This window comes from Thalassobacillus sp. C254 (genome assembly GCF_001310615.1).
This window is the reverse complement of record NZ_BAXQ01000020.1, coordinates 1-57,671: the sequence shown is the minus strand read 5'-3', so window position 1 is coordinate 57,671 and position 57,671 is coordinate 1. Positions and strand designations below refer to the sequence as shown.

At 45.1% G+C, this 57,671-nt stretch carries 36 protein-coding genes and 19 pseudogenes (1 of these 55 running past the window's edge); 5 read left to right on the top strand and 50 right to left on the bottom strand.

Annotation, left to right across the window (positions count from 1 at the left end; genetic code table 11):
* From spoIID to JCM19033_RS16235, 23 genes and pseudogenes are all read right to left on the bottom strand, one after another.
* Window positions 1-93 carry the 5' portion of a stage II sporulation protein D gene (spoIID, locus tag JCM19033_RS16345; protein WP_269758314.1) on the bottom strand. It extends 939 nt beyond the left edge of the window, so only the first 93 of its 1,032 coding nucleotides appear in the window; it begins with the start codon at window positions 91-93; its stop codon lies beyond the left edge, outside the window.
* Window positions 94-442: 349 nt separating this feature from the next.
* A complete protein-coding gene (gene murA / locus JCM19033_RS16340) occupies window positions 443-1,768 on the bottom strand; it encodes a UDP-N-acetylglucosamine 1-carboxyvinyltransferase (protein WP_054637082.1) in 1,326 nt (441 codons plus the stop codon).
* Window positions 1,769-1,997: 229 nt separating this feature from the next.
* Complete coding sequence (locus JCM19033_RS16335; RefSeq protein WP_198153544.1) at window positions 1,998-2,171, bottom strand: hypothetical protein; 174 nt, start codon at window positions 2,169-2,171, stop codon at window positions 1,998-2,000.
* A gap of 322 nt (window positions 2,172-2,493) precedes the next feature.
* On the bottom strand, window positions 2,494-2,727 hold the full coding sequence (locus JCM19033_RS16330; RefSeq protein WP_054637080.1) for a DUF1146 family protein: 234 nt from the start codon (window positions 2,725-2,727) through the stop codon (window positions 2,494-2,496).
* A 514-nt stretch (window positions 2,728-3,241) separates the two neighbouring features.
* Window positions 3,242-3,649 (bottom strand): F0F1 ATP synthase subunit epsilon, encoded by a 408-nt coding sequence (locus tag JCM19033_RS16325; RefSeq protein ID WP_054637079.1) that lies wholly within the window; start codon window positions 3,647-3,649, stop codon window positions 3,242-3,244.
* 28 nt (window positions 3,650-3,677) lie between these two features.
* Window positions 3,678-5,089: pseudogene (gene atpD, locus JCM19033_RS16320) on the bottom strand (F0F1 ATP synthase subunit beta).
* A gap of 36 nt (window positions 5,090-5,125) precedes the next feature.
* Entirely contained in the window at window positions 5,126-5,983 is an 858-nt protein-coding gene (gene atpG / locus JCM19033_RS16315; protein WP_054637078.1) for an ATP synthase F1 subunit gamma, read from the bottom strand.
* Window positions 5,984-6,034: 51 nt separating this feature from the next.
* On the bottom strand, window positions 6,035-7,546 hold the full coding sequence (gene atpA, locus JCM19033_RS16310) for a F0F1 ATP synthase subunit alpha (protein WP_054637077.1): 1,512 nt from the start codon (window positions 7,544-7,546) through the stop codon (window positions 6,035-6,037).
* Window positions 7,547-7,642: 96 nt separating this feature from the next.
* A pseudogene (locus tag JCM19033_RS16305) lies at window positions 7,643-8,103 on the bottom strand (F0F1 ATP synthase subunit delta); the annotation flags it as partial.
* A complete protein-coding gene (gene atpF, locus JCM19033_RS16300) occupies window positions 8,100-8,591 on the bottom strand; it encodes a F0F1 ATP synthase subunit B (protein ID WP_054637076.1) in 492 nt (163 codons plus the stop codon). The gene atpF and the pseudogene JCM19033_RS16305, both read right to left, overlap by 4 nt.
* 101 nt (window positions 8,592-8,692) lie before the next feature.
* Window positions 8,693-8,902, bottom strand: coding sequence for a F0F1 ATP synthase subunit C (gene atpE / locus JCM19033_RS16295; RefSeq protein WP_054637075.1), 210 nt, complete (start codon window positions 8,900-8,902; stop codon window positions 8,693-8,695).
* Window positions 8,903-8,983: 81 nt separating this feature from the next.
* Window positions 8,984-9,712 carry a F0F1 ATP synthase subunit A gene (atpB, locus tag JCM19033_RS16290; protein WP_054637074.1) on the bottom strand — a complete coding sequence of 243 codons (729 nt, stop codon included), beginning with the start codon at window positions 9,710-9,712 and terminating at the stop codon, window positions 8,984-8,986.
* Window positions 9,713-9,789: 77 nt separating this feature from the next.
* Window positions 9,790-10,167 carry an ATP synthase subunit I gene (locus tag JCM19033_RS16285; RefSeq protein ID WP_054637073.1) on the bottom strand — a complete coding sequence of 126 codons (378 nt, stop codon included), beginning with the start codon at window positions 10,165-10,167 and terminating at the stop codon, window positions 9,790-9,792.
* Complete coding sequence (locus tag JCM19033_RS16280; RefSeq protein ID WP_054637090.1) at window positions 10,164-10,397, bottom strand: AtpZ/AtpI family protein; 234 nt, start codon at window positions 10,395-10,397, stop codon at window positions 10,164-10,166. Before JCM19033_RS16280 ends, JCM19033_RS16285 begins: the two co-directional genes overlap by 4 nt.
* Window positions 10,398-10,876: 479 nt before the next feature.
* Window positions 10,877-13,153 (bottom strand): S8 family serine peptidase, encoded by a 2,277-nt coding sequence (locus JCM19033_RS16275; protein ID WP_157049936.1) that lies wholly within the window; start codon window positions 13,151-13,153, stop codon window positions 10,877-10,879.
* A gap of 471 nt (window positions 13,154-13,624) precedes the next feature.
* A pseudogene (gene wecB, locus JCM19033_RS16270) lies at window positions 13,625-14,751 on the bottom strand (non-hydrolyzing UDP-N-acetylglucosamine 2-epimerase).
* 69 nt (window positions 14,752-14,820) lie between these two features.
* Window positions 14,821-15,448, bottom strand: a pseudogene (upp, locus tag JCM19033_RS16265) (uracil phosphoribosyltransferase).
* A gap of 335 nt (window positions 15,449-15,783) precedes the next feature.
* A pseudogene (gene glyA, locus JCM19033_RS16260) lies at window positions 15,784-17,024 on the bottom strand (serine hydroxymethyltransferase).
* Window positions 17,025-17,167: 143 nt separating this feature from the next.
* The gene (locus JCM19033_RS16255) at window positions 17,168-17,725 is read right to left on the bottom strand and encodes a TIGR01440 family protein (protein WP_054637088.1); all 558 of its coding nucleotides are present in this window, start codon (window positions 17,723-17,725) and stop codon (window positions 17,168-17,170) included.
* Window positions 17,726-17,875: 150 nt separating this feature from the next.
* Window positions 17,876-18,313: a ribose 5-phosphate isomerase B gene (gene rpiB / locus JCM19033_RS16250; protein ID WP_054637072.1), complete on the bottom strand. Its 438-nt coding sequence runs from the start codon at window positions 18,311-18,313 to the stop codon at window positions 17,876-17,878.
* A 78-nt stretch (window positions 18,314-18,391) separates the two neighbouring features.
* Window positions 18,392-19,684 (bottom strand): methyl-accepting chemotaxis protein, encoded by a 1,293-nt coding sequence (locus tag JCM19033_RS16245; protein WP_054637071.1) that lies wholly within the window; start codon window positions 19,682-19,684, stop codon window positions 18,392-18,394.
* 14 nt (window positions 19,685-19,698) lie between these two features.
* Window positions 19,699-20,136, bottom strand: a complete 438-nt coding sequence (locus tag JCM19033_RS16240; protein WP_054637070.1) for a low molecular weight protein arginine phosphatase — start codon at window positions 20,134-20,136, stop codon at window positions 19,699-19,701.
* 226 nt (window positions 20,137-20,362) lie between these two features.
* Window positions 20,363-20,908 (bottom strand): manganese efflux pump, encoded by a 546-nt coding sequence (locus JCM19033_RS16235; RefSeq protein WP_054637069.1) that lies wholly within the window; start codon window positions 20,906-20,908, stop codon window positions 20,363-20,365.
* Between the two features lie 329 nt (window positions 20,909-21,237).
* Between JCM19033_RS16235 and JCM19033_RS16230 the strand changes: the two genes are divergently transcribed.
* The 3 genes from JCM19033_RS16230 to JCM19033_RS16220 all read left to right on the top strand — a co-directional run bounded on the left by JCM19033_RS16230 (window position 21,238) and on the right by JCM19033_RS16220 (window position 24,727).
* Window positions 21,238-22,431 carry an iron-containing alcohol dehydrogenase gene (locus tag JCM19033_RS16230; RefSeq protein WP_054637068.1) on the top strand — a complete coding sequence of 398 codons (1,194 nt, stop codon included), beginning with the start codon at window positions 21,238-21,240 and terminating at the stop codon, window positions 22,429-22,431.
* 65 nt (window positions 22,432-22,496) lie between these two features.
* Window positions 22,497-24,017, top strand: a complete 1,521-nt coding sequence (gene adh, locus JCM19033_RS16225; RefSeq protein ID WP_054637067.1) for an aldehyde dehydrogenase — start codon at window positions 22,497-22,499, stop codon at window positions 24,015-24,017.
* 56 nt (window positions 24,018-24,073) lie between these two features.
* Window positions 24,074-24,727 (top strand): carboxymuconolactone decarboxylase family protein, encoded by a 654-nt coding sequence (locus JCM19033_RS16220; protein ID WP_054637066.1) that lies wholly within the window; start codon window positions 24,074-24,076, stop codon window positions 24,725-24,727.
* A 43-nt stretch (window positions 24,728-24,770) separates the two neighbouring features.
* Here JCM19033_RS16220 and JCM19033_RS24390 read toward each other — a convergent pair whose 3' ends face one another.
* The 9 genes and pseudogenes from JCM19033_RS24390 to prfA form a co-directional block, all read right to left on the bottom strand.
* Window positions 24,771-24,953, bottom strand: a complete 183-nt coding sequence (locus tag JCM19033_RS24390; protein ID WP_054637065.1) for a hypothetical protein — start codon at window positions 24,951-24,953, stop codon at window positions 24,771-24,773.
* Complete coding sequence (locus JCM19033_RS16210; protein ID WP_054637064.1) at window positions 24,925-26,400, bottom strand: sigma-54 dependent transcriptional regulator; 1,476 nt, start codon at window positions 26,398-26,400, stop codon at window positions 24,925-24,927. Before JCM19033_RS16210 ends, JCM19033_RS24390 begins: the two co-directional genes overlap by 29 nt.
* On the bottom strand, window positions 26,378-27,202 hold the full coding sequence (locus JCM19033_RS27640) for a sensor histidine kinase (RefSeq protein ID WP_083465524.1): 825 nt from the start codon (window positions 27,200-27,202) through the stop codon (window positions 26,378-26,380). Before JCM19033_RS27640 ends, JCM19033_RS16210 begins: the two co-directional genes overlap by 23 nt.
* Window positions 27,199-28,056 carry a GAF domain-containing protein gene (locus JCM19033_RS27635; RefSeq protein WP_083465523.1) on the bottom strand — a complete coding sequence of 286 codons (858 nt, stop codon included), beginning with the start codon at window positions 28,054-28,056 and terminating at the stop codon, window positions 27,199-27,201. Before JCM19033_RS27635 ends, JCM19033_RS27640 begins: the two co-directional genes overlap by 4 nt.
* Window positions 28,057-28,089: 33 nt before the next feature.
* The gene (locus tag JCM19033_RS16200; RefSeq protein ID WP_054637063.1) at window positions 28,090-29,238 is read right to left on the bottom strand and encodes an iron-containing alcohol dehydrogenase; all 1,149 of its coding nucleotides are present in this window, start codon (window positions 29,236-29,238) and stop codon (window positions 28,090-28,092) included.
* Window positions 29,239-29,740: 502 nt separating this feature from the next.
* Window positions 29,741-30,790 carry an L-threonylcarbamoyladenylate synthase gene (locus tag JCM19033_RS16190; RefSeq protein ID WP_269758312.1) on the bottom strand — a complete coding sequence of 350 codons (1,050 nt, stop codon included), beginning with the start codon at window positions 30,788-30,790 and terminating at the stop codon, window positions 29,741-29,743.
* A 146-nt stretch (window positions 30,791-30,936) separates the two neighbouring features.
* A pseudogene (spoIIR, locus tag JCM19033_RS16180) lies at window positions 30,937-31,538 on the bottom strand (stage II sporulation protein R).
* Window positions 31,539-32,124: 586 nt separating this feature from the next.
* Window positions 32,125-33,011 (bottom strand): annotated as a pseudogene (prmC, locus tag JCM19033_RS16170) (peptide chain release factor N(5)-glutamine methyltransferase).
* A complete protein-coding gene (gene prfA / locus JCM19033_RS16165) occupies window positions 33,011-34,081 on the bottom strand; it encodes a peptide chain release factor 1 (protein WP_054637058.1) in 1,071 nt (356 codons plus the stop codon). The pseudogene prmC and the gene prfA overlap by 1 nt, the downstream one beginning before the upstream one ends.
* Before the next feature lie 154 nt (window positions 34,082-34,235).
* Here prfA and JCM19033_RS16160 point away from each other — a divergent pair.
* Window positions 34,236-35,563 (top strand): annotated as a pseudogene (locus JCM19033_RS16160) (FAD-dependent oxidoreductase).
* A 186-nt stretch (window positions 35,564-35,749) separates the two neighbouring features.
* Here the strand turns inward: JCM19033_RS16160 and JCM19033_RS16155 are convergent.
* The 9 genes and pseudogenes from JCM19033_RS16155 to JCM19033_RS16115 all read right to left on the bottom strand — a co-directional run bounded on the left by JCM19033_RS16155 (window position 35,750) and on the right by JCM19033_RS16115 (window position 44,205).
* Window positions 35,750-36,238, bottom strand: coding sequence for a hypothetical protein (locus tag JCM19033_RS16155; RefSeq protein WP_054637057.1), 489 nt, complete (start codon window positions 36,236-36,238; stop codon window positions 35,750-35,752).
* Between the two features lie 151 nt (window positions 36,239-36,389).
* Window positions 36,390-37,004 carry a thymidine kinase gene (locus JCM19033_RS16150; protein ID WP_054637056.1) on the bottom strand — a complete coding sequence of 205 codons (615 nt, stop codon included), beginning with the start codon at window positions 37,002-37,004 and terminating at the stop codon, window positions 36,390-36,392.
* Window positions 37,005-37,342: 338 nt separating this feature from the next.
* On the bottom strand, window positions 37,343-37,588 hold the full coding sequence (locus JCM19033_RS16145) for a type B 50S ribosomal protein L31 (RefSeq protein WP_054637055.1): 246 nt from the start codon (window positions 37,586-37,588) through the stop codon (window positions 37,343-37,345).
* A 126-nt stretch (window positions 37,589-37,714) separates the two neighbouring features.
* A pseudogene (gene rho, locus JCM19033_RS16140) lies at window positions 37,715-38,961 on the bottom strand (transcription termination factor Rho).
* A gap of 350 nt (window positions 38,962-39,311) precedes the next feature.
* Window positions 39,312-40,261: pseudogene (glpX, locus tag JCM19033_RS16135) on the bottom strand (class II fructose-bisphosphatase).
* Window positions 40,262-40,521: 260 nt separating this feature from the next.
* A pseudogene (locus JCM19033_RS16130) lies at window positions 40,522-41,805 on the bottom strand (UDP-N-acetylglucosamine 1-carboxyvinyltransferase).
* A 186-nt stretch (window positions 41,806-41,991) separates the two neighbouring features.
* Window positions 41,992-42,635 (bottom strand): annotated as a pseudogene (fsa, locus tag JCM19033_RS16125) (fructose-6-phosphate aldolase).
* 106 nt (window positions 42,636-42,741) lie between these two features.
* Window positions 42,742-43,605 (bottom strand): class II fructose-1,6-bisphosphate aldolase, encoded by an 864-nt coding sequence (gene fba, locus JCM19033_RS16120; RefSeq protein WP_054637054.1) that lies wholly within the window; start codon window positions 43,603-43,605, stop codon window positions 42,742-42,744.
* 238 nt (window positions 43,606-43,843) lie between these two features.
* Window positions 43,844-44,205 (bottom strand): annotated as a pseudogene (locus JCM19033_RS16115) (response regulator).
* A 189-nt stretch (window positions 44,206-44,394) separates the two neighbouring features.
* On the opposite strand from JCM19033_RS16115, the gene JCM19033_RS16110 reads away from it, so the two are divergent.
* Window positions 44,395-44,913 carry a DUF2529 family protein gene (locus JCM19033_RS16110; protein WP_054637053.1) on the top strand — a complete coding sequence of 173 codons (519 nt, stop codon included), beginning with the start codon at window positions 44,395-44,397 and terminating at the stop codon, window positions 44,911-44,913.
* Between the two features lie 102 nt (window positions 44,914-45,015).
* Here JCM19033_RS16110 and JCM19033_RS16105 read toward each other — a convergent pair.
* The 9 genes and pseudogenes from JCM19033_RS16105 to JCM19033_RS22550 form a co-directional block, all read right to left on the bottom strand.
* Window positions 45,016-46,617: pseudogene (locus JCM19033_RS16105) on the bottom strand (CTP synthase).
* Between the two features lie 415 nt (window positions 46,618-47,032).
* A complete protein-coding gene (gene rpoE / locus JCM19033_RS16100) occupies window positions 47,033-47,578 on the bottom strand; it encodes a DNA-directed RNA polymerase subunit delta (protein WP_054637052.1) in 546 nt (181 codons plus the stop codon).
* Window positions 47,579-48,416: 838 nt separating this feature from the next.
* A pseudogene (gene icmF, locus JCM19033_RS16095) lies at window positions 48,417-51,673 on the bottom strand (fused isobutyryl-CoA mutase/GTPase IcmF).
* Between the two features lie 28 nt (window positions 51,674-51,701).
* Entirely contained in the window at window positions 51,702-52,334 is a 633-nt protein-coding gene (locus JCM19033_RS16090) for a TetR/AcrR family transcriptional regulator (protein WP_054637051.1), read from the bottom strand.
* Between the two features lie 125 nt (window positions 52,335-52,459).
* Window positions 52,460-53,601 (bottom strand): annotated as a pseudogene (locus JCM19033_RS16085) (acyl-CoA dehydrogenase).
* A 96-nt stretch (window positions 53,602-53,697) separates the two neighbouring features.
* Window positions 53,698-54,837 (bottom strand): annotated as a pseudogene (locus tag JCM19033_RS16080) (acyl-CoA dehydrogenase).
* Between the two features lie 33 nt (window positions 54,838-54,870).
* Complete coding sequence (locus JCM19033_RS16075; protein ID WP_054637050.1) at window positions 54,871-55,722, bottom strand: 3-hydroxybutyryl-CoA dehydrogenase; 852 nt, start codon at window positions 55,720-55,722, stop codon at window positions 54,871-54,873.
* An 89-nt stretch (window positions 55,723-55,811) separates the two neighbouring features.
* Window positions 55,812-56,985, bottom strand: a pseudogene (locus tag JCM19033_RS16070) (acetyl-CoA C-acetyltransferase).
* Between the two features lie 323 nt (window positions 56,986-57,308).
* Window positions 57,309-57,671: pseudogene (locus JCM19033_RS22550) on the bottom strand (heterodisulfide reductase-related iron-sulfur binding cluster); the annotation flags it as partial.

Sequence of the window (57,671 nt, the reverse complement as noted above, 5' to 3'; positions counted from 1 at the left end):
AGCAGACCCCACAGAAGCCGCGTCGCTTCCTGAAAAAGCAATGACCAGCAGAGCCGGCATGACTAATAATAACCCAGTAAAAACCAGTCCCAAGCATAACAGTTTTTCATATGAATTTCCCCCATGACCCAAGAGTCTTCATGCAACCCAGTGATTAACTTGTCCTGCCTGTATCTTATTCACAGCAGGACACAGCTAAATAAGCTTTTCTTTTTCTGTATCAGCTTATGAATTCCAGGTCAGGGATAGAACAAGGATAGAAGGCATAAAGATACTCATGAAGAGAAAAAGGGATTCTGAAATGTTACATGTATGTTACAGACTACTGGGGTGCCAGGCACCCTAACAAAATGTCATATGAATGTTACAGGCTGCTGTGTGGTGTCAGGCACCTAAAAAACGACCGCTCCATTGGTGGAGTGGTCGTTTTGGAAGGATTACATTAGTTTACTGCTTTGTTGTTGCTGTTCATTGATACAACTTTGTCTTCTTCTATATCACTTTCTTCGATAACTTTTACGCGCTCAATGCGGGCTCCAAGGCTTTTCAGCTTCTCGTGAAAGTTTACATAGCCTCTGTCAATGTGACGAAGCTCGGTTACGTGAGTCTCTCCATCTGCAACAAGCCCGGCTAAAATAAGGGCTGCACCTGCACGCAGGTCTGTTGCGGATACTTCTGCTCCTTGAAGGCGTGTTGGTCCGCTGATGATCGCAGAGCGTCCTTCAATCTTAATGCTTGAGTTCATACGACGGAACTCTTCTACGTGCATGAAACGATTCTCAAATACTGTTTCTGTAACTACTGCTGTCCCCTTGGCCTGTGTAAGCAAAGCCATCATTTGTGCTTGCATATCAGTAGGGAAACCAGGATGAGGCATAGTTTTCAAATCAACCGGGCGAAGAATATCTGAGCCAATCACACGCATTCCGTTATCGTGCTCTTCGATCTTCACTCCCATTTCTCTCATCTTTGCCACGAGTGGACGAAGATGTTCAGTAAGAGCTCCCTCAACAAATACATCTCCCCGTGTAATAGCGGCAGCTACCATAAACGTTCCTGCTTCAATCCGGTCAGGGATAATAGTGTGCTCAGCAGCTTTTAAGCTTTCTACTCCTTCGATACGGATGCTTCCTGTACCAGCACCGCGGACCTTAGCTCCCATTGCATTTAAATAGTTGGCCAAGTCAACGATCTCAGGCTCCTCCGCAACGTTCTCAATTACTGTTGTCCCTTCAGCAAGAGACGCAGCCATCATAATGTTCTCCGTCGCACCTACACTTGGGAAATCTAAATAAATTTTCGCACCTTGAAGTCTTCCTTTTACCTTCGCTTCAATGTAGCCCTGGCCAATTTCCACAGTGGCTCCCATTGCCTCAAATCCTTTTAGGTGCTGGTCAATCGGGCGAGAACCTATGGCACACCCTCCAGGAAGAGCAATATGTGCATGCCCTTTTCTAGCAAGCAAAGGACCCATGACTAAAAAAGATGCTCTCATTTTTCTAACATATTCAAACGGTGCATCTGTTCCAAGAGCACCTTCAGCGTTTGCAACAAACGTATTATCCTTATATTCTACATCCATGTTTAAATGCGCAAGCACATTTTTCATTGTGTATACATCTGCTAAGGATGGCACATCATAAATTCTGCTTGTGCCTTCTTCGGCTAATAAAGAAGCTGCAATAACAGGCAGCACTGCATTCTTTGCGCCTTCTGCTTTTACAGTACCTTTCAGCCGCTTTCCTCCGCGTACAATAATTTTATCCAACGTATTCCCCTCCGCGTCCAATAATGATCCTAAATCTTTAAGGCAATTCTTAGAAGTCCCGATCCAGGCATGCCCCTTTTAAAATAGTTTCCTTCAATACAGTTAGACAGGAATCTCGCCTTACTGTTATTCGTATTCAAAAAGGCACATGGGCGTGCTCTTTACGGGTAACGTTCTTAGCCCAATGTTTAGTAGTTGGTCAGTTGCATTTATAAAGTGTAAGACGGTCCTAGTTTATGTCCGTAATGACTGCTGCTTTTTTTGTTCTTTTCATTTTCAAACTTGTGTAACGGATAAAGGGAATTACCACTGTCGTTGTCTCACCTTTTATCAAGGCATCTTCCTTTGGTGTTCTTCTTTCTGTAAAACCCCCACCGCTTTTCATCGCAGGCTTTCTTCTCATTCTTTTTTTCATTTTCTTGATAATACAGGAAAGTAATAAAGGAAAACTGAATCTGCATTTTAGCTGCTAATTATTGGCTTTTGACCAATAGCTTCCCTACCTCTTTCGTAATTTCCTTCCTAATAATGGAAAAACCTGCATCCATACTGCACTTACCCCTTCTGATGGTCAGCAAAACTTACAAACCTTGTACGTATTCCCGATGCCTATTTCTTCTGCCGAGTAATGTCCTTATCTAAATTGTGACCTGAACATAAGAGCTCATACATGGAAGAAGTAGTCAGCATCCACTTTTTTGAACGAATACGAGGATTTGCTTTGGTTAAAACAAATAACGAAGCATGAGTGACCAATTTAAATACTCAAGGAAAAATGCGCTCACGAGATGAGCCAGTGCGATTGTGACCAGGATCATAAGCATCTTTGCTTTTGGACCATCTGGCTGCCGCACAAAAACATCAAATCGGAAGCACTGTATGCTCCACCAAACAACCACCAAGAAAAAGAGATTGACGACGATATGTATGATAGCCTGTTGCCCTGCGGCATCTTCCATAACTCAAAACTCCTTACCGTCGAACTGACAATCCGAGAAGTATCATAGGTTAAATTCTGCCATATGAGAAGGGCCAATTTACCTATAAATTGCTTTTTTTAAAGAAAGCTTAATCTCTTTGTAATCAGCAATCCAATTTACATAATATCCTATCTTTTCTAAAGAATCTATAGATAATTTTTGTCGTTTCACAAAATATTATCAATTGGAAATGCTTACATTACTAAAAGAATATCAGATTGCTCTCTACGCTTTCTTTCGCAGGAAGGAGCCCCTGTAGACTGTCTCATACATACCCTTTCTAGGATTGTTAATAACTGCTCTTATATGTTCTCTTCCCGCGAGACAGAGAATAAAACAGCTTTTTTCTCCGCGAACTCAAAGATTGTTACAATAATGTTACAACTAATACGGGTGCCAGGCACCACGAAAATGTTACATAATTGTTACAAATAGGTTACAGGGCAAATAAAAAACGTACCTGAACGTCTAATGTTCGGGTACGTTTTTTGATTTATTTGTTATTCGCAACGTCAAGCCGTGTTGTTGCTCGTTTAAGAGCAAGCTGGGCTCTTTTGAAATCAATTTCGTCCTGTTTGGCACTTTCAAGCCGGCGCTCTGCCCGCTCTTTTGCAGCGCGGGCCCGGGCGACATCAATATCCGAAGGAAGTTCAGCAGCTTCAGCCAAAATGGTCACTTTGTCTGGACGAACTTCTAGAAATCCGCCGCTTACAGAAACGAGCTGAACATCGTTTGAAGATTTCTTCAAACGAACAGCTCCTACTGCTAACGGGGCAACCATCGGAATGTGATTAGGTAAAATACCGAGCTCACCGCTTTGAGCACGGGCGCTGACCATTTCCACATCCCCTTCGTATACTGTGCCATCAGGAGTTACAACATTGACATTCATAGTCGGCATGGTAATTCCTCCTTAACAGCATCCGGGCTTAGGACATGGCCTTAGCTTTTTCAAGCACATCGTCAATTGGACCTACAAGACGGAATGCATCTTCAGGAATGTCATCGTATTTACCTTCTAAGATTTCTTTGAAACCTTGGATGGTGTCTTTTACTTGCACGTAGGAACCTTTTTGTCCTGTAAACTGCTCCGCTACGTGGAAGTTTTGGGACAAGAAGAACTGAATACGACGAGCACGATGTACGACCAATTTATCTTCTTCAGATAGTTCATCCATACCAAGAATGGCGATAATATCTTGAAGCTCTTTATACTTTTGAAGAGTCTGCTGCACATTACGAGCTACCTCGTAGTGCTCGTCTCCAACAATTTCAGGAGAAAGGGCACGGGAAGTAGATGCAAGTGGATCCACCGCCGGGTAGATACCCATTTCAGAAAGCTTACGCTCTAAGTTTGTGGTAGCATCCAAGTGAGCAAACGTAGTTGCTGGAGCCGGGTCAGTATAGTCATCCGCAGGTACATAAATCGCCTGGATGGAAGTAACGGAACCTGTCTTTGTGGATGTGATCCGCTCTTGTAGCTGACCCATTTCCGTTGCTAGTGTCGGCTGATAACCTACCGCAGATGGCATACGGCCAAGCAAAGCTGATACCTCAGAACCGGCTTGTGTAAAGCGGTAAATGTTATCAACGAATAGAAGTACGTCAGCGCCTTCCTGGTCACGGAAGTGCTCAGCCATTGTTAAGCCAGTCAAGGCAACACGCATACGCGCACCAGGCGGCTCGTTCATTTGTCCAAATACCATGGCTGTTTTGTTAATAACACCAGAGTCTTTCATTTCATAGTAAAGGTCGTTACCTTCACGAGTACGCTCACCTACACCAGCGAATACGGAGATCCCCCCGTGCTCTTGCGCGATGTTGTTGATAAGCTCCTGGATTAGTACGGTTTTACCTACACCGGCACCACCGAAGAGACCGATTTTACCACCTTTTACATATGGAGCAAGAAGGTCTACTACTTTAATTCCAGTTTCGAGAATTTCCGTTTGTGTGGAAAGCTCTTCAAATTTTGGAGATTCACGGTGAATTGGATCCTTGCGCACTCCTGGTGCCATCGGCTCGTCCAAATCAATTGTTTCTCCTAATACGTTAAATACACGGCCGAGTGTTTCATTTCCAACTGGCACTGTAATTGGAGCGCCTGTATCTAATGCTTCCGCACCGCGAACGAGGCCGTCTGTAGATCCCATCGCTACGGTACGCACAGAGTCATCACCTAGATGCAATGCGACCTCTAATGTAACCTGTAAGTCAACAGAGTCAGCAGATGACGCCTTTTGATCGACAGTCAGGGCGCTGTCAAGTTCAGGAAGCTTACCGCTTTCGAACCTTACATCAACAACTGGACCATAACTTGTGTGACGTATCCTTTGTTCATCTCTTTCCCTCCTAGCCTGATAGAGATGTGAAATGTCTATTCTTGTGCCGCGGCACCGCCGACAATTTCACTGATCTCCTGGGTTATCGCTGCTTGTCGCGCACGGTTGTACGACAAGGTTAATTCATCAATAATGTTGCCGGCATTGTCTGTTGCCGAGCTCATAGCAGTCATCCGGGCACCGAACTCACTCGCTTTTCCGTCCAATAATGCTCCGTAAATTAAGCTCTCAGCATATTGGGGAAGAAGCTGCTGAAGAATGACTTCTTCAGACGGCTCGTATTCGTATGACTGTTTTACATTTTCTTCTGCTAGATCCGTAAGAGGCAGAAGCTTTGTTTCAGTCACTATTTGAGAAATCGGGCTGACAAAATGGTTGAACCATAAGTACAGCTGATCGACTTCTTCATTAGCGAACATATCTACCGCAGTGCGGGTTAAATTCTTGATATCGTTAAAGGAAGGATCATCTCCAAGACCTGTGATTTCAGAAAAGATTGGTACTCCTCTTCTTTTCAGCAAGTCTCTGCCGATTCGTCCTATCACAATTACTCCGTACTCGTCTGTTGAATTGTGACGTTCATCTACTTTGTTGAAGAAGTCACGCATCAAGCTAGAATTATAACCGCCCGCTAATCCGCGGTCAGATGAGATTACGATATATCCGGTTTTCTTTACCGGGCGCTCTTCTAACATGGGATGGCTTACATCTGTACTGCTTGATGCAATGCTTGCCACCACATCGCGGATTTTTTGCGTGTAGGGGTCATAGGACTGGGCTTTTGATTGTGCACGGTTAAGCTTAGCCGCAGAAACCATTTCCATCGCTTTTGTTATTTGCTTCGTCTTTTTTGTCGAAGTTATCCGCGTTTTTATTTCGCGCAAAGAGGCCATCTTTGTTCACCACCTTCTTGCTGGGCTGGTCATCCAAACAACATTCGCAGATTATTTTTTAGTTACGTTAAACGTCTTTTTGAATTCTTCGATCGCTTTATTAAATTCATCAGCGTCAGGAAGATTTCCAGTTTGACGAATGCTGTCAAGAAGATCTTTATTGTTATGCTCAAAATGAGTCAGCATTTCTGATTCAAAGCGGCGCACGTCATCAACTGGGATATCATCGATAAACCCTTTCGTAAGGGCATAAAGCACGACAACCTGTTTTTCAACAGCAAGAGGCTGATGAAGTCCTTGCTTAAGGATTTCAACCGTCCGCTCCCCACGATTCAGCTTCGCCTGGGTAGCTTTATCAAGGTCAGATCCAAACTGCGCGAAAGCTTCAAGCTCACGGAAAGCAGCCAGGTCAAGACGGAGCGTACCAGATACCTTTTTCATTGCCTTAATCTGGGCAGAACCACCAACACGGGATACGGAGATACCTGCGTTAACCGCTGGACGTACACCTGAGTGGAATAAGTCAGACTGCAGGAAGATCTGTCCATCCGTGATGGAAATAACGTTTGTCGGAATGTATGCAGAAACGTCCCCTGCTTGTGTTTCGATAAATGGTAAAGCAGTTAATGAACCTGCGCCTAGTGCATCACTGAGCTTAGCAGAACGCTCAAGCAAACGGGAGTGCAAGAAGAATACATCCCCTGGGAAGGCTTCACGGCCTGGAGGACGACGAAGGAGCAAGGACAGCTCACGGTAAGCGGCTGCTTGTTTACTCAAGTCATCATACACAACAAGAACGTGCTTGCCATTGTACATAAACTCTTCACCCATTGTTACCCCTGCATATGGAGCAAGGAACAATAGCGGTGCCGGGTCAGAAGCACCTGCATTTACAACAATCGTGTAATCAAGAGCACCTTTTTGACGAAGGGTTTCTACAACCCCTGCAACGGTGGATTCCTTTTGCCCGATTGCAACGTAAATACAAATCATATCTTCTTCTTTTTGGTTAAGGATCGTATCGATCGCGATTGCCGTTTTACCAGTTTGACGGTCACCAATGATTAACTCACGCTGTCCGCGGCCTACTGGAATCATGGAATCGATCGCTTTAATACCGGTTTGAAGTGGTTCATGAACAGATTTACGGTCCATAACACCAGGTGCAGGACTTTCAATTGGACGGCTTTTAGACGTTTCAATTGGTCCTTTTCCGTCTACAGGTTGTCCAAGTGGATTTACAACGCGGCCAAGAAGCTGCTCCCCTACAGGAACTTCCATGATGCGGCCTGTACGTTTTACTTCATCGCCTTCACGAATCTCGGAATACGGTCCAAGGATTACGATACCGACGTTGTTTTCTTCTAAGTTTTGAGCCATGCCCATAATGCCGTTTGAAAATTCGAGAAGCTCACCAGCCATTACGTTTTCAAGGCCATGAGCACGGGCAATACCGTCACCGACTTGGATAACAGTACCCACTTCATTCATTTCCACATCAGATTCAAAATTCTCAATCTGCTGCTTAATGAGAGAGCTAATTTCATCAGGTCTAATGCTCATTTCGTTCACCCCTATCTTCTATCGTCTTCCGGAGGTAAGCTCGCGTTCAATGCGGGTAAGCTGGCCTTTTACACTGCCATCAAAGATCTTGTCCCCAATTCGGAGCTTGACGCCGCCAATGAGACTATTATCAATTCTGTTTTCAATGTATAAAGTTTGCTTCCCAACCTTTTTTGCGAAGCTTTCAGAGATTCTCTTTTGTTCTTCCTCATTAAGAGGTTTTACCGTGTAAGCAATTGCTCTGCCTACACCTTGTTCATCATCGGCTAATGCTGGAATTTATCTACCATTGGCAGTACTTCATCAATGCGGTTTCGTTCAAGGAGGAGGAGAAGGGTATTGCGAACTGTGCTGCTTAGTGGGGAAAAGCTTTCTTTAATTACTTCTTTCTTTTTCTCCATATCCACCTTTGGGTGATTTAATAAGCCTTGCAGCTTTTTGTTATCCTGAAATACTTTTTGCACTGCATTCAATTCATCACCAATTTGAGTAAGTGTTCCTTTTTCCTTCGCCAGCTGAAAGAGAGCCACACCATAACGATTTGCTATTGCGCTCATACTTTCTCGCCTACTTCTTTGAGATATTCATCGATAAGTCTTTCTTGCTCTTTTTCATCAAGTTCTTTCTCAATGACTTTCGTTGCAATCAAGACAGATAAGGACGCCACTTGTTCACGTACAGAAGAAATAGCTTGTTCCTTTTCATGGCTGATTTCAGCCACAGCATCGTTTTTGATACGTTCTGCTTCTGACTTCGCCTGGGCAATAATTTCTTCGCCCTGCTTTTCACCAGTTTTCTTTGAATTTTCTATAATGGATTGAGCCTCTTCACGAGCACGCTCAATTTCCTTACGCTGGTCTTCTAAATACTGTTCAGATTCTTTACGATTCTTCTCAGCTGTTTCAATTTCATTGGCGATATGTTCTTCACGGTCTTTCATCATGTTCATGAGAGGTCCCCACGCAAACTTACGAAGGATAGCCAATAGTATAATGAAGGTTACAAGCGAAAATATCGTATCGCCCCATGTAATTGTATCAGGCATAGGATTCACTCCTTTCAGCAGTCATTACAAAAGGAATGGCGAAGCTTCTTAGAGAATATAACTCCGCCATTGGGTTCTGACATCAATCATCAAGATGCTTGTTAGAATAATGCGATAAATGCGATTACGATTGCAATGATCGGCAGGGCCTCAACAAGGGCTACCCCGATAAACATTGTAGTTTGAAGTGTTCCACGTAGTTCTGGTTGACGAGCGATCCCTTCGACTGTTGCACGGACAATGTTAGATACACCAAGACCTGCACCAAGTGCAGCAAGACCTGCGGCAATTGCAGCTGCTAAAGCTTCCATAAGTAAAATCCTCCTTAAAAATGTATGTTTGAAAATATAATATTTAATAAGCTCTTGGAATAAAGAGCAAATTCCCAATGACTAGTGATCTTCTTCAACTTTATGGGCCATGTAAACCATTGTCAGCATTAAGAAAATAAATGCCTGGATTGCCCCGATGAAAATACTGAATGCCTGCCAGGCTACCATTGGAGCTACACCAACCATCGCCCCGACCAGGCCGCTTCCTCCCAAACCTGCGAGAAGAGCAAGCAAGATTTCTTTTGCGTAAAGGTTACCAAACAAACGCATTCCAAGCGTCAAGGTGTTAGCTACTTCCTCGACAAGCTTGAGCGGGAATAAGAATGGCACAGGTTTGAAATAATCTGCTCCATATGCTTTGAATCCCTTCATCTTGATACCGTAATAGTGGGTCAGTACAATTACAAAGACCGCAAAGGTTAATGTAATAACTGGATCGGCTGTTGGAGATTTCCACCAAACTTCATGACCTGGTTCAGCTACGATCATAAATGGGATCCCCAGCATGTTTGCTACGAAAATGAATAGAAATAAAGTAATCCCCAGACCGAAGAATCTTTCACCTTTCTTCCAGTCCATTGTACTGTTGATGATGTTTCTTACGAAGTCGATGATCCATTCGAACACATTTTGTAGTCCAGTTGGTTTCATCTGAATACTTCTGGCGCTGAAGATACCTATTAATGCCACAATAATAGCTGTCACTGTGATCATCATGATGTTTGAAAGGTTGACTGAGAGCCATCCAATACCAAATAGCCCTTCCACAATGGGTGCACCGTGATCCACGAGTTCTCACCTCTTTCCCTGTAATTTGCTGTTACCTAGAGCATTCTTGTTCTTAGTGCTTGGCCCTTTTTCACCGCTTACTGCTTTGATAAGCGTCTGATTTGCAATAAGGCATGGACAAGAATCAAAATATAAGGTGTCATCAAACCGACAACAAGTCCAACAATGTTGAATGTGTCAGGATAACGTATTGCTAAGAGTGCAAGCAAACCTGCAAGCGCCAGGCGCGAGACTGTTCCTATTGTAAAAAACTTTTTCCCCTTGTCGATTGCTTCATTAAGCTTCGTTATCTTACGGTACATGCTCCAAAGCATGTACAAGCTGAATAAAGCTCCTAAACTCAGGCTAAGAAAAAGCGTCTCATAAGGAGTGAATCCCCAGCCAAGCACATATAATGCGGTCAGATAGAGGGTGTACTGAGTGTACTGTTTGATCATTAGGCTAAAATCTTTCATTCATCATCGTCTCCCAGGTAATGCCCGAGCAGACGGACTAGTCCGTACACTCCTGCCCCAAGACCGCCAAGGATGCCTAACACTAAAAAGAGAGGCTCTGTGCCCAACAAGCCATCAAGCCACCTTCCTCCGAAAATTCCAACGAGGAGAGGCCCTACAAGATAAGATAAGACAGAACTCATCAGCGCGATGGCCCGAAAGTCTTGTGGAGGTTTCTTTTGATTGCTCATGCCAGCCCCCATACACGGTAATATAGGTGAAAAAGCACCTTCCTGCTTGTGCACAATCCTACAAAGTCGAAGGACACACCTGTTTCCAGGCTTTTGCATAATACAGGCACTTTAAGAATTTACCTTGCGGGTAGAAACTGATTTTCATTCCACGTAACGCTTCATTGAACCAGCTAAAGAGATTTATTATGTAAACCCTCTCATATACTTAGTCATCGTACAATAGGGGAAAACATCTGTCAATGTGGTTAAATAAGAAAAAAACTGTTAAATCAAGGGTTTCCCCAATTTTATTTAATGTGTCAATTGCGTGACATTTTTCACAATAATTTTTGGTGCCTGGCACCTCTGTCGTTTTGTAACATTTCACATCCTGTTATCCTTTTATGGCAGGATTATTTGTATTTTTATATTACAATCCCATTGAGGTGCCAGGCACCCTGAAAAAAGCCGGAGGTCTGCATGGGACCTCCGGCCATCTACTGTACGTCCTCTTCTTCATCAGAAAAGAGAATTTCGTTTTCATCTAACAAAATTAGTGTTTCGTACACATCTTCCTGGTCTTTATGTCTTGCAAAGATCACCGCCATGTACAGTCCGTTTTCCACAGGGAGATCTTTAAAGGGTATGATCTTTTCGAATAGTCCCTTATTGATATTCCTGCTTTTATCAAGAGTACCAACGTAGGCTGCCGTGTCCGGGTCATAGAGGGCAATTTCCAGCTCCTCTGCCCCTCCCGGCAAATACACTTCGTATTTGAACCCTTTCTTTTCTGGTTCTGGCTCTAGTTGAAAAGCACTGACTCTCGGATAATTCGGTTCATTGACAAAGAGGAGAAACGGCAGGTGAATGGTTTCCTTCCCTCCCTCTATCAAAAGCTCACCGTCAAGGCGTTCGTAAGAGGCAAGCTCCGGATTAATATCAAGTTCAATCGTCACTTCTTTTTTCTCACCTGGCTCTAAAATAACAGGCATCGGCAGGCGCCACCGCAAACCAACTCCAAGACCGGTAGGTGCAGAAAAGGTGTAGGTCCTCTTGCTGTCTGTATGATTTTCAATGGTCACCTTCTGCTTTTGTTTCTCTTCAGGCTGGGCTGACTCCCATACGCCAAAGGACAAAGCTCCCGGGTGGACTAATGTGTCAGCTTCCACCGCTTTTGGTATGTCTATTCTCCCAGCTCCTTGCACAAAGGGAGGATATCGATGGTCTTCGTTATCTTTTAACGCAACTGCGGTATTCATCAAGGCTGCTTTAATCTGAAGAGGGGACCAGTCAGGATGAGCCTGTTTTAAAAGAGCTGCGGCACCAGCTACGTGAGGAGCAGCCATGCTTGTGCCGTTTAGTGCAAGGTAGCCATTTGGTACAGTGCTGTCTATTTCCACTCCTGGAGCCACTACATCCGGTTTAATATCCCATGATTGCGTAACCGGCCCTCGTGAGCTGAATAGTGCCATGTGATCCACTTCTTCTTCAAAGGTTGTACGGATCACTGTAGCTGCAGATTCTTTTGCAGCCTGATCTCCTTTTATTGCTTTGGATAAAAACTCTCCGTCTTCCTTGGAAATACTGATTGCAGGAATGTTGGATGCTTGTTCTGTTCCGGCTGCAAATGGACCGGAAACATTGTTATAAATCAGAACAGCTATGGCTCCCGCCTTTTCTGCATTTTTTATTTTTGTGCTTATGGAAACACCGCCTCTTTCTATGAGAACCGCCTTCCCCCATACAGAGGTTAAATCATCTTCAAGGCCAAGGCCTCCTTCCACTAAAGGAAGATCTCTTTGGAAGGTCCACGGCAGGCTTCCTTGAATGGATAAAATAGGAATGGAACGGTCATTCTGGGAAAACAAAGTAAGCACAGGGATTTTCAAGGGAGGCATGGAAGCACCGACCGATATTGCCTTCTCACTCGTTCCTGGAGAACCCACGCTCCACATATCTGGTCCACTGTTTCCATTTGAGGTGACGGTTACAATCCCCGCTTGTGTCGCCTTATCCAATGCTTCACTAGTCGGCCAGTCCGGTCCATTTATAGGACTGCCAAGTGAAAGATTTAAAACGTCCACTTTGTCTTCCATGGCTTTTTCAATTGCTGCCAGGATCTGCTCCGTTGAACCATGCCCACCAGGGCCCAGGGCACGGTATACGTAAAGGTCGGCTTCCGGCGCTACTCCCCGTACCGTCCCGTTAGCTGCGATAATACCCGACACATGTGTTCCATGAAGAGTTCCCTTCCCCTTCCTGGATTTAGTCTCCATAGGATCTTCATCGTCATCGACGAGATCATATCCTTGTTTATAGTTTTTTTGAAGATCCGGATGATTATAGTCTATGCCTGTATCAATGACACCTACTTTCACACCTTTTCCTGTAAGACGAACTCCATTTTCATCAAGCTTATTTCTAATATCCTCGGCTCCAATAAAGCGAATGCTTTCATTGAGAGAAGCTTCATAGGCGACCGCCTGGTGGCTATTTTTTACGCCCTCTATAGCTTCTAGACGGGGAATATCTTTTTCAACAAGAGAAACGGACAGACCATAAAATGCATTTTTGTAGCTTTGCCTTATTTCCGTGTCCGGCAACTGCTCCTCAATCCTGTCTTTAACTGCATCCAGGTCTTCACTGTTTTCCACTGAGATAATAACGGTGGTCCTCTCATCTACAGCGTAGGCATCATAGATTGTCAACGGAGACCATACAAAATTGAATATTATAATAAGCTGGAGGACTATCATCAATTTGTGTTTACCCACTTAGGCGCTCCTCCCTCTTTTTTGCTTATCTTTTCAAAAACAAGAAAAAAATATTCATAAGCCGGGTCCGTATTTGGGGGTATATCGGGGTGCATTTTTGTATTCGGGTGCCTGGCACCCCAGCCTCTTGTAACATTTCAAATTGCCAATTCCCTCTCTCGACGCAGGTTCCAGAATTTCTTGTGTTACAGCCTCTCTCCGGTGCCTGGCACCCCAGCACCTTGTAATATTTCAAACTGACGCTTCCCTCTCCTGACGCAGGTTCCAGGAGTTTCTGTGTTACATCCTCTCTCCGGTGCCTGGCACCCCAGCCTCTTGTAACATTTCAAATTGCCGCATTCCTCTTTCAACGCTGGTTTCCCGTCTTTTTTTGTTACAGACCTTTATTGGTGCCAGGCACCGTCTGTGGGTGGATGACAAATGTTTGCAGCACAAAAAACTGGCTCATTCAATAGTGAATGAGCCAGTTTTTTATAACGGCCGAAAGGTATCCGGCTTATCTTCTTTTTTCCCAAAGTAATGCAGGATTGCCTCGGTAATTCTTCGTGAAGCTTCACCATCGCCATAGGGGTTAGATGCCTTTGCCATTCCTTCATATGTGTCGCGGTCAGTTAACAGCTCTTTTGTCAGGCTGTAGATACGTTCTTCATCTGTCCCGGCAAGCTTTAAGGTTCCAGCTTCAATTCCTTCTGGTCGCTCTGTTGTGTTACGAAGAACGAGAACAGGCTTCCCCAGGGAAGGAGCTTCTTCCTGAATGCCCCCTGAATCTGTTAAAATGATCTCTGCCTTGATGCGAAGTTATGGAAATCGAGCACTCCCAAAGGTTCAATCAGGTGAATGCGGGGATCATTCCCTAAAATGTCGTCTGCTGCTTCACGAACGGCAGGGTTTAAGTGAACTGGATAGATGACCTGTACGTCTTCATGCTCTGTCACAATGCGCTTGATCGCTCTAAACATGCCCCGCATAGGATCGCCCAGATTTTCTCTGCGGTGAGCAGTCATTAAAATAAGACGATCATCACCCAATTTATCAAGAGCTTCATGGTGGTAGTCCTCTGAAACGGTTGTCTTTAGGGCATCAATAGCTGTATTCCCTGTCACATATACATGTTCAGACTTTTTATTTTCATCTAATAGATTCTTTTCAGCCTTTTCTGTAGGAGCAAAATGAAGATCGGCCATGACGCCTGTCAGCTGACGATTCATTTCTTCAGGAAAAGGAGAATACTTGTCCCACGTTCGCAGACCAGCTTCTACGTGACCAACAGCAACTTGATTATAATAAGCTGCCAGACCAGCCGCAAACGTAGTAGTCGTGTCCCCGTGAACAAGAACCACGTCCGGCTCTACTTTTTTGATGACATCATCCAGGCCTTCAAGAGCTCTTGTCGTCACACCTGCCAGTGTTTGTCTGGCCTGCATGATTTGCAGGTCGTAGTCAGGTTTTATATCAAAAACCTCCAGCACCTGGTCAAGCATTTCTCGGTGCTGTCCCGTTACCGTTACCATCGGCTCAATCTCTTCTGAATACTTTTTCAGCTCTAAAACAAGAGGTGCCATTTTAATGGCTTCAGGTCTTGTCCCAAAAACAGTCATGACTTTAATCTTTTTTTCCACGTTCGCCGCTCCTTGGTTCAATGGTCTGCCGTACCTAATAGGTGAATGTTACTTCGTTCCAAAAAGACGGTCGCCGGCATCCCCGAGGCCAGGGACAATGTAGCCTTTTTCGTTTAGCTTCTGGTCAAGAGCACCCAGGTAAATTTCCACGTCAGGGTGTGCTTCCTGAACCACTTCTACACCTTCTGGAGCAGCAATCAAACACATGAGCTTAATGTTGGTGGCTCCCCGTTTTTTGATACTGTTAATAGCTTCAGCAGCTGAACCGCCAGTAGCCAGCATTGGATCAATAACGATAAACTCACGCTCTTCCACGTCGCTAGGAAGTTTCACGTAATATTCAACAGGCTGAAGAGTTTCAGGGTCACGATAGAGTCCAACATGCCCTACTTTAGCAGCTGGTATCAAATCAAGAATTCCATCTACCATTCCAAGTCCTGCACGAAGAATCGGAACAAGGCCAAGCTTTTTCCCTGCAAGTGTATGACTGGGCGGGACCGACTGGGGTCTCCACTGTCACTTCCTGCAATTGAAGGTTTCTTGTGATTTCAAAAGCCATTAAAGCTGCTACTTCGTCTACGAGCTCGCGAAATTCTTTCGTGCCTGTGTTTACGTCTCGAATGAATGTTAGTTTATGTTGTATCAACGGATGATCTAAAACATGTACTTTACCCATGAATGCATGCGCTCCTTTTTCTTAAAAGCTTACGTGCCATATTATATATTCTTTGAAGATTCTACAGAAAAAGAGCTCTTCCTTCAAGAGATGTTAAAAAGCGTTATGATTCTGAAAATATTTGTAAGTTTTCTTGTTGGTCCTTTCACACAGCCTGCTAATTTGGCACCCTGCAGCTTTGCTCGCTTCCCTGCTGCACCAAACTTCTCCTCTCACCCTGGCTGGATAAAAGGTGGAATGTTACAGGAATGTTACAGAGCGGCAGGGTGCCAGGCACCGAAAAACCGGAAAAAAGCAGAAGCCTGCTTTGGCTCCTGCTTTCTCATGCACCTTATTTACAGGTTTTCGTACATTGGGAACTGCTCTGTTAGTGCTTTGACACGGTCTTTGGCTTCTTGGAGTTTTTCCTCATTGTCATGGTTTTTAAGAGTAAGTGCCATGATGGCGCCTACTTCTTCCATTTCTTTTTCTCCGAATCCCCGGGAGGTCACAGCTGCTGTCCCAATACGGATACCGCTTGTTACAAACGGGCTTTCCGGGTCGTAAGGAATTGCGTTTTTGTTTGTCGTTAAGCCGACTTCATCAAGAGCTTTCTCCGCTACTTTTCCAGTGATGCCAAGCTTGCGCAAGTCCAATAAAAGCAAGTGGTTGTCGGTGCCGCCGGAAACGAGGTCCACTCCGCCTTCTACAAGAGCTTCACCAAGCTTCTTCGCATTCTTAATGATATTTTGTCCGTAGGTTTTGAAGTCACCCTGAAGAGCTTCTCCAAAAGCTACTGCTTTTGCTGCGATTACGTGCATAAGAGGGCCGCCCTGCAAGCCAGGGAATACCGATTTGTCTATTTTCTTTGCAAATTCTTCGTTGCAAAGGACCATACCGCCGCGTGGACCGCGAAGTGTCTTATGAGTTGTTGTCGTTACAAAGTGAGCATGGGGAACTGGATTTGGGTGGTCTCCTGTTGCGACTAATCCAGCAATATGAGCCATGTCGACCATTAAGTAAGCTCCTACTTCATCAGCGATTTCGCGGAACTTTGCAAAATCAATTTCACGAGGTAGGCACTTGCTCCGGCTACGATGAGCTTTGGCTTGCTCTCTTTTGCAATAGCAAGTACATCATCATAGTCAATACGCTGCTCGTCTTCAGTCACTCCGTATTCCACAAAGTTGTACTGCACCCCACTGAAGTTAACCGGGCTTCCGTGTGTCAGGTGTCCACCGTGGGAAAGATTCATTCCAAGTACAGTGTCTCCTGGCTCAAGAATCGTAAAGTATACCGCCATGTTAGCCTGGGCACCTGAATGAGGCTGGACGTTGACATGCTCTGCTCCAAATAATTCCTTTGCACGGTCACGGGCAATATCTTCAGCTACGTCTACGTATTCACACCCGCCGTAATACCGGCGGCCAGGGTATCCTTCTGCATACTTATTCGTAAGAACAGAGCCCTGTGCTTCCATCACCGCTTCGCTTACAAAGTTCTCTGAAGCAATTAGTTCGATTTTGTCGCGCTGGCGGCCAAGCTCTGCTTGAATCGCTTCAAATACCTTTGGATCTTGCTTTTTTACGTTCTCCATGAAAATGGTGTCCCCTTTCGTTCCCTTACTTGAATATGTTCGTTATTTACTGTCATATTATATACCAAGACCTATTGTAACACGTTATTTTCTTTTAAAAACGTATTTTATTTGATTTTTATAAAAAAATATTAAGAATTCAGTTATTTTTCTACTATGGGATAACGAGCTCTTGAACCGCCAATAAGTTTGGGGCGGGTTTTCGCCATAGTCAGGTGTGCGGCTCCAATTTCCTTTATAGAGCTTCGCACCGGTATTGCTACGTGTTTTAAATGCATTCCAATCAATGTGTCACCTATATCTATGCCCGCGTCTGCCTTCACAAATTCAGTGACCACCGGATCCCTGAAGTGCTGGTAAGCATAGGAAGCCATCGCTCCGCCGGCCTTCGCGTGGGGCACGACTGTCACTTCTTCCAGTGAGAACCTTTCTGCGGTCCGGCTTTCAATAACCAGTGCCCGGTTAATGTGCTCACACCCCTGAAACGCCAGGTGTACACCTGTTTTTTCCTGAAATTCCTGCAAGACGCTGAATATTTCCTCTGCAGCTTCCTCTGAACCCGCTGAACCGATTCTTTTACCAACCACTTCACTTGTACTTGCACCAACCACAAAGATATGGCGGTCATTCAGGGTGACGACATCACTTAATTCCTGCAGTGCGGTAGACAAGCTTTCTCTTATCTCCGTTTGGATATTCACGTTTCCACCCCTTACAAACAATCCCTCCTCTTAGGGAATAGCCGTAAGAGAAGGGATCGTTTTCATATTTTCAACGCACAGCCACATACTCAGCCTGGAGCACCGGGCATTTTCCTCTCCATGGCCGGTGCTTTTCAACCAGCTGTTTTCTTAGCCTTCAAGATCTGTAATCTTTTGAACACGGTTCGCATGGCGTCCGCCTTCATAATCAGTCGTCAGCCACACTTTGGCGATTTCAAGTGCAAGGCCCGGTCCAATCACGCGCTCACCCATAGCAAGAACGTTGCTGTCATTGTGAGCTCTCGTTGCTTTCGCACTAAACAAATCATGAACCAGGGCACAGCGGATCCCTTTTACTTTATTGGCAGCGATGGACATGCCAATGCCTGTCCCGCAAATCAGAATGCCTCTGTCTGCTTCTCCGTTTGCCACCTTTTCAGCTACTGGTGAAGCGTAATCAGGGTAATCCACAGAGTCAGTACAGTCACAGCCGACATCCTCAAAGCTTATATTTAACTCATCAAGCAGACCTTTGATTTCTTCTTTTAAATGATAGCCGCCGTGGTCGGCGCCAATTGCTACTTTCATGGAATAAATCCTCCTTGTTGTTCATGATACCCTTTCCTATACAGGATATCCTTTATGGAGATGAATTGCACCATGTATTTATATTGTAAATTTATCGATGGTGAGCTTCAATTTTTTTGCTTGTTCAGAGAGCTCCTGAGCTTTCTCTGTACATTTCTCCATTACTTGTGTCTGTTCTTCTGTAGCCGAAGACACTTCGAGTGCTCCTGCGGACGTTTCTTCTGCAATGGCGGCAACCTCCTGCGTTTCCTGGGAGGTATCCTGGATTGCCTTGAGCTGCCTATCAATTAATTCTGTAATATGATCAACGGCTTGTACAACGACCTCGACAGATGCTTCCATTTCCCCGATCGCCTGGTGTGTTTCGGTTCCTTTTTTGGACTCTTGCTGAGCCGCCAGTACCTGGTCTTTAATTTTAAAGACCACATTCTGCACTTCACCCTGGATGTTCTTAATGACTTCAGATACACTTTCGACAGCTGAAGAGCTTTCGTCAGCAAGCTTTCTCACTTCTTCAGCTACTACTGCAAACCCTCTGCCCTGTTCACCGGCCCTTGCTGCTTCAATGGATGCATTTAAAGCGAGTAAGTTTGTCTGGCCGGCAATATCACCTACAAGAGAAATAATCTCTTCTACTTTTCCAGCCTGCCTGTCCAGCGCTTCAACGGCTAGCAGAGAATCTTGATTATCTCTTTCCATTTGCTTAATCCCGCCTACTAACGAATCAGTTACACTCCGGCTTTTCTTCAGGGTATCGACCATTTTTCTCGTAGACTCTTTGGATGAATCAGCCTTACTATGTACTTCTTCCGCAATTCTAGTGATATCCTCCATAGAGGCAGCAGTGTTTTGGATCGCATAGGCAGAGCTTTCAGCTCCTGCTGAGATTTCATCAATGGTGCCGGCAATCCCGGCTGCCCGGTTCGATGCCGTCTCTGAAGCAAGTGTAATATCAGCCACTTTCTGGCTCGTTTCCTGAAAATTTGTTTCAATATCATGAACCATGGCTCTCAGACTGCCAAGCATTTCATTATAAGCAAGGCCTAATGCTCTTAGCTCATCATCCGATTTGGTTACAGCCACATTTTCCTGAATGTTTCCCCCTGCTGCTGTTCGTGCAGCAGCTTCCAGCCTTGCCAAAGGCTTTGTAATGAACGGAGCTGCCAAGAATGCCAGCAGAATACTCCACAAACAGCCTAAAACAAGTGTTAGAACAATAAAGGAATTACCGGTCACTCCCCAGGCTTCAGGAATCACATCCACGAGAAAAAAGATAAAAAATCCACTTGTCCCGTACGTGATCAGTGATAATATGCTGATTCCCAGGACCAGCTTTTTCCGAATACTAAAAGCATACTTCTGTCCCCCCATAGCCCCCACCTTTTCTAGTCAAGTTTTTGTATTACTTTATCTAGAAGGGCATCCAGTTCTCTGGCTGTGTTCCGGTAATCTTCTATCGTGCCGCCTATCGGATCGCTAATATCCCCGTGATTTTCATCATTAGCAAATTCCTTAATCGTAAAAGCTTTCTCTGCTGCGGCCGGAAACTTTGCAGCCAGAAGCTGAAAATGACTTTTCGTCATTGTTAAAATTAAATCTGCCCACTCTACTAGTTCTCTATCGACAAGTCGGGCAGAATGGTTTAGAGGGATCTCTCTTTCATTTAGGACAGAGGTTGTCCCTTCAGAGGCTCCCATGCCAGGAAAAGCATGAACCCCTGCTGATTTTATTTCGACTTGCTCCCCAGCTTTTTTCTTCATTAAAGCTTCTGCCATCGGGCTCCGGCACGTATTTCCTGTGCAAACAAACAATATTTTTTTCATGATGGCACCCTTTCTTTTCCTGCATTTTTTCTATTATTTTAGCACAAACATGCATAATTCAATACGAAGCAATAGCCGAGGTGGCAAAAAATTTGTTACTCCCTCAAGATGGGGAGCATCCTCACTGAATTACCAAAAGTTCAACCTTGTATTCTCGACATGTCGAATTGTGCTCTTTATGTAGACCACAAATCTTAAAGAGCGTCACGTTACTAAAAACTTATTTTTACAGAGGTAAAAGAAGCTTTACCCCAAAAGCAAGGAGTATCCCTCCGCCAAGCATTTCACCGTAAGACCCGACCACCCCTTTGGCATGAGTGCCTAAAAACAAACCCATCCACGTTGCTACAGCACTCGTAAGACCAAATAGAAGAAGGACCGCTACAATCTTTGCCCCTACAATGCCAAGAGTAATACCTACTGAAAAAGAATCCAGACTTACAAGCAAGGCAAACAGCAGCAGCCCAAGCCCTCTTGGTGTAATGGTATTATTTTCGCTGCTGGACCCGACCCCTGTCCAGATCATCTGCAGACCGATTAAAATTAAAAGCCCTCCTCCTACCCAAAGAGCGAGCTGTTCAAAAGAAGAGGCAATCCATTTGCCGCCGGCAATCCCGGCTAAAGGCATCAATATATGAAACATTCCGATCGTGCTTGCAATTTTCGGCCTTTCCCTTACTTTGATTCCGTTCATTCCCATTGCAAGCGACATAGAAAAGGCATCCATGCCAAGAGCGACAGCGATAATGCCCAGTACGATCCATTCTTCCATGCCGTCCCCTCCCCCAAATCTGCTTTTATAACCCTATGCAGGAGAGGATGGGAATAGACAGGCTTTTTAAGACATAAATACTGCGAGAAACTGGTCTCAAAATAAACAGTCCTCCAAACCTCTGGCTTGATTGAGCCGAAATTTCGGCCTGTCACAGCCATTTCCTCGGCATCTCTATTAAAAAATGACTCAGCTCTTTTCTTCCTTAATCAAGGTAAACGCTTACAACCACAGCGGTTACCAAACTATTTTTCCTTTTTTAAAGAAAGTTGGCATGCTCTTTGCAATAAAAAGGTGTGAAACTTTGATTTATATGAGGAGGAGATCAAATGGTAGAAGAAAAGGTGTATGGATTCTTTATTCCAAGTGTCAACTTAATGGGAGTAGGAGCAGTGAATGAAGCCGGGGAAAGAATCAAGAACCTCGGAATGAAAAAATCTCTCATTGTCACGGATGAAGGACTTTATAACATGGGTGTGGCAGACGATGTGGCCAACATCATTAAAGCCGCCGGTGTGGATGTTGAAATCTTCCCTGGTTCCGAACCAAATCCTACGGATCTCAATGTAGCAGCAGGTCTTGAGGTGTATGAGTCTTCAGGATGCGACTCGATCGTCTCTCTTGGCGGGGGAAGCTCTCACGACTGCGCGAAAGGAATCGGCCTTGTTGCTTCTAATGGAGGAAGAATTCACGATTATGAAGGTGTGGATCAATCCACTAATCCGCTCCCTCCTCTTGTAGCTATCAATACAACTTCCGGAACAGCTAGTGAAATGACCCGCTTCTGCATCATCACAGATACAGAGCGAAAAGTAAAAATGGCGATCGTTGATAAACATACCACGCCAAAAATTTCGATAAATGATCCTATTTTAACAGTGAAAAAGCCGGCAGGACTTACTGCAGCTACGGGAATAGACGCCCTTACTCACGCGGTGGAAGCCTATGTGTCTACTGATGCTACTCCTATCACTGATGCATGCGCTCTGCAAACGATGCGTCTAGTGAGCAAGTACTTACGCGCCGCGGTAGCAAACGGCGAAGATATTGAAGCAAGAAACCAGATGTCATATGCTCAGTTCCTTGCCGGGATGGCCTTTAACAATGCATCCCTTGGCTATGTGCATGCGATCGCCCACCAGTTCGGAGGCATTTACAACTTCCCTCATGGCGTGTGTAATGCGATCCTTCTTCCCCACGTCGAGCGCTTTAACTTAATGTCCAAGCCTGAGCGCTTTGCTGACATTGCCGAAGCTCTCGGTGAAAACATTGAAGGACTGTCCAAGCGTGCTGCTGCAGAAAAAGCGATTGAAGCGATTGAAACGCTGTGTAAGGACGTAGGAATCCCTGATGGCTTCGCTGAAATGGGAGCTAAAGAAGAGGATATTGAAACCCTTGCCATCCACGCGATGAATGATGCGTGCGCCTTAACCAATCCTCGAAAAGCCACCTTAGATGAAATCAAACAAATCGTGGCTGCTTCCTATAACAGAAAGCCGGCCGAAAAAGCCCAGACATTGTAAAACAAACAGGACACCCGGCGGTAGGAAGCTACAGGCCGGGTTTTCTATAAAAAGGAGGTCCACTTATGATTTATTCAAAGCCAGGAGAAAAAGATGCCCTCGTATCCTTTAAAGCAAGATATGATAATTTCATTGGAGGCGAGTGGACACCCCCTGTGAATGGAAACTACTTTGATGTGTACACTCCAGTCACCGGGCAGGCCTTTTGCCAGGTCGCCCGTTCCACTTCTGAGGACATAGAGAAAGCGTTGGATGCAGCTCACAAAGCAAAGGAAATCTGGGGCAAAACGTCAGCAGGCGAACGTTCTCTTCTTCTCCAGCGAATCGCTGACAGGATGGAAGAAAATCTAGAAAAGCTTGCGGTAGCTGAAACCTGGGACAATGGGAAAGCGGTGCGTGAAACGTTAAACGCTGATCTGCCTTTAGCCATTGACCATTTTCGATATTTTGCCGGAGTCATTCGCGCCCAGGAAGGATCCCTCAGCCAAATTAACAACGACACGGTTGCTTACCATTTTCATGAGCCTCTCGGTGTGGTCGGGCAGATTATTCCCTGGAACTTCCCTCTCCTTATGGCAACATGGAAAGTGGCGCCTGCTTTGGCTGCCGGAAACTGCATTGTTTTAAAGCCGGCAGAACAGACCCCTGCTTCTCTTATGGTTCTTCTGGAGCTTATTCAGGATCTTCTGCCTCCGGGAGTATTAAATGTAGTAAATGGCTTTGGCGTAGAAGCGGGAAAGCCTCTTGCATCAAACAAAAGAATTAATAAAATCGCCTTTACAGGAGAAACAACCACGGGACGATTGATCATGCAATATGCTTCAGAAAATATTATCCCTGTGACACTTGAGCTTGGGGGAAAATCCCCAAATATCTTCTTTGAAGACGTCATGGCAAAGGATGATGCCTTTTTAAATAAAGCCATTGAAGGCATGGTTATGTTTGCGTTAAACCAGGGAGAAGTGTGTACTTGCCCTTCTCGTGCTTTAATTCATGAATCCATATATGACGACTTCATGGAACGCGCGCTCAAGCGTGTAAAAGAAATACAGACAGGAAATCCACTTGATCCACACACGATGATGGGTGCCCAGGCATCAACAGAACAAGTGGAAAAGATTCTTTCTTATATAGATATTGGTAAACAAGAAGGAGCAACGCTTCTTACCGGCGGGGGAAGAAATGATTTGAACGGTGAGTTAAAGGATGGCTATTACATTCAGCCAACTATTTTTGAGGGAAATAACAGCATGCGTATTTTTCAGGAAGAAATTTTCGGACCTGTTTTATCGGTGACGACCTTTAGGGACGATCAAGAAGCTTTATCGATTGCAAATGATACCCTTTATGGTCTGGGGGCAGGTGTATGGACAAGAGATTTCCATACCTCTTACCGTTTTGGCAGAGAAATTGAGGCTGGCCGTGTATGGACGAACTGCTATCACGACTACCCTGCCCATGCAGCATTTGGCGGCTACAAAATGTCAGGAATCGGACGGGAAAATCATTTGATGATGCTAAGCCACTATCAGCAGACGAAAAATTTACTCGTAAGCTATAGTAAAGACGCTCTTGGATTCTTTTAACTTCAGTAGTCAGTCCTTCTGTTTCGAAAAAACTATCTATATTCCGGGGTGATTCTATGACGGAAGCTTTGTATGATCAATCTTATTTTTCCCGAATTCGTGAGTTTTCACAACTTTCACCAGAGTCCTTTCAAGCCTTTATCCATTTTGACCAAAGCGTTATGGAAAGTGGTATTCTTTCCGTTAAGCTTAAAGAGTTAACAGCGGTGGCAGTTGCTCATACAACCGGATGCCCGTACTGCATTGAAGTTCATGTCGGAAACCTCAAAGAAGCCGGAGGCACCAAAGAGGAAATGAGCGAAGCGATTTTTGTAGCCACGGCTCTTAAAGCCGGCTCAGCCGCTGCTCACGGTGTAAATGCTCTTAATGCCTATGACGGAGAATCCGACGGCTCCCTTTATAAAAAAGAATATTTTGCACGGATAAAAGAGTTTTCAGATTTGAGTGGAGAGAGCTTTGCTTCCTTTATTGATTTTGACCAAAAAGCCTTGAAGGAAGGGGCGCTTACTGTAAAAGAAAAAGAGCTGATTGCTGTGGCGGTCGCCCATACCACAGGCTGCCCGTACTGCATTGAGGTTCACATTGAAGGTGCCAGAAAAGCCGGTGCAATTAAAGAGGAAGTCGCAGAGGTGATCATGGTCGCTACCGCATTAAAAGCGGGGTCAGCCCTGGCTCACGGAGTGAATGCTTTAAATTCTTTTGATTCTTAACCAAGATAGTCACAATCACATGGTAGTACCAAGAGGACCCAGGCTAAAGCAGAACACACCTGCTTTTCACCTGCTGGTCCTCTTTTTTCTTTGGGAGAGCGTCGTTTGGCTCCTTCCTTGCAAAGATGGTGTCTGATGTGAGCAATGTTTCACCCATCGAGCCTGGTTCATAATCAACCTGGCAGGCTTCCGTTGGTCTATCCAGAAGATGGTGTCCCTTTTTCATTTAATATATAACGAATCTTTCTCATCGTAATGTCCAGCTGCCTGGCCGCTTCCCTTCGATTTCCATATGTCTGTTGCAGGGTTTTCTCCACAAATGCTTGCCCGGTAACCTGTTCAAGCTCCTTCACCTTATCTAATACCTCTTCGAGAGGAGGCGGTTCCTCCTGACGCCATAAGGAAAGTACATGACTTGTCCATTCTTGAAGGTAGCGTTCGAACTCAGCAGTGGAGTGGCTGCTGCTTTCCTTCTTTTGAGGTATCTCCACAGCGGCACCGGCTTCCTTTTCTGCTGGAGATTCGTGAAAGGTATGAGGCAGAAGAGAAACAGGAATCATTGTGGTCTCTTCGTCTGCAAGGGCAATTGCCCGGGAGATGACATTAGAGAGCTCTCGAATATTCCCCGGCCAGTGGTATTTCTTCATTACCGACATGGCCTCGCTGCTGACTGTCATGTCAGGACGTTCGCTTTGGCTGACTAAAAAAGCAGTGAGCTCTTCAAGATCATCCACCCGTTCACGAAGAGGAGGAATCGTAAGCTTGACTACATTCAGCCGGTACAGAAGATCCTCGCGAAAGGCTTTTTCCTTGACTGCTTCCTGCAAATCCTTGTGACTTGCCGCCAAAATTCTTGCATTGGTCCGTTTTACTTTTTCACTTCCTACCGGGTAGTACTCTCTTGCTTCAAGCACCCGCAGAAGCTTCACCTGAGTCTGTGGAGTAGCTTCGGCGATTTCGTCCAGAAAAAGTGTTCCCTGGCTTGCAAGCTCAAAGAGCCCTCTCCTGGTTTCCACGGCTCCGGTAAATGCTCCCTTTTCATGGCCGAACAATTCACTTTCCAAAAGCTGCTCAGAGAGAGCCCCGCAATTCACTCCAATAAATCTTTCCTTGCTGCGATGGCTGGCCATATGAATAAACCTGGCAAGCACCTCTTTGCCGCTTCCGGTTTCTCCTTCGATCAACACGCTAAGCTGTTTTTGGGCTATTTTATAGGCAAAAGCAGCAAGGTGACGCATCGCCTCGGATCTTCCCAGAAAAAAGCCTGCCTGATCAGCGATAGATTGCACGTGCTTTTCCATTTGATTTGTTCCATTTTCAAGCAAGCCGTCAATTTGCTCCTCAAGCTTATCGATATCATCAAAGGGCTTTTCAATAAAATCATTGGCCCCTGACTTGATGGCATCTACAGCTGTTTTGACAGTGCTGTAGCCCGTCATAATCAACGTTTTGCAGGAAGGCTGCTCTCTCTTTAACTCCCTTAACAGTGTCAGTCCGTCAGCATCAGGAAGACGAACATCCAGGATGGCGAGATCAAACTGTTTTGCCTTTGTGTGTTTATAAAAATCGTCTCCATTTAACCCTGTAGTCACGTGATACGTCTTTAATGTAAGCAAATGAGATAAAAAAGTGCAGATTTCACGTTCATCATCAATGATCAGGATATTCTTCATGCGTTCCTCCTTTAGCCGGCAGCAGCAGGGTAAAACAACTCCCTTTTCCTTCTTCACTCGTTACAGTCAGCATGCCGCCATGGGCCTTTGCAATTCCAAGGCTTACGGACAAACCCAAACCTGTTCCTTTATCTGTTTCTTTTGTCGTAAAAAAAGGATGAAAGATTTCGGTTTGCTGCTGAGGAGGGATCCCTTTGCCGTTATCGGCCACAGTTAATTCCACCCACTCCTCTCCTTCTTTAATAATCGCTTTTGTTTCAATTAAGATACACTTCTCTTCTTTTTCTTCTTCTAAAAGGACATCCTTGGCGTTTAATAAAAGGTTAATGATCGTCTGCTCAATTTGCTGCATGCTTCCGTTAAACGCAGGCAGCTCAGAAGCAAGGGTGACCGTCACCTGTATATGCTGACGTTCAATTTGATATTTCACTAGGCTCAGTACCTGCTCTACGGCCTGGTTCAAGGAGCACTCCTGAAACATGTACTCATCCTGCCTGGAGAATGTCAGTAAGTTTCTGATAATATGCTTGCAGCGGTCTCCGCAGTTTCGAATGTCTGTTAAAAGCTCATAGCTTATGTCTTCTTGATCGGCCTGACGTAAAAGGAGCTGGGCATTGCCAAGAATGGCGGTGAGAGGGCTGTTCAGCTCATGAGCGACTCCCGCTGCCATTTCCCCGATCGCGGCAAGCTTGCCCGACTGCATGAGCTGAGCTTCAATATGTGTTCGTTTTGTTACGTCTTTTATATATAAAAGAATGCCGTGAAGCTGGTTATCATCGGTGATAACGGGATACGTATTCATCTCGCAAATTCGATTATCCTCCAAAACAAGGCGGGCATGCTGGGAATGGCTGAAATCAAGCTCTTCTCCTTTGCTCTTTGGATGGCGAAACAGAATGTCAGCGTAGTGTCTCCCGATAATTTCACCAGTTTCACTTTAAAAAAGTTCAACACAGCCTGGTTAAATCGCAGAATTTTTTCCTCTTCACTAATTAGAAACAGCATATCTTCTACGGCGTTAAAGGTGGACTCCCATTCTTTTTTTCCCTGGAGCACAGCATTGTAAAGACGTGAATTCTCTATGCAGACAGCAAGCTGGTCGGCAAATTGCTGAAAAAAGGAAAGATCATCCTCACTGTAGGCTGCAAATTCCTTACTTCCAAGGCTCAATACCCCAAGAACTCGTTCTTTACTTAAAAGAGGAAGAGCGAGGACACTTTCCATGCCCAGCTTTTCAAAGGTGTGCCGCTCGATATATGGAACCTCCTCCTTTTTCAAAGGGAACGAGTACAAGGTGGCACTCTTTTGATAGATAGCCTCCCAGTAAAGAGATTCATCGGATGGAAGCTTTGAGCCGACCTGGAGAAACTTGGAGTCAAGGGGATAAACATTTGTCAGGATTAGCTCTCCTTCTTCAAGAAGGCTGAGACTGATCCTTGAAACCGAGTACACCCTTTGCAATTTTTCCAGGACGTTTTTTAACATGTCGTCAATATCCATGTTGACGTTAAAGCTTTTAAGACTTTCATTCATAATTTCAAGGTTAATATTCTTTTTTTCCAGCTCCTGAATTGTTTTTTTCAGCTCGGTATAATAATTCATTTTCGAAGATTTGACGCCTGTCAGGTGCTCAATCATCGTCTGCTTATTCTCCATAGCTCTCTCTCCTTCCAAGCTGCTTTCTAACCATTACAGCGCCTGCTTGCAAATGGCTATGATATCTTTTGTAGAGATATCCCGGGGGTTTGTGATCATGCAGGCATCCTCAATGGCATCCTCCGCTATAAGCGGAAGATCATCTTCTGTAATGCCCAAAGCACTCAGCGTCTGGGGAGCCTCTATATCCTTTGATAACCGTCTGACCATATCTATCGCTTCCCTGCCGGCCTCTTCATCCGACAGTCCGGTGACATCCTTGCCCATTGCTTTAGCAATTTCTTTGTACCGCTTCGGGCACGCAATTAAATTAAAATCCATCACATAAGGGAGCAGCACCGAATTAATGACGCCGTGAGCAAGCTGAAACCGCCCCCCTATCGCATGGGAAATCGCATGAACCGCTCCTAAAATGGCGTTGGAAAAAGCAATTCCCGCCTGGAGACTTGCCATGGCCATATGAAGCTTTGCTTCTTCATTTGTTTTCGATGCGACAGAAGGCCGAAGATTGGAGGACACCAGTTTCATTGCATTTTTTGCCTGTACGTCAGTAAGAGGAGTCGCTGCCACACTGACATAGGATTCAATGGCGTGAGACAGAACATCCAGACCAGTGGAAGCAGTTAAGTAACTGCTTTTTGTCATTAAGGTTAAGGGGTCAGTAATTGAAATGTCCGGAACAAGAGATTTTGAGACAATCGTCATTTTCTTCTTTCTTTCTGAGTCAACTATAACTGAAAATTGGGACACTTCAGAGCCTGAACCAGCGGTCGTTGAGATCATGACTAATGGCGGCAGAGGGTGGGCAATTTGATTGACTCCTTCATACTGAGCAATCTCTCCACCGTTTGTTGCTATAATGGCAATCGATTTGGCTACATCAAGCACGCTTCCGCCGCCTATTCCTATGACAGCATCACACTCATTTTCCACGTATGTTTGAGAACCTTTTTGAACTTCAAGATCGCTCGGGTTTGTGGTCACTTCAAAAAAAGTGGAATAAGACAATCCTGCTTCCTCGCATGTCGTAATCACTTTGTCTGCCCATCCCGCTTCGATAACCCCTGGATCACTTACAATGAGTACTTTTTTGGCACCAAGCCGCAGGCAGCTGTCACCAGCCTGGTCAATTGAACCATTGCCAAAAATAATCTCCGGAGTGATAAATTTAGTCATTTTCATTTACACTCAGCTCTTTCTATTTGGAAATAGGGGAAATCCTATGTATTCGCTTTCCTGAACATAGATATGTAATTCGAGAAAAACATCCGATATCCTTCCTGATGCCCCAACTCCGAAGCGATGCGGGGGTGCGGGTTGGGGGGGTGCGTTTTTTGGGGTGCCTGGCACCCCTCCCCGTTGTTACACTTCTGTAACCTTGTTTCGGCTCTATCCCTTGATATACTGCACTTCTTTTCCAGCACCCCTCTTTAGGGTGCCTGGCACCCCTCCCCGTTGTTACACTTTTGTAACCTTGCTTCGGCTCTATCCCTTGATGTACTGCACTTCTCTTCCAGCACCCACTAAGCGGTGCCTGGCACCCCTCTCCGTTGTTACACTTCTGTAACCTTGTTTCGGCTCTATCCCTTGATATTCTGCGCTTCTTTTCCAGCACCCACTTTACGGTGCCTGGCACCACCGCGAGGATGTAATAAAAAAGCACAAGGTTGTCCCCTGCACTTTTTTACTCCTCTTTTATGATTCTTCCACCGGCTGCTTTTTCAAGCCTGTTCATAACGGCCGCACCTACTCCCTCTTTGGGGAAAGTTACGCTAAACAACACATCCGCTTCTAGCTTGTCTGCCCTTCGAAGCGTATCATACAGCTTTGCTGCCACTTCCTTGATGTCGTCATTTGAACCATAAGAAATCACGTGGTCCGCCTGAATTTCATGAATAAGTTCATCCACTGTAATAACCCCTGTTTTTAAGCCATCCTCCTCCACTTCTTTTATTTTTTCCTGAAGAAATGCAGTCGATCCTTCCACCAGGGTTAAAGGAGCATCCGGGGCGTAATGGCGATATTTCAGGCCGGGAGAACGAGGTACTTCGTTATCACTGATAAGGGCAGGATCAACTTCTACGACTCCTGCAACCTCTTCCAGCTCTTCTCTGGTCACCCCGCCCGGGCGTAATATCATGGGCACATCACGGGTGCAGTCTACCACTGTTGATTCCAGCCCGTATCCGGTTGGCCCTCCATCTACAATTCCGGCAATACGGCCATCAAGATCGTGCCTTACATGCTCTGCGGTTGTGGGACTTGGCCGGCCGGATCGGTTGGCACTTGGAGCAGCTACAGGTACTCCGGCAGCTTTTATGACCGCCTGGGCTACAGGATGGTCCGGCATCCGTACAGCAACTGTGGATAGCCCCCCTGTGACTTTCTCAGAGACTTGTTCTGTTTTTGGTAAAATTAATGTCAAAGGACCAGGCCAGAAAGCATTCATGAACTTTTCAGCAATGAGAGGAATATGGGAAACCAACTCACTAAGCTGCTTTCTTTCACTAATATGTACAATCAAAGGATTGTCACTAGGCCTTCCTTTGGCAAGAAAAATTTTTTCAATAGCTTCTTCGCTGTTAGCATTTCCTCCCAGACCATATACCGTTTCTGTGGGTAAGGCGACGACTTCTCCACAACTTATCCACATGCCTGCTTTCTGGATGTTCTCATCTTCTTCTAAACTTATCCACTTATCCACAACTACTACCTCAGTTTGTTTATAATCCACGAACATCCGCTCCCGTTTTGAGGTCTTTTTTTCCTTATATTGTAGGGTTTCCTGGTTAAAAAAGTAAACCAAAAAAGTTACCCACATTAGGTGGATAACTTGTTGATAACTATAACCCACTCACTTCAGTATTTCCACAGGTTATCCTAGGATTGACCAAACCATTCTTTAAATTTTTCCACAAAGAAGAACGCTACTTCAGGTTCTTCTGTGGATAACTCACTGCCTGCTTGTTCCTTTTCTTCAGCTTTGTCTTCCTTACTGAAGTCAAGGAAGCAAAGAGGAGGGAATAGAACACACCACCAATTTTCACCTTTGCCTTCTCCAAGTGTCACTACCAGGCTTCATAGTCTCCTGCCGGATAAACTAAAGGACCGTAGACGCGAGTTGGAAACTCTACATCCTTTCTCAGCTCTACTTCAAAAGGAATCGTTAAGTCTCTTGAATCTAACACATTTTGAATCTCTTCTTCTATGACTGGAAGATGTTCATTAATTGCTTCTCTTGCTTTTCCTTTATTCTCAAGACCCGTAACAATTTCTCTGATTTCTGCATTGACTTCATCACGAACTTCCCGCTTGACAAGCTGATGCACAGGAGCATCACTGTGAGCAAGAATTCTAAGACGGATTGCATCATCAGGAATGACTTCTTCCCCTGCACTTACTGCCGCAAATTGCTGACCTTCCCAGTTTACTAACAAAATAAAAATAATAATAATAATATAAATAAAGACGTTTCGTTGCATGTGGGTTCACCAACCTTTCGTATTCACATTGTGGTCAGTGAACCCAGTTATTAAACTTAGAATTGTTCGACAATTATTGTGGTGAAGAGGGGGAAACGTGCCTTGAGAGGGTCCCTTGAGGGGTGCCTGGCACCACAGCGCACTGTCACATTTCTTTGTGCGCTTTCCCTTGCGCCACAGCCCTTTCCACGGTTTCTTGTGTTACAACCTGGGAGGGGTGCCTGGCACCACAGCGTACTGTCACATTTCTTATTACGCTTTCCCTTGTGCCACAGACCTTTCACAATTTCTTATGTTACAACCTGGGAGGGGTGCCTGGCACCACAGCGCGCTGTAACATTTCTTTGTGCGCTTTCCCTTGTGCCACAGCCCTTTCCACGGTTTCTTGTGTTACAACCTGGGAGGGGTGCCTGGCACCACAGCACGCTGTAACATTTCTTATCACGCTTTCCCTTGTGCCACAGCCCTTTTCACGGTTTTTTATGTTACAACCTGGGAGGGGTGCCTGGCACCACAGCACACTGTAACATTTTTTCCCTGGGAGGGGTGCCTGGCACCTTAACGTGGGCACCCAAAATTGGCTTCCTTAGTCTAGACCCACTTTGCAAAATACCATTCGGTCTTTTCCGTTGATGTCTTCACGTACTGTAACCTCTACGTCAGGCGTCTCAGAAAAGGCTTCCCGTAACAAACGAGCAACCGTTTCTCCTTGTCCCGCCCCCACTTCAAAGGCGGCAAGGCCTGGTTTTTTTACCACTTTAGGCAGATCAGCAGCCAATCTCCTGTAGCAGGCTAAGCCGTCTTCTCCAGCAAACAAGGCAGTCCCCGGCTCAAAATCCTTCACCACGGTATCAAGTGACTCTCTATCTTCTTCCGGAATATAAGGAGGGTTGGAGACGACGACATCGACTTTTTTGCCCAGTTGAATCAGGGGGATAGTAAATCTCCCTGCAGGAAATGAACATCTGCTCCAAGCGCCCTCGCATTTGAACCAGCCACCTCTAAGGCCGGCTCTTCCACATCTATCGCTGTAACACTTATTTGCTCTGCCTCCAGCGCAAGGCTGACAGCAATAGCCCCGCTTCCTGTACCTACATCCACTACTTCAAGTGAGCTTCCTTCCTGTCGCCTAGGCCATGCTTTGATTTCCTGAAGCACGCCATGAACCAGCTCTTCTGTCTCCGGACGAGGAATCAGAACCCGTTCATCCACCCTAAAGGAACGTCCGTAAAATTCTTCGTACCCTATAAGGTGCTGTACTGGCACTCCTTCTCCGTGGCGCTTCACATCGGCCAGGAACCCGTCCCAGATTTTTTCCGGAAGTGGATCCCGGCGCTTCATGTGGAGGTCAGTCCAGCTTGCCCCCAAATGATGGCGCATGAGCCACTCCCCGCTTTTGGCTTCCCGTCCTTTTTTCTCCAAAAAAGACGAAGCCCAATTCAGGGCTTCGTAAATGTAGTCAGGCTTTTTCATTATTCGCCCGCCTTTTCCATCATTTCTGCTTGTTCTTCCACAATAAGAGCATCTATGATTTCATGAAGATCTCCTTGCAGAATTTGATCAAGCTTTTGCACGGTCAGGCCAATACGGTGGTCTGTCACACGGCTTTGTGGAAAATTATACGTCCGAATTCTTTCGGAACGGTCACCCGTTCCCACAGCGGATTTCCGGTTTTCTGCGTACTCAGCCTGGGCCTCACGCTGAAACTTATCGTAAATTCGAGCCCGAAGAACCTTCATTGCTTTTTCCTTATTTTTGATCTGGGATTTTTCATCCTGACAGGAAACAACAATGCCTGTTGGTTCATGGGTTAAACGGACCGCTGACATCGTCGTATTTACACTCTGTCCCCCTGGTCCGCTTGAAGCAAAGGTATCGACACGGATATCCTTTTCATGGACTTCCACTTCTACTTCTTCAGCTTCCGGAAGTACAGCCACTGTGGCCGTGGAGGTGTGAATTCTTCCTCCTGACTCTGTGGAAGGCACACGCTGCACCCTGTGAGCTCCATTTTCATACTTCATTTTCGAGTAGGCGCCTTCACCGTTAATCATAAAAATGATTTCCTTGTAGCCGCCAAGCTCTGTGGAGCTTGATTCAATTACTTCTGGCTTCCAGCCTTGCTGCTCGGCAAAACGAGAGTACATTTTGTAGAGGTCTCCGGCAAACAGAGCGGCTTCGTCCCCGCCCGCTGCTCCCCGAATTTCCACGATAACGTTTTTGTCGTCGTTTGGATCCTTTGGCAGAAGAAGAACTCTAAGCTTTTCTTCAAGCTCTTCTTTTTTCTCACTAAGCTCTGAAATCTCCATTTTTACCATCTCAACCATTTCGTCATCCAGGCTGTCTTCAAGCATGGATTTGGCATCGGCAAGCTGGGTAGAGACTTCTTTGTACGTCCGGTACGTTTGCACCGTTTCTTCGATATCTGACTGTTCCTTTGAATATTCACGGAGTTTCTTCGAATCACTGATCACTTCTGGATCACTTAATAATTCATTTAAATGGTCATAACGATCTTCTACTGATTGTAGACGTTCAAGCACAGGCTTTCACCTCATTTATGATTGCATAACATTCTAATTATATTATAGCAGGACTTTACAGTCAAAATGTATAGGCGATTGTGAGTAGAACTCTTGTTTTTATATGTGAATTAAGGGAATCGTATAAATAAAAGCTGACTAGGAGGTACATAGCATGAAATTTGTTATTATTGGCGGCGATGCCGCTGGCATGAGTGCAGCGATGCAGATTGTCCGCAATCGTGAAAACCCTGACGTGACAGTTCTTGAAATGGGAAATATATATTCTTACGCTCAATGCGGTCTCCCTTATGTAATCGGTGGCTCAGTAAAAGGGACCGATCAATTGATCGCAAGAGACGTCACAACCTTTCGAGAAAAGTACGGGATTGATGCCCGCGTATTTCATCAAGTAACCCATGTAAATGCAGAGAAAAAGATCGTCTCAGGGAGAAACCTGGAAAGTAATGAGACCTTTGAAATTCCTTATGACCGGCTCCTGGTAGCAACAGGGGCCCGTCCGTTTCTGCCTCCCTGGAAGAATCATGACCTTCCCGGAATTCATACGTTAAAAACAATACCTGATCTGGAATCAATCAAAAGTAATCTTGATCGTGTTAATCATGTCACGATTATTGGCGGCGGGTACATCGGCCTTGAAATGGCTGAAAATTTTCGAGAAACAGGCCGGCAGGTACGAATGATTGAGCGTGGTAACCGACTGGCAAAAATGTTTGATGAAGATATGGCAGAGCACATCCATAAGGAAGCAGAAGCAAACGGAATTGAAACCTGCTTTGAGGAATCAATAGAAGGCTTTGAAGGAAATGACCGTGTCGAAGCAGTGGTGACAAATAAAAACCGTTATGAAACAGATCTCGTCATTGCTGCCGTTGGTGTAAGACCAAACACTGATATGCTGAAAGGAACAGACGTAATTTTGGAAACAAACGGGGCGGTCAAGGTCAACTCCTACATGCAGACAAATGTGGAAGATATTTATGCAGCAGGAGACTGCGCCACACAATACCACCGTATTAAACAAAAAGACGATTATATCCCACTGGAACTCACGCCAACAAACAGGGGCGTGTAGCAGGATTAAACATGGTCAATAACCCGAAGGCATTTCAGGGTATTGTCGGAAGCTCTATTCTGAAGTTTCACCGACTCACTCTAGGAAGAACAGGCCTTTCTGAAAAAGAAGCGTCAGCTCTTCATTTCCCTTACGAAACTGTGACATATAAAGGCTCAGATATCGCCGGTTATTATGAGGATAAAAAACCGATCTATATCAAAATTTTATACCGTACAGATAACGATCTGCTGATCGGCGGCCAGGTCATTGGAGAGTCCGGGGTAGACAAACGGGTTGATGTTCTGGCCACTGCTCTTTTTCACCGTATGACAATCTCAGAATTTGAGGATCTTGACCTTTCCTATGCGCCTCCTTACAACGGGGTGTGGGATCCTCTTCAGCAGGCTGTTCGCCGGGCAAAGTGACACCGATCATGAGTATACCGATACCGCTGCAGAAACATAGCAGCCCAAAACCAAGGGGTTATAGCCTGCACCTCAAACAAAACAAATTCACAACTCCCCCTTTCTTTGCACCATTAGCGTACCCCACCTTCGAAAACGATCCTTCAAAAAAAGGCTGCCCCCTTTGGGGACAGCCTTCCATTCTTATTAGCCGTCATTCAATACGTGGACCTCTACATTATACCGAGGCGTGTTTTGTTCATAGGCTGTTCTAAGCTCTTTTACTTTATTATCTCTCTCTTGTTTGCTCCACCCTTGATTTCCGTTCACATAGACAGTGGCATGACTGCCCCCGTACAGGACATACAAAGGTGTAAAGCCATTTTCTTTGGCAATGTAATGCATGTTATCTGCATCATCGCCAATGTCCGGACGATCCGCATCCAGTGTGGTAAAGCTGGTGCCGTTATTGATTTCTCCCTGATTCAACGGATGATCAGAGTGGTCGTGAGGATTAATTGTTCTGTGATTAATCGGGCCTGGACCAAAAAGACCTGGTGTTATTTCCTGGGCGTTCCCATGGTTTTGGGTTCCTCCATGGCCACCCTGCGCCTCTGTTGCTCCGTCACCGGTTCCGCACCCTGCCGGCACAAGGATGGCTGCACAAAGAACACCTGTTAAAAGCTGCTTTTTCACTGTTAACTCCCCCTTGCAGCAACACAGAGCTGCTGCAAGTATAGTCTTTCTCAAAAGCACAGCTTATACACTGGTAACCTGTTACTCCAGACCCTGCTCAGGCTTTTGAAACCGACTTAGTAAAACAGCTTCTTACATAGCAGTATGCCCTTTAGAGGACTTCATTTTTTAAAGTAAGTGAAGGCTCTGGTTTCCCAGGAACTTCATGGCAGTGACGACATCTCGCTTCATATGCTTCATCAGCCCCCACTAGAATAATTTCATCTTCGTAATGAGCTGGTTCACCATCAATGAGGCGTTGCGTTCTTGAAGCAGGGGAACCGCAGTCCGGGCAAACCGCTTGCAGCTTAGTCACGTCTTCTGCCAAAGCCATCAGCCTCATCACCTGGGTAAATGGCTCTCCTCTAAAATCCTGGTCCAGACCGGCAAGAACCACTCTAATTCCACTGTCAGCAAGGTCCTGGGCGACTTCCACAATGTCAGCATCAAAAAATTGGGTTTCATCAATAGCGACCATTTGAATGTCTTCCTCAAGTCCGTCCAAAATATCTTTTGACCGGGCAACAGCAATTGCCCGCACCTTTGTGCCATTATGAGAAACAACTTCCTCTTCACTATAACGGTTATCCAAGGCGGGTTTAAACACCGCTACATTCAGCTTTCCAAACAAAGCGAGTCTGATTCTGCGGATCAGCTCCTCAGACTTTCCTGAAAACATACTTCCGCAAATGACCTCTATCCAGCCTTCCTTTCTCACCACGTACATTGCCTTCCCCCACCTTATATTTATTGGTTTACCTAGTGTACCCCAGTTTTCCCTGCGTTCAGTCTCTGAAAAAGAAGTGATCTCGTTTAACGCTTCTTATGTAAATGCTTTTCTGGATCTTTCCAGGCAAGCAGAGTGTATTAATTTGTTTGTGTTATCTTCTCCTGCATAAGCATCCTCGTCCTCAGACTCTTTCACAAGGTGTACGTGACATAAGGAGTCCGATTCTAAAAAAATGTTCCTGCTTTCTGCAGCAAGCAGCTGAATTCAAGCAATAAAAAAACAGGCAAGCGGCGTTCCCTTGCCTGTTACAAGCTTAACACACCACGAAGTAAAAATTACTTCATGTTGTATTTCTTCTTAAATTTATCAATTCTTCCACCAGCTTCAGCATTCTTCTGACGGCCAGTGTAGAATGGGTGGGAATCAGAGCTGATTTCCACTTTGATTAGAGGATAAGTGTTGCCGTCCTCCCACTCGATTGTTTCGCTTGATCCTTTAGTAGAACCAGTTAGAAACTTAAAACCAGTGCTTGTATCCATAAAAACAACTTCTCTGTATTCTGGATGAATAGCTTCTCTCATTTTTTCACTCCTTCCGCCCTGAACTTATATATATCAGAGTCTTTGTTCACACATAAAAGAATTATATCAAGGTGTCTTTTTTTTTCAACTCTTTTTAAAAATGCTGGCAAGGAAATTACCTTTACCTTAACTTTTTCCTGCCGCAACTCCCTTTGCTTTCTCTTTTTCCATCTCTTCAAAGAATTCATCATTCGTCTTTGTTTTCTTGATCCTCTTAATAAAGTGATCAACAAAATCTGGTGAATCGTTCATTGTTTTCCGGATTGCCCAAAGATTTTCAAGCTGTTCTTTTGAAACGAGCAGCTCTTCTTTCCGAGTGCTGGAGCGGCGGATATCAATAGATGGGAAGATTCGGCGTTCCGCAAGGCGTCTGTCAAGGTGAAGCTCCATGTTTCCTGTTCCTTTGAATTCTTCATAAATAACATCATCCATACGGGAGCCTGTCTCCACAAGAGCTGTAGCCAGAATCGTTAAGCTTCCGCCTTCTTCAATGTTTCGCGCGGCTCCAAAGAAACGTTTAGGACGATGGAAGGCAGCCGGGTCAATCCCCCCGGAAAGAGTTCTTCCGCTTGGAGGGATAACAAGGTTATAGGCACGAGCAAGACGAGTGATGCTGTCCATTAAAATGACAACGTCTTTCTTGTGCTCAACCAGGCGCATCGCTCTTTCAAGCACAAGTTCAGCAACTTTTATGTGGTTTTCCGGTACCTCATCAAAAGTGGAGCTGACAACATCTCCCTTCACAGAGCGCTCGATATCAGTAACTTCCTCGGGACGTTCATCAATTAAAAGAACAATCAGTTCAGAATTAGGATGATTTTCGGCTATACTGTTTGCCACTTCCTTTAAGAGGGACGTTTTCCCCGCTTTTGGAGGAGCCACAATGAGCCCACGCTGCCCGAAGCCGACAGGTGTAATTAAATCAATAATGCGGGCAGAAATTCTTCCCGGTTTGGTTTCAAGAGTCATTTTTTCCTGAGGATACAGTGGAGTTAAAGCTGGAAAATATGGACGTTCTTTCGCTGTATCAGGATCTTCACCGTTTACCGCATTTACTTGCAGGAGGCCGTGATACCTTTCCGTATCCTTTGGCGGCCGCACCTTCCTGACACCTTGTCCCCGTTTCGCAAATCAAAACGGCGGATCTGGGAAGCGGAAATATATATATCCTCAGAGCTTGGCAGGTAATTGATCGGACGTAGGAAACCATAGCCTTCGGATTGAATAATCTCAAGTACGCCTTCCATGAACATGAATCCGTCTTTTTCTGCCTGTCCTTTTAAAATGGCAAAAATAAGTTCTTTTTTAGTCAGTTTGCTGTAGTAAGAGACATTATATTCCCTGGCTAAACCGTATAATTCACGGAGTGTCATACTTTCTAATTGACCTAAATTTACATTCAAAGATGTCACCACTTTTCTACATATTTGTACTGCTTTTATCTACCAAATAAACCTCTATAACACAATCTGCTTTTCAATAGAGTTTTGGAAATGTCTCAATGGAGAGGGGTAGAAATTCATTTACCTGTTTGGTTATTTCATTTATTTCCTGTTATGGACATAAGAGGTGTAAACGAAGAGAATAATAGGAAGAAAGAAGTCTTCACTTGATTAGTAAAGTCTTATTTATTGTAAACGGAATCATCGGCTTCTTCAAGAGGAAAGAAAGGAAAAGAATGCCGAAAGCCGTCAAGGGCCTCCGACATTCCCGTATTTAAGGTTTAAGGACGGATCACAAAATCTGGTTTCTTTTTCACATTATGCTTTCCATCGACAAAACGAACTGTTCCTGAACGGGCGCGCATAACAAGAGACTGAGTCGTAGCTTTGACCCCTTTGTAATGAACTCCTTTTAACAGCTCTCCGTCGGTCACGCCTGTCGCTGCAAAAATACAATCATCACCGCCGACAAGGTCCTCCATCATGAGTACTTTGTTGACATCTTCAATCCCCATCTTCTTACAGCGTTCAAGCTCCTCGTCATTTTGCGGGAGCAGCCTTCCTTGGTGTTCACCGCCTAGGCATTTCAGCCCGACTGCCGCTAGAACTCCCTCAGGGCTCCGCCGGATCCCAGCATAATATCCACACCTGTTTCATCAAAGGCTGTATTAATTGCCCCGGCTACATCTCCGTCATGAATAAGCTTGATTCGTGCTCCTGCGTCACGTACTTCCTGAATAATCTTCTTATGTCTATCCCGGTCGAGGATTGTAACAACCACATCCTCTACATCTTTTCCTTTTGCCTGGGCTACTGCTTTTAAGTTATCAATGACAGGAGCATCAAGGCTTACTTTTCCAACTGCTTCAGGTCCGACAGCAATCTTTTCCATGTACATGTCAGGGGCATGGAGCAGGTTGCCGTGATCAGCAACAGCGATGACTGCAAGTGCATTCCAGAGACCTGCAGCAACAATGTTGGTTCCTTCAAGAGGGTCTACTGCGACATCGACACGTGGCCCAAATCCTGTACCGAGCTTTTCCCCAATATAAAGCATAGGGGCTTCATCCATTTCCCCTTCCCCGATAACCACTGTTCCTTTCATCGGGATCGTATCGAATACATCTCTCATGGAGCTTGTGGCTGCATCATCGGCTTCTTCTTTTTTCCCTCTTCCCATCCACCGGGCAGATGCAAGCGCTGCTGCTTCAGTAACACGAACTAATTCCATTGACAAACTTCTTTCCATAGCGATTCCTCTCCTTTTCCCACACAATTTCTTTCTGGTTAATTCGTATGTAAAATCATTTCTTTATTTATTCGCCGTTTAATTCCTTTTCCCCTGTTAAAAAAGCGAAGGAAGAAAAATGGTCCTTTTAAGGCTCTGCTTTGAGCTTCTTCCTGTTTCATGTGAAACACTTTGCCTTGCTCGTTTCTTTATAAAAAGAGAAGGCCTCTTTTTCAGAGGTCCTGTCTCTTTTTTTCGGCTTATTATGAGCTTTTGACCTGCTCTGCCTCTTCTTCTGTCAGTCCTTCTCTCCATACCTTGGCGCCCAGGGAGAGGAGTTTTGATTCCAGATCTTCATATCCTCTGTCAATATGCTCAAGCCCTGTTATTTCCGTTATCCCTTCAGCCATAAGCCGGCAATGACCAGGCAGCTCCCGCACGAAGATCGCTTGCCTTTACCCGTGCTCCTTGCAGGCGGGTTTTTCCGTTAATTAATGCAGAACGGCCTTCCACCTTGATATCAGCGCCCATTCTTCGCAGTTCGTCAACATGCTTAAAGCGCGCATTATAAATCGTATCCGTTACAATGCTGGTGCCTTGAGCCTTTGTTAAAAGAGAAGTAATAGGCTGCTGGAGGTCCGTGGGAAATCCCGGATGAACAAGTGTTTTAATATCTACACTTTTCAACTTAGGGGAAGAACGGATTAACAGCTGGTCGTCGCCTACGTCGATTTGAACGCCCATTTCCCTAAGCTTGGCAATCAAGGATTCTAGATGATCCGGAATCACATTATCAATGATGACCTCGCTGCCTTTTGCTGCTGCCGCAATGATGTAAGTCCCTGCTTCTATCCGGTCTGGAATAATAGGATGGGCACAGCCATGAAGCTTTCCACCCCATCAATGCGGATCACATTCGTGCCAGCTCCTTTGATCCTGGCCCCCATGCTTGTAAGCAATGTAGCCACGTCAATAATCTCAGGTTCTTTTGCAGCGTTTTCAATAATTGTCCTGCCTTCAGCCCTGACAGCAGCAAGCATAATATTAATTGTCGCTCCTACACTGACAACGTCAAGGTAAATCCTTGCTCCCGTCAGTTTATCTGCCCGCAGGTATATAGCCCCGTGCTCATTGGTTACTCTTGCCCCTAATGCTTCAAAGCCTTTGATGTGCTGGTCAATAGGACGAGGACCCAGGTTACAGCCACCTGGAAGTCCTATCGCTGCTCGTTTAAACTTGCCCAGCATAGCACCCATCATATAGTAAGAAGCTCTGAGCCGCTTCACCCGTCCATTAGGAAGCGGCATAGGAATCACACCGGCCGGGTTCACTGTCATTACCTGATTTTCATAGGACACTTCAGCCCCGATATCTTCTAAAAGGTCAGCTAATATTTCCACATCCGAGATGCGAGGGAGGTTATCAATCTTTACCGTAGAGTCAGCCAGGATAGCTGCAGGAATCAATGCCACAGCACTATTTTTCGCACCGCTTATATGTATTTTCCCGTTTAAAGGATATCCTCCCTCAACCATCAACTTCTCCATGTATGCTCACTTCCTCATAAATATTCTAGTTGCAGGCCGCCGTTTATACGAACTCTTTATTTTCTTTTTTTACCTAGTATTGACAACCATACCATGTAAAAGACAAAAACAACTACAACTTTCCAGAAAAATTTAAACGAAGGCGCCCTGCCCTTGAAAGGAAAGCAGCTGGAGAAAGGGTTTCGGCTATTTCTGCTGCTTATCCCAGTCAGCTAAGAACTTCTCAATGCCCTGGTCCGTAAGGGGATGTTGTGCGAGCTGAGAAATCACTTTTAACGGCACAGTTGAAATGTGTGCTCCTCTGGCTGCAGCTTCAGAAACGTGTAACGGGTGACGCACAGAGGCCGCTATTATCTGGGTTTCAATTCCGTGCAAATCGAAAATTTCTGAAATCTGACTAATTAAATCAAGACCATTATGCCAATATCATCAAGACGGCCAAGGAAAGGTGACACATACGTAGCTCCGGCTCTGGCAGCAAGAAGCGCCTGAACAGACGAAAATACAAGCGTTACATTTGTCTTAATTCCTTCGTCAGAGAATGCTTTAACCGCTTTCAAACCTTCCATTGTCATAGGAACCTTTACAGTGATGTTTGGAGCAATCGCAGCAAGCTCACGGCCTTCCTTAATCATCCCTTCCGCTTCAAGGGAAATAACTTCCGCACTTACAGATCCTTTTACAATTTCAGTAATTTGGCGGAGACGGTCATGAAAATCAACGCCTTCTTTTGCTACTAAGCTGGGATTCGTTGTTACTCCGTCCAAAACTCCAAGCTCATGAGCTTCTTTAATCTCATCTAAGTTAGCTGTATCAATAAAAAATCTCATTACGTTTTTCCCCCATTTTCTCAATGTACATCTATTTGTACAGAAGTCTGAAGGGGCGCCGAGGCCCCTGCCAGACCAACTGTCAATCAAGCATGCTCTTTGTCAATTACGCTTTGTTGGAAGAGCCAAACTCGCGCATTTTGCCTTTGACGGTTTCTTTAATGGCATCGCGTGCCGGTCCCATGTATTTACGAGGATCATACAGCTCAGGCTTCTCATCCAATACTTCACGCACAGCTTTGGCGGAAGCAATTTGGCTTTCGGTATTTACGTTGATCTTCGCATGGCCGTAACCGATCGCTTTTTGAATGTCTTTTGTCGGGATGCCTGTCCCGCCGTGAAGCACGAGAGGCACTCCTACAAGCCCGGAAATCTTCTTCATATGGTCAAACCCAAGGTTAGGCTCGCCTTTGTATGGCCCGTGTACAGACCCCAGAGCAGGAGCAAAGCAGTCGACATTTGTTTCACGGACAAGCTCTTCGCACTCTTCCGGAATGGCATACGCTGCTTCCGCATCATCAACGATGAGATCATCTTCCTGCCCGCCAATGCGGCCAAGCTCAGCTTCTACGGAAACTCCCACAGCGTGAGCGACATCAACCACACGCTTTGTCAGCGCGATGTTTTCAGCAAGCGGGTAGTGGGAACCATCGATCATGACAGACGTAAAGCCTGCGTGGATCGCTTCTACACACTTTTCAAAGCTTGACCCATGGTCAAGGTGAATCGCAACAGGGACAGTCACGTTATAGGCTTCCATCAAGGTTTTCACCATGTCAACAACAGGCTTAAATCCACCCATGTAACGAGCTGCTCCCTCGGACACGCCGCAGATCAGCGGGGATTGCTCCTCTTCTGCAGCTTGCAGGATTGCTTGAGTAAACTCAAGGTTATTCAGGTTATACTGACCGACAGCATACCCTTCTGCTTTTGCTTTATCAAGCATTTCTTTCATTGATACCAAAGGCATGACAAAATCCTCCTTATAAACATTGAGAAATTAGGATGTCTTTTCTAATGGAGCGCAAACAGGGACACGCCCTTTCATGTACAGACATTCCAGGACGGGTTCATTCAATATGAGGAAAGTGCCTATATGTATAGGGCGGTGCATGTGGGTCTCCATTAACATCTTTGGTTATTATACCACATGACTAGGGATTTTCATCCATATAAGGCTGAAAGAATCTCACCGCCTGTCAATCTCATCAGGAAGAAGGCAGATATTCCTTTATCGATTCTCTCAGTTCTTCAATATCAAAAGGTTTGGCAATGTGCGTCAGGGCACCGAGACTTTTGGCATCCTGAATCATGCTCAGCTCCCCGTAAGCAGTCATCATCACCACACGTATGCTCTGGTCTTTTTCTTTGAGACGCTTAATATTTCAATGCCATCCATCCCTGGGATTTTCATATCTAAAAGAACAAGGTCCGGCTTCTCTTTTTCGGCCAGTTCAAGTGCCTGCATGCCGTTTGCGGCCTGGAACACTTCATACCCGTCTTTATGGAGTATTTCTTTTAACAATACTCGAATACCGTATTGATCATCGACGATAAGTATCTTTGGCATACTTTATCTCTCCTTTTACTAGGTTTTTAAACATTCGTCGACTGCATCTACTCTCTCCCTTTTCCCCTTTAAATATAATTCCACTTATTTGACAAATTACCTTTTTATTTTCAAATAAACTTTCCCCTGTTTTCATTTCGACCTCTTTCCGGCACAATATAACTCATAACTCATAGGAGGATTTGATGTATGTTAAAAATCTTTTCAACACAGCTTCAAGGCTTATTTCGAAAAATAACCGATCAGCAGGAGGAAGCACTAGAAAACAGCGCGAGATTGCTGGCACAAGCCTTGGCAGGCGAAGGAAATATTTATATATTTGCTACCGAAAGAATGAAAGGAGTCGCATACTCGGCCCTTTACAGCCAGGACGCTCCAGAGTCGGCAGCTCTCTTTCCCGGTAAGGAAAAGCTGTCTCCTTCTGATCGTGTGCTGATCATCAGCGAGAGTGACAGCGCTCCTGAAGCCGTGAATGTATTGGAAGCATGCCAGAACCAGAATGTTCCTGTAGTCAGCATTTCACCGCTCACCACTCCTGAAAGCCCATTGGAGCAAAGCAGCGACTTTCATGTTAATACGTTTGTCCAAGGAGGAGTCGTCCCTGATGATGCTGGGAACCGGGCAGGCCATCCAGAGCATCTCGTTTCCCTCTTTGCAGTTTTATCCTTGTTTCTGACACTCCATGAAATGCTTCTGGAGTTAGAGTAAGGCAGGAGGAATGGAACTTTTCAAGCGATATGGCCATCCCCTTTAAAAGCTAAGCAAAAAGCCCGCTCCATGCTCCTAAGCACGGAAAGCGGGCTTTTCTCTTTATTTCTTGTTTTCAAGAGAAGCTTTAATAAATTCACGGAACAATGGCTGCGGACGAGTAGGCCTTGAGGCAAACTCCGGGTGAAATTGAGAAGCAACAAAGTAAGGATGATCCTTAATCTCTACGATCTCCACAAGTCGTCCATCGGGGCTGGTCCCGCTGAATACAAACCCTGCTTTTTCAAGGGTGTCCCGATAAGAATTGTTAAATTCATAGCGATGACGGTGGCGTTCATACACAATTTCTTCCCCGTAAGCTCCTTTTGCATGAGAACCTTCAGTGAACTTACAAGGATACAGGCCAAGACGAAGCGTCCCTCCCATATCTTCTACATCCTTCTGCTCTGGGAGAAGATCAATGACTGGATGTTCAGTGTCCGGATCAATTTCTGCAGAATGCGCTCCTTCAAGGCCGGCAACATGGCGGGCAAATTCAACAGATGCAAGCTGCATTCCTAAGCAGATGCCCAGAAAAGGAACGGACTGTTCACGAGCATATTTAATTGCTGAGATTTTCCCTTCAATTCCACGGTCCCCGAACCCGCCTGGCACAATGATTCCATCTGCATCCTGAAGATGCTCCTTCACGTTTTCCTCTGTCAGTGCTTCTGAATCAACCAGCGAATGTCTATGTCAGCATCGAAATTGTAGCCTGCATGCTTCAAGGATTCAGCTACAGACAAATAAGCATCGGGCAGTGAAACATATTTTCCGACCAGGGCAATCGTTGTTTTTTCAGAAAGGTTCTGCACTCTGTTAACGAGAGCCTTCCACTCTGTCATATCCGCTTCCTGACAATCCAGGTTTAAATACTGACAAGTCAGCTGATCAAGCTTCTGTTCCTGCAGGTCAAGAGGAACCTGATACAGCGTGTCGGCATCACGGGCTTCAATAACTGCTTCTTTATTAATGTCACAGAAAAGAGCAATCTTTTCTTTCATGTCTTGAGGCACCGGCTTTTCTGTACGCACCACAATAACGTTAGGCTGAATGCCAAGCTTCTTAATTCCTTAACACTGTGCTGGGTCGGCTTGGACTTCATCTCTCCAGCTGCTGCAAGATAAGGAATTAATGTACAGTGGATGTACATTACATTTTCCACGCCTACGTCACTTTTAATTTGGCGAATGGCTTCCAGGAAAGGAAGACTTTCGATGTCCCTACTGTTCCGCCAATTTCAGTGATTACGACATCCGAATTCGTTTCCCGGCCCGCACGATAAATTCGTTCTTTTAATTCATTGGTAATGTGTGGAATAACCTGTACGGTTCCTCCTAAGTAGTCGCCGCGGCGTTCTTTGCGGATGACAGATGAATAGACTTTTCCTGTGGTCACATTGCTGTTTCTATTTAAATTAATGTCGATAAAGCGTTCATAGTGACCAAGGTCCAGATCTGTTTCGGCTCCATCTTCGGTCACAAACACTTCTCCATGCTGATACGGACTCATTGTTCCTGGATCCACATTGATGTAGGGATCGAATTTTTGTATGGTAACGTTTAATCCTCTATTTTTTAATAAGCGGCCTAAAGATGCAGCTGTAATTCCTTTTCCTAAAGAAGAAACAACGCCTCCGGTTACAAAAATATATTTAGTTGACATGCTTTCATCTACTCCTTTTTCAAAATAAGTCCGTTAGCAGTGAGAGGGCTTTTCCTGCAAGCCCTGGGCCATTCCTGCATTTTCTATGGCCGCAAATATATATACTGAATTCTGTCCTTGTACATGGGGGTTACGATACTTCCTGCCAGTCTGCTGCCTTTTTAAAAAGGCCCTGTTTTCATTTTTACTTAAAAGCAAAATTTATATCCCCGGCATTGTATTGGTAATAAAAAAACAAAAGTGACACCTCACCCATAGGAGGGGCGCACTTTTGTTTTAGTATCAAATTTCATCTTTTGCAAAATGTAATTTTCTAACCTTTTAAAGCCCAAAAATGATTTTACCGAGCGCCCTTTTAAAAGTCAAGAGCGGAAAAATAGAACCAATGAACTTTATTTTGCAAGCGTGACTTTTCTCAGCTGAACGGTCTTTGTACCTGAGTGTTCATAAGAAAAAGTCCACAAAAAAACTTAGTCTTCATCTCCGTCTTTGTGAGGGTACGGCTCTTCGCTTCATCCTCAAAACGTCCGCCAAGATCGTCATCTTCTTCAAGATCTACGCCGCTTTCACTGTGAGAAAGCTCGTCCAGCTCATCTTCAAGATCTTCAAGACCTTCATCATAATCCTCGAAATGATCAAAGCCGTCTTCGTGAGCTTTTCCTTTTCCGGAATCAGTCACTGTGTGGCTAAGGTCTTCATCTGTTTTATCAACAGGATACCATGCTTTGAGTCCCCAGTGGTTTTCTCCAAGGTGGACAAAGCGTCCATCCAGGTTCATTGAAGTAAAAACTTTCGTCCGGCGCAATGCCTTCTCTTCTTCATTTAATCCTTTTACCTTTGCAATGGTGTCGATTAACTGAAGATAAGGGTAAGGTTTCTTTTCTTGCTCCAGTAACATGTGAGCCACTTCCACCGCTGCCATTTCTTCTACTTCTTCACGGGAATAATCGCGGATGCTCATGGAACAACACTTCCTTTCCAATTGTTTTTCAGCCTTGCGGCTCATGCTCTTTCTTTCATGGTTTGAAAGGAAGAACTATTTAGAACTCTCTCTGAGTGACCTTCCCCGCTTGAGGCTGATCACTGATTGGAAATTCCCTTGCATGAAAAGGGAAGAAGAGAGTAAACCGTTAAAATCATACTTTCCATTATAAACACATTTCCCCTCTTTATGCTAGCAAGGAACAAAGATTTCAAGAAAAAAAGAAAGAGCTGGAAAAACTCCTCCCTAAACCTTGTAAAAACCCTTTGACCACTCTACTCTTCTAGTCTTTCACTTTTAACCATTCTATAGTAAGGTACGGCCGTCAGCTATCTATTCTCTAGATTTGTAAGTCCCATTCTTTTGGCAAGCTTCTTTTAATTCAGAATATCCCTGTTAATGGCCTATGTTGATTTTATAAGTAATTTGATTGTAGATAAAAGCGCGAGACGCCTTCGGGAATAGCATTAGCCGAAGATCCCGCAGGGTGTTTACCCGAGGAAGCTGAGGCAATGCCCGAGGCATAGAAGACACCATGAATGCGAATGAAGTAATGCATTCATGGATGTCGCACTTGTACCTTTAGGTGCAAGTGAGCGTCTTTTAACAAAAACAAACAACAAAAAGGGCTGGGTCCGTACCCGTAGCAGAGAAGACACCGTGCATGCGAGAAAAAGGAAGCTCGAACAGATCTGGGTGTTTATTAGGTGAAAGGGTGTGGATGTGTTTCATTTATATGGAATAAAGAAAGAAATCCCGAACCACTGCAGCAAGTAGTTCGGGACTTCTTTCCATTCTTTTTTCGGTCTCTTCTTCCTTACATATTACGTCGATACTGCCCCCTACCTCATATAAGGCGTGGGTAATCTGCCCAAGGCTTGCCACTTTCACTGTCTCCATCAGCTCTTCAAAGATGTTCCCGCCGCTTACCGCTGTCTCTTGAAGTCTTTTCAGCGCTTTTTCCCCTTCTTCTTTGTTTCTTTCCTGAAACGCCCGCAGGTTTTGAATCTGGCTTTCCTTTTCCTCCTTCGTTGCCCGGGCAAGTTCCATATCGAAGTCTTCATCTTCCTCATCTGCAGGGTTCAGGTACGTGTTTACCCCTATAATCGGAAGCTCCCCTGTGTGCTTTTTCATTTCATAATACATGGACTCTTCCTGAATTTTACCGCGCTGATACTGGGTTTCCATCGCACCAAGTACGCCGCCTCTATCGTTGATCCGCTCCAGCTCCTGAAGAACTGCTTCCTCTACCAGCTCCGTCAGCTCCTCAATAATAAATGAACCTTGCAGGGAGTTTTCATTTTTTGCAAGACCAAGCTCTTTGCTGATAATCATTTGAATAGCCATGGCTCTTCTTACCGAACTCTCTGTAGGAGTAGTGACTGCTTCATCATAAGCATTCGTGTGCAGGGAGTTACAGTTATCATAGATGGCCATTAACGCTTGAAGTGTGGTACGTATATCATTGAAATCAATTTCCTGGGCATGCAATGAGCGTCCGGACGTCTGCACGTGATATTTCAGCTTCTGGCTCCGTTCATTGGCGTCATATTTATTTTTCATTACTGTTGACCAGATTCTTCTTGCAACACGGCCAATCACTGTATATTCCGGATCTAGTCCGTTACTGAAAAAGAAGGAAAGATTCGGTGCAAAATCGTCAATATCCATGCCTCGGCTTAAATAGTACTCCACGTAGGTGAAAGCATTAGCCAGAGTAAAAGAAAGCTGACTGATAGGGTTTGCCCCTGCTTCGGCAATATGATAGCCCGAGATCGAAACGGAATAATAGTTTCGAACCTTCTTTGTAATAAAGTAGCTTTGGATATCCCCCATCATTCTTAGTGCAAATTCTGTGGAGAAAATACATGTGTTCTGCCCTTGATCTTCCTTTAAAATGTCAGCCTGCACTGTTCCTCTTACGGTAGACAGGGCCCACTGTTTTATTTCTTCTGCTTCCTCGGCGGTCGGACGTCGTCCATGCTTTTCAGCAAAAAATTCAATCTGCTGGTCAATGGCTGTGTTCATAAACATAGCTAAAATAATTGGTGCCGGTCCGTTGATCGTCATAGACACGGAGGTAGTCGGCGCACAAAGGTCAAACCCGTCATAGAGCTTTTTCATGTCTTCCAATGTACATATGCTTACGCCGCTTTCCCCCACTTTTCCGTATATATCGGGCCGGTAGTCCGGGTCTTCCCCGTACAAAGTAACAGAGTCAAAGGCTGTGCTTAAACGCTTGGCCTCATCGTCTTTTGATAAATAGTGGAAGCGCCGGTTTGTCCGTTCCGGTGTTCCTTCTCCAGCAAACTGTCTCTTAGGGTCTTCTCCTTTTCTCTTAAATGGAAAAACACCGGCTGTAAAAGGAAATTTGCCTGGAACATTTTCCTTCATGCTCCACTTTACAATTTCTCCCCAGTCCTTGTATTTTGGGAGAGCCACTTTGGGAATTTTCAGACCTGACAATGATTCGGTCTGAAGCTCGGTTACGATTTCTTTATCTCTGATTTTTGTAGTAAAGGTATCTTGTTTGTAGGAATCTTTAAAGTCTTCCCAGTTTCGTAAGAGCTTTCGTACATCTTTATCAAGGTCTTCTTCGATATCATCGTAGATGCTCTGAAGCTCTTTTATCATCTCTTCATTTGCTTCTTCCTGCTTCTTGAGCAAATCAATGGTTCCGGAAATCTGGAACAGCTTGCGAGCCAATTCAGACTGCTTTTCTGCATAAGCTTTATAATTTCTGACTGTCTGTACAATCTCCCTTAAATACGTAATCCGCTCAGGGGGAATAATTAAATCCTTCTTTTTTGATTCCTTTGTTACATCAATAGCCGTTTCCCACTCTGTACCGCATTTTTTGTTTAATGCGTCAATTAAGGCAGCAAACAAAATATTAGTGCCCGGGTCATTAAATTGACTGGCTATTGTTCCGTAGACCGGCATTTCTTTTGTATCCTGCTCAAAAAGCATGTGACTCCGCTGATATTGTTTACTTACATCACGCTTTGCATCCTCTGACCCTTTTCGGTCAAACTTGTTTACCGCAATTAAATCGGCAAAATCGATCATGTCGATCTTTTCCAGCTGAGAAGGGGAGCCGAATTCACTTGTCATAACATACATGGACACATCAGAAACCTCTGTGATTTCAGCATCCCCCTGTCCGATCCCGCTTGTTTCAATAATGATTAAATCAAAGCCAGCAGCCTTAGCCACTTCAATAGCATCTACAATGCTGTTGGACATCTCCGTCTTTGAGCCACGTGTGGCAAGGCTTCTCATAAACACCCGTGAATGGTGTATAGAGTTCATCCGTATACGGTCCCCAAGAAGAGCTCCTCCCGTTTTCTGCTTAGTGGGGTCAATAGACAAAATCGCCACCGTTTTCTCAGGGAATTCACGTATGAAACGCCTGACCAGCTCATCAGTCAATGAGCTTTTCCCGGAACCTCCCGTTCCTGTAATGCCAAGCACTGGAGCATCCTTTGCTCCTGCAAGTCCTTTAAGCTCCTGCAAAGCTTTTTCCCATGCCTTTTTTGTTTCTCCTTCTGTTTCTACGACAGAAAGAAAACGAGCCACCGCCTGGTCCCTTTTCTCCTTGATCTCTTCCATCCGCATGGTTGTATCCTGGATGGTAGGAAAATCGCATTCCTCAAGCATTTGACTAATCATTCCACGAAGCCCGAACGTTCTTCCATCCTCCGGAGAGAAAATACGGGCAATGCCATATTCATGAAGCTCCTTAATCTCTGGAGGGGTGATCACTCCGCCGCCTCCACCATAAATTCGAATATGGCCCGCTCCTTTTTCCTGTAACAGATCATAGCAATACTTAAAATATTCAATATGACCGCCCTGATAGGATGAGATAGCGATTCCTTGTACATCCTCTTGAATGGCTGCGTTTACAACTTCCTCTACTGAACGATTATGACCGAGATGTACAACTTCTGCCCCTCCTGCCTGCAAAAGCCTCCTCATGATGTTAATCGAGGCATCATGTCCATCAAACAGACTAGAAGCTGTCACAAAACGAACGTGATTCTTCGGTCGGTATAAATCCTCTTGTGCCATCTGCATGCCCTCTTTTCTTTTCAAAATATTAAGACATTTGTTCTGACACCACTCCACCGAGCAGCATCTTAATTTGGATATCGGTGTATTCCTTAAGAGTAAACGAATGCTTTAGCGCCCAGCGCCTAAAGGTCCACATTTGTCCTTTTACCATTATATTATGAGCCATTAAGGTGGCTTCCTTATCTGAAATGGTCAGGACTCCGGGTTCCCTGCAGTCTTTTATCGCCTGTTCTATAATGGCCGTCATGGCCACTTCTTTTTTCAGGACGTAGGGAAGCGCCTCCTTAGGGAGAGATTTGACTTCCTGGTACATCACCAGCACTTCATCCTGCATTTCATCCATTACATTAAACAGAGAGGTTATGATTAACTTAAGTCGGTCAAGACCAACGGATTCTGTATCAATCAAGGAGTCAAGACGGGTCCTTACTTCTTCATACACTGAATCGCACACCAAATACAAAACGTCTTCCTTTGATCCAATATACTCGTACAGTGTTCCAATGCTGAAACCTGATTCCTTGGCAATTTCCCTGGTCGTGGTCCGATGATAACCTTTTTCCTTAAAAAGCGTGATAGCTCCTTGTATCATTTGCTCACGTCGATGTTTAATGAGCTGTTGATCCTTCACCATCGATGGCACTTTCTTTTTTTTCACCAGCACGACCTCCCCTTGATTTATAAGAAAGGGGTGCAGCTCATGAAAAGCTGCTCTCCCTCATATCTTTCACACCCAATTGGCTCCTGCACTCCCCGAAACGGTTTACCGTGCCGGCTCCTTTTTTACTCAGATAAAAGCATTTTTGAAATAACAAGGCGCTGCACTTCATTGGTTCCTTCATAAATTTGTGTGATCTTGGCGTCACGCATGTACCTTTCAACCGGATATTCCTTTGTGTATCCGTAGCCCCCAAATACTTGAACTGCTTCTGTTGTTACTTCCATGGCTGTATCACCTGCAAAAAGCTTTGACATCGCAGATTCTTTGCCATAGGAAACTCCCTCACTTTCCCTCCAGGCAGCCTGATAGGTAAGAAGTCTAGAAGCCTCTATCTTTGTAGCCATATCTGCCAGCTTAAAAGAAATCCCCTGCATTTTTCCGATAGCCTGGCCGAATTGTTTTCTTTCTTTTGCATAGTCTGCCGCAGCATCAAGGCTCCTTGAGCGATACCGACGGCCTGGGCTGCAATGCCGTTTCGCCCTCCATCGAGTGTGCTCATTGCTACTTTAAAGCCTTCCCCTTCTTTTCCGAGCATGTTTTCTTTTGGGACCCGGCAGTTTTCAAAAATAATTTCCGTGGTAGGAGATGAGCGAATCCCCAGTTTCTTTTCTTTTTTGCCTACTGAAAAACCAGGAAAATCTTTTTCTACAATAAATGCACTAATGCCTTTGTGCTTTTTCTCAGGACTTGTAATAGCAAAAACGATATAGATGTCAGCAATACCGCCGTTAGTAATAAAGATTTTAGAACCATTTAAAATATAATCGTCCCCGTCTTCCTCAGCAGTCGTCTTCATTGCTGCTGCATCTGACCCTGAACCGGGCTCCGTCAGTCCGTAAGCTCCCATTTTTGTTCCTTCCGCCATGGCCCGTAAGTATTTTTGTTTTTGTTCTTCTGTTCCGTATTTGTATACAGGCCAGCTTGCCAGAGACAAATGGGCAGACAACGTTACCCCTGTGGATGCACATACTCTTGATAATTCCTCCACTGCGATGACATAGCTGACATAATCTGCTCCAATCCCTCCGTATTCTTCGGGCCAAGGGATGCCTGTCAGGCCCAGCTCAGCCATTTTCTCAAAGATCTTCATATCAAAACGTTCTTCTTCGTCACGCTCTGCAGCCGTGGGAGCTACTTCCTTTTCAGCAAAATCCCTTACCATTTTTCTAATCATTTGCTGCTCTTCTGTTAATAAAAAGTTCATTTGTTATCTCTCCTTATTTATCCTGTGGAAAGCACCTGCTGTCTGCTTCAAAAGCTGAGTGGAAAGTCATGACAGGCGCAGTCCGCGTTTCTTTTTTTACTGGTTCAGCAATGCTTTACTAATAACAATTCTTTGGATTTCGCTCGTTCCCTCATATATTTCACAAACCTTGGCATCCCGGAAAAACCGTTCTGCTGGATATTCCTTTGTATAGCCATAGCCGCCAAATACTTGAACCCCTTCGATTGAAACGTTCACGGCAGCACGGGAGGCAAAAAGCTTAGCCATAGACGATTCCTTGCCGCTTGGTTTGTTTTTTGAAATCAGGCTGGCTGCCTGATACGTTAAAAGTCTAGCTGCTTCTACCTGTACCGCCATATCAGCCAGCTTAAAAGCAAGGCCCTGATGGGTTCCTATTGGCTTTCCAAACTGCTTGCGCTCTTTGGCGTATGCTTTCGCTGCTTCAAAGGCTCCTTCGGCGATCCCAAGAGATTGAGCGGCAATTCCGACACGCCCATTATTAAGATTAGCCATGGCAATACTAAATCCTTCTCCTTCTTTACCGAGGCGGTTTTCCAAAGGTACTTGGCACTCTTCAAAAATTAACTCTGTTGTATTCGAACCATTAAGGCCCATCTTTTCTTCATATTTTCCTACCTTCAGTCCTGGTGTGTTCTTCTCTACAACAAAGGCAGTAATGCCGTCTTTCCCTTTTTCCGCTGGTGGATGCAAATACGATATAAGTGTCAGCTGCCCCTCCGTTTGTGATAAACACTTTGCTTCCGTTTAGAGAATAATAATCTCCCTTTTGCACAGCCGAGGTTTTCAAACTGGCTGCGTCGCTTCCTGAACCAGGCTCCGTAAGTGCAAACGCCCCGAGATACTCTCCTGAAGCAAGCTTTGGCACATACTTTTGCTTTTGTTCTTCCGTCCCAAAGTAAAGAATAGGATTAGTTCCAACGGAGGTATGAACCGACAAAATGACCCCAACGGCCGGACTGACCTTTGACAATTCATGAATGGCGATCACATAAGAGGTAAAATCCATGGAGCCCCGCCGTACTTCTCAGGAACTGGAATACCCATAAGACCCAGCTCAGCCATCTCTTTTATCAGTTCTGCCGGAAAACGTTTTTCCTCTTCCATCCTTTTTACTTCTCCCTGAACACGGTCCGCTGCAAATTCTCTGACCATTTTTCTCATCATTTGCTGCTCACTCGTAAATGTCAGCTCCATGACCGTCCTCCTTTGGCTTTTCATTTCAGAGAATCAATCGTATTGGTAGAAACCTCTTCCAGATTTCTTTCCAAGCCACCCGGCCTTCACATACTTTCTAAGAAGAGGACATGGTCTGTATTTGTCATCTCCCAGTCCTTCATGAAGCGTTTCCATAATATACAGACATGTATCGAGCCCGATAAAGTCAGCCAGAGTTAAAGGTCCCATCGGATGGTTCATGCCAAGCTTCATCACTTCATCTATGGCTTCTGGCTCCGCTACACCTTCATAGACGGTGTAGATGGCCTCGTTAATCATAGGCAGCAGGATGCGATTGGACACAAACCCGGGAAAGTCGTTTACCTCTACCGGAACCTTCTTTAGAGCTTCGGCCGTGTTCTTTACGTTTTCAAATACCTCATCAGTCGTGGCCAGTCCCCTGATGATCTCGACAAGCTTCATGACTGGAACCGGATTCATGAAATGCATGCCGATTACCTGTTCAGGCCTGTTGGTGGCAGCTGCAATCTCAGTAATCGGAAGCGAAGAAGTATTCGTAGCCAAAATGGCATGCTCCGGCGCTAACCGGTCCAACGCAGCAAATATCTCCTTTTTTGTGTCCATATTCTCAATCGCTGCCTCAATAACCAGATCCACTTTTTGGGCATCGTCTAAGTCGGTTGAGAGGTGGATATGAGCAAGTGCAGCTTCTTTTTGCTCCTCGGTCATTCTTTCTTTCTCTACTTGTCTTGATAGATTTTTTCGGATGACCGCTAATCCTTTTTCTACTCTCGCTGCATCAATATCGTTTAAATAAACGTGATATCCAGCTTCGGCATGTACCTGTGCGATGCCGGATCCCATTTGGCCTGCACCGACGACCATAATGTTTTGTATTTTCATATATACACCCTTCCTCCTTGCCTCCTGGTCTTGTCAGATGATTGTTTTCTATTTCTTCTTATAAGATAAAAGCAATAGTGATTTGCCTTTTATACCTCTATTAAAACAGCGTCTCCCTGGCCGCCTCCGCTGCAAATAGCTGCGATGCCAAGACCTCCTCCTCTTTCTCTCAATTCATAGGCAAGAGTTAAAATAATTCTGGCTCCACTCGCTCCAATTGGATGGCCTAATGCTACGGCACCGCCATTTACGTTCACTTTTTCTGGAGACAGCCCTGCAATTTTGTTACTGGTTAAGGCCACTGCTGAGAAAGCCTCGTTAATTTCAAACAGCTTGATGTCATCCAGTCTTTTTCCTGTTTTCTTAAGAAGCTTTTGAATAACAAGACCAGGGGTCTTAGGAAAATTCTCTGCTTCCAAAGCGAGGGCTGTATGACCAACTATCGTTGCAAGCTTATTTAAGCCGGCCTCTTCAGCCTTCTTCTCTTCCATCAGCACCATTGCGCAAGCTCCGTCATTTACTCCAGGCGCATTCCCGGCAGTGATCGTTCCATCCTTGGAAAAATAGAAGAAAGCTTTCTCATTTGTTCGATGCCAGCGTTTCTTCTAGGTGCTTCATCTTCTTCTACAACCAAATCTTCTCCTTTGCGCTGGGGAATGGTCACGCCGACAATTTCCTTTCTCAGCCTTCCATTGTCGGTTGCACTGACAGCTCTTTCATGCTTCTCAGCGCCCATTCATCTTGCATTTCCCGGGAATTTCATGCTGTTCCGCTACTGTGTTTCCATATACCCCCATGTGAACTCCCTGGAAAGAACATGTGAGACCATCATGAACCATGAGATCTTTCATGGGAGTATCACCCATTCTTGCTCCCCAGCGAGCTTTGCACTATGTACGGAGCATTGCTCATCGACTCCATTCCCCCGGCGATAATCATTGTACCGTCCCCTGATCTGATGATTTGATCAGCAGCTGTCACACTTCTCATCCCTGAAGCACAAACTTTGTTAATGGTTTCTGTTTCTACTTCCCAAGATAGACCGGCATGGCGAGATGCCTGTCTGGAAGGAAGCTGACCCTGCCCTCCCTGCAGGACGTTTCCCATGATTACTTCTTGAATGTCCTCTTTATTCACACCTGAACGTTCTACCGCTTCTTTAATGGCATACCCTCCAAGCTCTGACGCTGTTAATGCCTGCAACGCCCCGCCGAACTTTCCAAATGGTGTTCTTGCACCTTCTACAATTACTGTTCTTCTCATCAGAAATCACCCTTTCCTTTTCCTATCGAACGCTCGCTCATTATTTTCGGCTGCAAAAAAAGACGGTCACCCAATAGCAAAAAACCACCTGGTACCCTTTAGATGGTTCTTGTTTCTTCTGCAGTCATCAATTTGCTGTTCAAGGATCTAATCTGAAAGCGCTTTCTTCTTACTATTAAATTATACAAAAAATTTAGAAAAATCAACCTTTTTTATTAAATAGCAAAATATTTATAGATAGTTTTCAAAGATAACGGGTCTTCCCCCGTATGCTCATTTATTTTTCAGAAAAAAGGGAGCATCTACTCTGCTCCCTTTTATACCTATCTTTCCGCTGCCGGCTGAGGTTCTTCTTCCTCATCACCAGCTGGTTTCGTTGGTCCAACCACAGATTGTTCAAGAATTTCAGCAATATCCAGGGTGGAAATATCATCTTCCACTTCCTTGGCCTTGGTCCCGTCACTCAGCATCGTCAGGCAGTACGGCACCCGCTCCCAATCATGGACGGGCTCACTTCCATCGCCTGCTCTGTCCGGGCGACGTTCACCCGCTGCCCCGCTTCTTCTTCCATCCACATCATGCCGCCGCCGGCACCGCAGCACATGCCGTCCTCACGGTTTCGTTCCATTTCCACGACCGTAAGCCCTGGAATGGCTTTTAAAATTTCTCTTGGAGGATCATACACG

What these genes read in the sequence shown, in the direction of transcription:
- JCM19033_RS16335 (WP_198153544.1), bottom strand. Translation starts at nt 2,171, where the DNA reads ATGAGAAGAAAGCCTGCGATGAAAAGCGGTGGGGGTTTTACAGAAAGA.
- JCM19033_RS16330 (WP_054637080.1), bottom strand. Translation starts at nt 2,727, where the DNA reads ATGGAAGATGCCGCAGGGCAACAGGCTATCATACATATCGTCGTCAAT.
- JCM19033_RS16325 (WP_054637079.1), bottom strand. Translation starts at nt 3,649, where the DNA reads ATGCCGACTATGAATGTCAATGTTGTAACTCCTGATGGCACAGTATAC.
- atpG (WP_054637078.1), bottom strand. Translation starts at nt 5,983, where the DNA reads ATGGCCTCTTTGCGCGAAATAAAAACGCGGATAACTTCGACAAAAAAG.
- atpA (WP_054637077.1), bottom strand. Translation starts at nt 7,546, where the DNA reads ATGAGCATTAGACCTGATGAAATTAGCTCTCTCATTAAGCAGCAGATT.
- atpF (WP_054637076.1), bottom strand. Translation starts at nt 8,591, where the DNA reads ATGCCTGATACAATTACATGGGGCGATACGATATTTTCGCTTGTAACC.
- atpE (WP_054637075.1), bottom strand. Translation starts at nt 8,902, where the DNA reads ATGGAAGCTTTAGCAGCTGCAATTGCCGCAGGTCTTGCTGCACTTGGT.
- JCM19033_RS16285 (WP_054637073.1), bottom strand. Translation starts at nt 10,167, where the DNA reads ATGAAAGATTTTAGCCTAATGATCAAACAGTACACTCAGTACACCCTC.
- JCM19033_RS16280 (WP_054637090.1), bottom strand. Translation starts at nt 10,397, where the DNA reads ATGAGCAATCAAAAGAAACCTCCACAAGACTTTCGGGCCATCGCGCTG.
- rpiB (WP_054637072.1), bottom strand. Translation starts at nt 18,313, where the DNA reads ATGAAAGTAGCAATTGGCGCCGACCACGGCGGCTATCATTTAAAAGAA.
- JCM19033_RS16245 (WP_054637071.1), bottom strand. Translation starts at nt 19,684, where the DNA reads ATGGGGGGACAGAAGTATGCTTTTAGTATTCGGAAAAAGCTGGTCCTG.
- JCM19033_RS16240 (WP_054637070.1), bottom strand. Translation starts at nt 20,136, where the DNA reads ATGAAAAAAATATTGTTTGTTTGCACAGGAAATACGTGCCGGAGCCCG.
- JCM19033_RS16235 (WP_054637069.1), bottom strand. Translation starts at nt 20,908, where the DNA reads ATGGAAGAATGGATCGTACTGGGCATTATCGCTGTCGCTCTTGGCATG.
- JCM19033_RS16230 (WP_054637068.1), top strand. Translation starts at nt 21,238, where the DNA reads ATGGTAGAAGAAAAGGTGTATGGATTCTTTATTCCAAGTGTCAACTTA.
- adh (WP_054637067.1), top strand. Translation starts at nt 22,497, where the DNA reads ATGATTTATTCAAAGCCAGGAGAAAAAGATGCCCTCGTATCCTTTAAA.
- JCM19033_RS16220 (WP_054637066.1), top strand. Translation starts at nt 24,074, where the DNA reads ATGACGGAAGCTTTGTATGATCAATCTTATTTTTCCCGAATTCGTGAG.
- JCM19033_RS24390 (WP_054637065.1), bottom strand. Translation starts at nt 24,953, where the DNA reads ATGAAAAAGGGACACCATCTTCTGGATAGACCAACGGAAGCCTGCCAG.
- JCM19033_RS16210 (WP_054637064.1), bottom strand. Translation starts at nt 26,400, where the DNA reads ATGAAGAATATCCTGATCATTGATGATGAACGTGAAATCTGCACTTTT.
- JCM19033_RS27640 (WP_083465524.1), bottom strand. Translation starts at nt 27,202, where the DNA reads ATGAATACGTATCCCGTTATCACCGATGATAACCAGCTTCACGGCATT.
- JCM19033_RS27635 (WP_083465523.1), bottom strand. Translation starts at nt 28,056, where the DNA reads ATGGAGAATAAGCAGACGATGATTGAGCACCTGACAGGCGTCAAATCT.
- JCM19033_RS16200 (WP_054637063.1), bottom strand. Translation starts at nt 29,238, where the DNA reads ATGAAAATGACTAAATTTATCACTCCGGAGATTATTTTTGGCAATGGT.
- JCM19033_RS16150 (WP_054637056.1), bottom strand. Translation starts at nt 37,004, where the DNA reads ATGTACGTGGTGAGAAAGGAAGGCTGGATAGAGGTCATTTGCGGAAGT.
- JCM19033_RS16145 (WP_054637055.1), bottom strand. Translation starts at nt 37,588, where the DNA reads ATGAGAGAAGCTATTCATCCAGAATACAGAGAAGTTGTTTTTATGGAT.
- fba (WP_054637054.1), bottom strand. Translation starts at nt 43,605, where the DNA reads ATGCCTTTGGTATCAATGAAAGAAATGCTTGATAAAGCAAAAGCAGAA.
- JCM19033_RS16110 (WP_054637053.1), top strand. Translation starts at nt 44,395, where the DNA reads ATGTTAAAAATCTTTTCAACACAGCTTCAAGGCTTATTTCGAAAAATA.
- rpoE (WP_054637052.1), bottom strand. Translation starts at nt 47,578, where the DNA reads ATGAGCATCCGCGATTATTCCCGTGAAGAAGTAGAAGAAATGGCAGCG.
- JCM19033_RS16075 (WP_054637050.1), bottom strand. Translation starts at nt 55,722, where the DNA reads ATGAAAATACAAAACATTATGGTCGTCGGTGCAGGCCAAATGGGATCC.